Below are 57,671 nucleotides of genomic sequence, written 5' to 3' on the forward strand. Positions count from 1 at the left end.
TTTCGGACAGCGATGTCTTTCCGTTTTATGGAGTGGGTGAACGCTAATCGAGATGTATTCTCAGCCTATAAAGCTGCTTTGGGTTTTATTTGGGCTTGAAATCTGTTTAAGTCCCGTTAGGAGGGGCAGCCATGTCTTCTATCGAGGACAACAAAATAATTGCTCGGCGCTGGTTTGAACTCATCAACGAACACAAGATTGAGGATATCTGCGAGATGACTGCCCCGACTTGGAGGATGCATGGTGGTCCGCCAGAGCTTATCCCTGGACCGGACGGGGTTCGCGAACTCTTTCGGACAATGGGGCCTATCGAGCAGAAATGGACGATTGAAGACGTAATTGCTGAGGGTGACAAAGTTGCCGTGCGTGCGATCAACACCTGTGTCCAAGACAGTTTCCTTGGTATACCCGGTCGCGGTCAGCCTCAGACATTCATGGCTACGTTCATTCATTGGATTGCTGACGGCAAGATACTTGAAACTTGGCGAAACGCTGACGATCTCGGACGGATTCTTCAGCTTGGGGCACGGATTGAGCCGGGAACGTCTGAGCAGTAGCCTGAGCAGTAGCCGTGGAGGTAGACTTGATAGTTCAAAAGGTGCCTAGCGTATTTTTCAGTACTGCGATCGCGGGCGGTAGCCTGAAGGATGGCGGTTCAAAAGTTATTTGCCTGATTCAATATCTTCAGTGAATTGTAGATAGGGCGGTGATTTAATCGTGTCGATTTTTGGCAAACTTGGGCGATTTGTAAGCTTTTGGTTGGTCGCTACTCATACCCATCCAGGTTAATTATCTTCTCCTGACTTAGCGTTTCGTGGCTCATCACCGCCTGCCTAACTAGGCTAGCTCGCCTATTTGCTTGTTCGGATTTTTGCAAAAAGCGTTCCGCCATCTCACTATCGTTCGTTTCGCCCAGATGTTTAGCCATGTGGCTCATTAACATTTCGCTCTCCTCGATCCCGCGAAGTGTTTTCCAAAGTGAGGCTTCAATAGACTCCGTTACTTCTACAAGCAGAGAATTTAGGGAATAGGCATGTCCTGTATGGCAACGGAACCGGATAATGTTGCCTTCTTTCAGTTGCAGAAGCATCCCGTGGCACTCTGGACAGGTATAGGGAGAGAGCTTCCCAAGCTTCATGATGCCGCTCTCAAAAGCATTGTCTTCCCGCGCTACTTTGACTTCAATGTCCATCTGCTCAGACACCAGATGTCCTCCTTTCTTCTCGACGGCTTCGTTTGTCATCTCAATCAATAAAGCGCCCATTTCTGCGACGGGGACGCACCAATCAACCTCTACCGCTTTCATCGCTTGGATAGGCATGGAGGCGTGAAGTGCATCAAAAGGGTCTTGGACAATCGCTTTCCCGCCTTGCTCCTTCACTGCGTACAGCCCAGATGCCCCATCATCAAGCATTCCAGTAAGAACCACCCCGATCGCTTGATTTCCATAGCTCCGAGCGGCGGAGCGGAATAAGACGTCAATCGAGGGACGAAAGCGATTTTCTTTCGGTCCCTTCGTGACTCGGACATACCCCGATTCGACAAGCAGATGGTGATCGGGGGGAGCAACATAAACCCGTCCCGGTTTGATTGCCTCTTTGTCAATTGCATGGGCGACTGGCAGCGAGCAAACCCGATCCAGAATTTGGGGCAAAACACTTGGATACGCTGGGGCAATATGCCAAACAATAAAAATAGCACCCGGAAAATTGGAGGGGAGTTGAGCAAGGAGCTTTTTCAGGGCTTCCATCCCTCCCGCCGATGCTCCAATGACGACGATCTCAGGCTTTATCACTTATCTTCCTTGACTAAAAGCGATTACCTTGCGGAATTCATGATTTTTAGCGAGAGTAGAACGCATCTACTCACTCAAGTCCAGTCGTTTATGAATGGTAAAAATAGTAAGTGGTATCCTCTTGTGACTGCTAACAGCAAAAACTTATAGGCTGCTTGCGCTTGTTCGTTTCTTCCAGCTTATCGAAACTCGCCTTTGTCTAGCAGGGGAAAAATGGTCGCTAAGAGCAACTGTCTGATTGTTGGTCAATCTAGGCAAAATTCTCTTCTCAGGAGGAGAAGACAAAACTAAGCCTGTAATGCTCTTTCTATCAGCATTACAGGCTTAACAAATCGTATCCACTGCTGATTTAACGCCTTAAATCAGCGATCGCTCAACCACCATCTGATGAAATCTCCTCAATTCCGGTCAAAGTTTAGTGACGGGTTTAAGATTTGCCAGACCCCTATGAAATAGGGCATCCTGTACAATTATTTCTGGCAAAACATCCTTGAACATTTGCACCGTCTGCTGAATCCGCTCGAAATCTTCGGGATTGTCTAAGCGATCGCGTAGCGTCTCCGAAAGAGAATCGCGCACTTCTCGCTCACCAATCGCAACAACCAACTTATTTATCCCTTACCGATCATTCATGTAGGGGCATACTGCCATGCCCCTAAGCAAGGAATTGAGGGTGCTTCGCGCTTTCCTGGTATCGTTTACTGTGCGTCGTCTGCGGTGTTCTTGTCGCCCTGTCCCAGCAAGGCGCGAGTAGCGGCAATCACTTCAGGCGCTGCCAGCACTAGAGACGTTAACGAGCAAACCGTCGCCACCTGGCAGTACTCGCAAAAGGCTTTGTTCTCGCTCCACTCTTCACGAGCTAGCTCAAGATTAGTCACCACGTCAATCAGGATCTTGATACCCATTGCAATGGGTAAGAGCGGGTTGCGTCTAGCGCGATCGAGACCACCCGCAGCCGCCAACCAGGCGGTGATGGCGTAAGTAAGCACCATTATCGGGCCATCGGGTGAGTTAAATCGGCTGTAAGCATAGTTAGATGCGTCAACGCGGTCTGCATCGAAAAGCGTTTGTCCGGGAGGATCGGGTAGGTGGCTAATAATCCCGGTCTGATATAGGCTAACAAGCTGTCCCATCGAACCCCCTAGCATAGACAAGCCGATAATCGCTCGGCGACGGCTCATGTGAGGGTTTTGTCCTTTCCGCAGTTCCTGACTTAGTTGTTGTGGCTCCATGAAGCGCAATCCTCAATAACGTATGCGTTGACGGTCGCATCGGCTTGCACGGAGTTTTCAACCGACGAATAGAATACGCAGTCTGCATCCAATTCGGCAGCAATCGCGCCCAATGCTGCCGATGCTGATACTCGAATAAATTGCTTACCATTTTCACGAATCGGTTTGATGCCTACCTCTGACGCTGGAGGTAGTTATAAAATGTTACAATTCATATTTTTTTGTATTCAAGATTACAAATTGGCTTAATATTTAGATTCTTTTTTCTTCTCACGATTTTCCGTTGGTTTAAGTGAAACTCCCCTTAGGTAAGAGGTTAGCTAGTAAGCAAATAACTATTATTTAAAAGATTGGAAAATTTAAAAGCTTTTATAAGCATCTTTCCCCAAATGGAGGGTCGATTTTATGGTATCGTCTCAATCTCAAGCTAAACGCATTTTATTGGTAGATGATCTAGAGGATAATGTATCCCTCCTAGAGGAGATTTTGGCGGAAGAAGGGTATGAGATTGATAGCGCTAGAAATGGTAAGTCAGCGTTAGCCAAGATAGAAGCATCGCCACCGGATTTAGTGTTGATGGATGCCATGATGCCAGGAATGGATGGTTATGAAGTAACTCGGCGGATTCGGGAAAATCCGCAACTCCCTTTTATTCCGATTCTGATGATTACGGCAAGTGAGAGTGCTAATATCCCTCAAGGATTAGAGTTAGGAGCGAATGACTTCATTCGGAAGCCGATTGATTTTGAGGAGTTAATGGCAAGAATTAAAGCCTCTTTGCGATTGAAAAGTATCGTTAATCCTGCTCAATAATTTCAAGAATTATACAGTTAAAAGAAAAACCAGATAAAACCAAAATTCAAGAAATTGATTCTAGGGTTTTCACTTCTAGGGGCAAGATGACGGTGAAGGTGGAGCCAAGGCCAACCTGGGATACCAGCTCGATTTTGCCTTGCATTAGGTTTACCAGTTGGGCGACAATTGCCAAACCTAAGCCAGTGCTATCGGGCATGCGATCGCGAGTTCCAGCTTGAAAGAAGGGGTCAAAAACCCGCGCCTGGTCTTCAGGAGCAATGCCAATACCAGTGTCGCTCACTGCAATAGACCAGCGGTTATCAGATAACATCTGACACGTTAATTGGACACTTCCTGTCTCTGTGTAGCGAATTGCGTTGCTTAAAAGATTCGTGACAATTTGCTGCAATCGCAAGGCGTCTGTCAGCACTTTTTCAGGAGCGCGTGCAGCAGAACTATCGGCACTAGCCGAATCACAATCAACCACCATTTGTAGCTCTTTGGCTGCTGCCAAAGGCTCCAACATTTCAACTACATTGTTGATTAAAGAGCGTACATCTATTAGTTCTGGGTGCAGTTCTATCTTCCCTGCTGAATACCGGGAAATTTCCAGGGTATCGTTGATCAGGCGCAGTAAGTGCCTGCTATTGCGTAGCACGCGCTCAATGTGTTCCAGATTCGGGAAATTGTCTTGAACTTCAACATTCTTTCGTGAAGAGCGTAACATCAGCTCCGAGTAGCCAATAATTGAATTCAGAGGATTTTTCAGTTCGTGGGCTAGTTGAGAGAGATTATCCTGATTCGCTTTTACCAAGCGAGTGAGTTCTTGATTGGTTAACTCTACCTGACTTTGCACCTGCTGTAGTTCTTGCAATCGCTCCTCTACATAACTTTTGAAGCATTGGGCGATCGCTTCGTCGATGGTCGCGTCAATTGCATTGTAGGTTCGCATCACTTCCGGAACCGTACCCTCTAGTAAATCTGCCTCTAAAGTGGAAAAGATCGTCTGGCGCAGTAGACGATACTCTCGCGCAATTTCAGTGGTAGCGAAACCTTGTTCAGCCCGCAGAACACCATGATGCAAACTGTTCTGGACGATGGACTGAATATCGTTTTCTTGGGAGCGGGAAAGTACAGTTGCCATCGCTTTTAGCACATCAGGAATATGATTCCGGATCGCCGATCTGGGTAAATCGTCAGTGCTGGAAATCTGCCTATCCAAGCGGACTGCTTCAACCCAGTTTTTGGCGATCGCGTCTATTTTTCTAACAAGCAATTGGCTAAAATCCATGATGGCAAGAGGCGTGAGGAGGAATCGGTCAAAACCTTCTTGGCATCATTCTACATTGAGCGATCGCGCAGTTTACTTGTCGGGTAACTGGACTTTAGGAAATCTTTCCAAAGTTCAGCTTCGGCCTTTGTATTCAAAAGTACAAGCTTGCTTAACATTATGTCCTTTCTGTAGGTAGAGGATTAAATAAATTAGCAGGTTTATTTTGGTTTGTGGCTTGTTTACTAGATTGAAAGCTTTGATGATAAGAAGCGAATATAAAACTTTTTTCCAAAACTGTTTTATAGTAAAAAAAGCTCCCAACAAATACATTGGCGAGCTTTATTAATCCTTAGAGGATGTTTGCAAAGTAAATTGTTTTACAAACAAACTCTAAAAAACCTGAAACCACTCGTATCTCAAAAGCAACTCTAATAGTCACTCAGATTTTTGGCTTTGTGTACTCCGGATCGTATTAAAATATCCCTCCCACAATTGCTTCTGAGTTTCGATTGACAGACGAGCCAGCAAAGCCTGAAATTGCAGAGAACTTGCCAGCACTTCTTCCTGGAATTTCAAAGTTTTCTCGAAATTCTCGCGGTAACTGGGTGTATTGAAACCTTGCATAGTCGGCATGGTAGAAGTCCAGCTCTTGAGAATACCACTCTGCAACTCGCTTAACTGTCTGGTAAACTGCTCAAAATTATTCGCCCAATCCATTAGTGTTACTCCTGTTACTTTCTTATGGAATACCGATGGCTTGTCCACTATTTTAATCAAATAATAATTGTTGATTAGCTCTAATGGATGATTTATAAATAAACTAAATTTTTTAAGTTAATTGTAAATATAATTTACAAAAAAGCGCCTCTTGAATTTCGGCGTTACGGTCTTGGGAAAAATCCCTTTGTCGCAGAATAGGGGTTAATTTATCTGCGGGAAGCTATCACAATTGCTGGCTTGAGTTCGACTTTATTGTAAATGGTGAAACCTTCCTGAAACTAATGAAAGTAGCCTCAAGAAATATCCCGCCTTAAGTTAGTAAAGTTACAAGACCTGACATTGTAAAAAATAATGAGGATGTATGCAAGAAGCCTATATTGTCTCGGCAGTACGGACACCGCTCGGTCGGTTCGGAGGTGCGTTAGCGGGTTTTTCCCCAGTAGAATTAGGTGCCCACGTCATGCAAGCAGCGTTGGATCGGGCAGAAGTTTCGGGGGAAGCTTTAGACCTATATATCTTTGGTAATGTACTCAGGGCGGGACACGGGCAGTCTTTGCCCCGTCAGGCAGCTTTCAAAACCGGGATTCCCCAGACGGTGAATGGGTATGCAGTGGATATGGTGTGTTCGTCGGGAATGATGAGCGTGATGAACGCCGCCACGGCTATCCGTTCTGGCGAAGCGGAAATCGTACTGGCTGGCGGCATGGAATCGATGTCTCAGACAGGGTTTTTCCTGTCGCATCGAGCCAGATGGGGGTATAAGACGTTACTGGGTGCGCCAGAGCAACTCAGCGATATTTTACTTGAGGACGGTCTTACCGATTCCACGACCACCGAAACGATGGGAGAGCAAGCTGAGCGGCTGGCAGCAGCTTACCAAGTGACGCGGCAGGATTTGGACGAAGTAGCGCTATATTCACAAGCTAGGGCAGCGATCGCAACCGAGAACGGCTGGTTCAACAAGGAGATTGCACCAATAAGAATAGAGGGCAAAAAAGGTTTGCAACTCGTGGACAAGGATGAGGGAATTCGCCCCGAAACCACCTTGCAGAGCCTTGCCAAGCTAAAACCTGCTTTTAGAGAAGATGGGGTGTTCACGGCTGGAAACAGCAGTCAGATATCCGATGGAGCCGCAGGTTTAGTTTTGGCAAGCAAAACGGCGGTGGAACGCTTTAAACTCAAACCTTTAGCTCGCATCCTTGGGGGAGCGTCGATAGGTGGAGAAACTTGGCGCTTCCCGGAAGTTCCGATTCTGGCAGTCAACAAGCTTTTAGACAAGCTCAAGATGAGAATCTACGATTTTGACTTGTTCGAGAACAACGAGGCTTTTGCTCTGAGTAGCGTGCTGTTCAACCGGAAGCTGGGCATTCCTTACGAGAAGCTGAATGTCTATGGAGGAGCGATCGCGCTGGGGCATCCCATCGGTGCGTCGGGGGCGCGAATTATCGTCACGCTGCTCAACGCCTTACAGGAGCGAAATGGACAGATGGGACTGGCATCGGTGTGTCATGGAACTGGTGGCGGAACTGCGATCGCAATTGAGCGGCTTTGATAATTGACACTTCCAAGGTTTTTACAACGTATAGCCGTAGAATTCTTGGTTCAGTAACTCAACTCAGCTTTTCGTGGACTAAACCAAAACATCTAACCTGGGCTAGGTGGAAGAGAACTGGATCAACGACAAAATCAAGATATTCAAGGTTTTTTTCGCTTGAAATAACCCATTTCCAGAACTAAGGTAATGGTGTTCGTTCGGGTTCTCAAAGCAAGGGGTGAACAACGCCTCTAAAAGCTCTGTGAGTAATATTTGGGCAACTCGTATTGAGCTACATTACCTCTGCGGTGAAGCGGGTATCAATCAGATTATTTTCCTACAGGATAACAAAGCATGGTTACAACAATAGACGATACAAAGCGGATGGCGATCGCTGAAAGATTGGCAGACTTGAAAGCCTTTCTAAATTTAATCATCTCTAACGAGCAAAAACTCATAGATTCTTGCCCTTATGAAGATGTCCGTGAGCGTCTGCAAAATATGCTTTCTGATGACCAGAAACACCTGGGCATCATAGACACTGTAATCGTTCAATACGGCATTCAATCTGAACCGAGTGCTGCAACCAAGATATTTATTCCGCAGTTTGAGCAAATGATGTCAGGTGATGAGTTTACCTATTATCAAAAACTCATTCACCACGAACTGATAAAGCATGGTCAAGCCATGAGTGGAATCATGATCCACAAAGCCGCTCAGGTGGTAGGGGCTGATATTGAACTGGCAATTGGGCCTCTCAATACTGTCAACTTCGAGGGTCGCGCTCACCAAGAACAGCTCAAGGGGATGCTCGAACAGGTGGGAGTCCGCGAAATGACGGGTCAAGACGCGCATCAGGGACTCTGGGCAAGGGTGCAAGATGCAGTTGCTGCCCTATCGGGTGTAGCTGGCAGTGTGGTTACGCAAAACACTGACAAGCAAGATATGAATATCCAGACCCTTATCCGGCTGGATCATGAGAAAGTAAATACACTTTTCACTGAAGTTGGGGCGACGAAAGATCCTCAAAAGCTCCAAGAGTATTTCGGGCAAATCTACAAAGATTTATTAGCACACGCTCAAGCAGAAGAAGAAGTAGTGTACCCGAAAGTACGCTCTTTCTACGGCGATGACAACACTCAAGAGCTTTACGATGAGCAAGCGCAAATGAAGCAGATGCTCGATGAAATTAAGGCGATTGACCCTGCTAATGCCGACCATTTCAGATCAAAAATTAAAGACCTAATGGAAGTGGTTGGCGACCACATTCGCCAAGAAGAATTTACGATGTTCACGGCAATTGACAAAAATTGTAGCACTGAGCAGAAAGAGCAAATGGCTACTGAATTCAAAGCTGCCAAGAGCAAGATTCAGCAAGAAATGTCAGCCTAATTGCAATAAAAGTCAGCATCTTGCTGTACTGATTACATACACAATTCGCGATTTGTAGGGGCATGGCAATGCCATGCCCCTACGTAGGAAATTGGACGTTAATAAATCCATCCTCCCAACCTACAACTGCAAATATTGGCGCTAAGCGGCGAAGACACTGGAATCAGTAATAGAAATAGGGGTGAAAGTGGCTCATGGTGTCTTTGGGACTGGAAGATAAAGTCGTCTTGGTAACGGGTGGTAATCGAGGGATAGGAGCCGCTATCGTCAGTCTCTTGGAGGAGCTGGGAGCTAAGGTAGCTTACACCCACCGCAGCGCTACCAATGGTCAGCATAAAGCGATCGCAATCCAAGCTGATGTAACCGACAAAGCAGCGATGGAAGCAGTAGCAGAACAGGTTGAACAGAAACTAGGGTCAATTTACGGGATTGTAGCGAATGCTGGGATTACTCAAGACAACTTTTTTCCTAAACTGACGACTGAAAACTGGGATGCCGTAATTGACACTAACTTGAAAGGCGTCTACAACACGCTGATGCCCGTTATCCCCAAAATGTACGAGCGGAAAGAAGGCTCTGTGGTTTGCATTAGCTCGATTTCGGGTGAGCGGGGAAACATCGGTCAAACGAACTACGCCGCAACCAAGGCGGCTGTGATTGGTTTAACTAAGTCCCTCGCTTTAGAGGCGGCTCGTTATGGGGTACGAGTCAACGCTGTATCACCGGGATTTATTGAGACTGATATGGTTAAATCGGTGCCAGATAAGGTGAAAGAGCGCATTGTGTCCGAGATTCCGCTTCGTCGCTTCGGTAAGCCAGAGGAAGTTGCTTGGGCAGTTGCGTTCCTGCTTTCGCCGAGCGCAAGCAGCTACGTCACTGGCGAAGTTGTGAGAGTCAACGGCGCTCATCACACTTGAGGGTAATAGCGATCGCATTGGGTTGAATGGACATTCAACACTAATAATTAAACTTCATTATTTAGATGGGATTGGAGCCAAGCGTGAAAACAGAGGTTGAAGAGCGGCGAATCAATGTGAGCGGTTTAAGCATCCGGTACTTTAAAGCAGGCGATGATGGTCTACCGTTAGTGCTGCTACATGGAGATAGTGCCAGCGCTCTTGATTGGTCTTGGGTGCTTCCCAACCTGGGAGCTACCTATCACGTCTATGCGCCGGACTTTCCCGGTTTTGGTGATAGTGCCAAACCATCCCTTGAGTACACGCCAGAGTTTCTTAAGCAGTTCTTGGTAGATTTTCTTGACGCGCTGGGAATTGAGCGGGCGGTGCTAGTCGGCAACTCCCTAGGCGGTCAAGTTGCGTTACGCTTTGCCCTATCCCGTCCCGAACAAGTCGCAGCTTTGGTGCTGGTAGATAGTTCCGGGCTTGGTTACGCTGTCACCCCGTTGCTGTCTCAGTTAACTTTACCTGGGTATGGGGATGTAGCGATCGTTGGGTGCCAAACGCCTCCTGGCGCTAAAATGCGGTCTTGGTTACGGGCGACACTGTTCTTCGCCCACCCCGCGCAGGCTCCCGCGGTGTGGATAGCAGAGCAAGAGCGAATGTCTCAGATGCCCGGTTTTCTCCAAGCTACTCTGACCTCGCTGCGCGCCCAACTGAATGTATTTGGACAGCATCAAGTGTTTCTCGACTCTCTAGGAGAGTTACCAATGCCGACTCTTGTCGTGTGGGGGACGGAGGATTTGGTTCTCCCAAAAGAGCAAGCTCACGACGCGGTTAGCCGCCTAAAGCAAGGACACCTCGCCTTAATCCCCGATTGCGGTCACTTACCCCATGTCGAACGCCCGGAGATTTTCAGTGCTGAGTTGAGCCAGTTTCTTGCTGGAGTTGGTGCTTAGAGAACTGTCAACCCTGCGGCTGATGTAGGCACGCTTGCTCTGGCTTATTTTTTGGGTAGAAGTTGAACTCGTAGATTTCACTTAAATCAAGCATTTCTAGATTGGCTTCACCACCAGAGGTGAAGAATTTTTAATGAGGACTTTAAGGAGTAGCATTGATGCAACTGAAGGCAATCAATCAGCAGGTCGTTGCAGTCGTGGGAGCGAGCAGCGGCATCGGGCGGGAAACAGCCCTCCAATTTGCCAAGAAAGGGGCAAAGGTGGTCGTTTCTGCTCGCAGTGAGTCAAAGCTAGCGTCCTTGGTGGACGAGATTAAAAGCTTCGGCGGTGAGGCAACTGCTATCGTCGCCGATGTGACGGTATTCGAGCAGGTGAAAGCGATCGCAGACCGTACTGTAGAGGTGTACGGGCGACTCGATACCTGGGTGCATTGCCCCGCGATTGCCGTCTATGCCGCCTTCGATAAGACAACACCCGAAGAGTTCAAGCGCGTTATTGATGTCGGATTGGTCGGGCAGGCATACGGTGCGATGGCGGCAATACCTCATCTCAAACGTGAGGGGCGAGGGGCGCTGATCCATCTCTCTTCCGTCTTGGGCAGGCGAAGTCTCCCGCTTCAGAGTTCCTACTGCACCGCAAAGCACGGTATGGAGGGATTTATTGAATCCCTGCGCGTCGAACTGCAACATGAGAAAATCCCCATCAGCGTTACGAGTGTCAAACCCGCCGCTGTCAACACACCTCTGTACAACAATGCACTTACCAGGTTAGGTGTGAAGCCAGCCAGCCTACCGCCTTTCTACGAACCCAGCTTGGTCGCTGACGCGGTTCTCTACGTTGCCGAACATCCCACCCGTGACTTCCTCGTTGGGGATGCGGCTAGAACGCTAGATTTGCTTCAACGGCTTTCGCCTGGACTGGTAGATGCCATATTGCAGCGTGTTGCCTTTAAACTCCAGCGCACCGACGAGCCAAAGTCAGACGATGCGCCAAGCAATCTTTATGAATCTATCCCAGCCCATGACCGCGTTAAGGGAGATTTTAGCAACTTAGCGATACCGAGCCTTACCGACTGGCTGGATAAAAATCCCGCTTTCAAGTGGGGCGCGATCGCAAGTGTTGTTGTACTCGGAGCGGCTCTGTTAACTCTGCCAACAGAAGTCACTCTCCCTCACTAGCTGCTGTTGAGCGTTCGGCATCTTCAGTCTCTTCCTGATAGTCCATTGCTTCTGCTTCTTCCGACAGGGGTGAAATAATTAGAGGGTTGCTTGCCGAATCGCCTAGATTAACATAGGCATCTGGAGCTGGCATCGATGGTGTATCTGGTGTATCAATGTTTCCAGTGATTTCTAGGTCTATTGGTCTGGTGTCGGGATCTGGGGTTGCCATAAACTGCTCTTAGTAGGATTAATCTAGATTGATAATTTTTTTCTGGGAGTTCCCTGATTGCAAGGGTTTACTGGAATCTCACTGAAAATGCGATCGCGCTCCACACAATACTCAATGCTCCGGATAATCTTCCGCAGACATGGGGTCTAACTCCCATCGACCAGCGTCCCGTGACTCCAAAATATCGTTTGTCTGAAGAGATACGCCGTCGTCATAATCAAGCCCAACAGCAACTCCGAGTTCGTCAACAACATTCTGATCCGGAGTAGCAACAGTTCCCCCTACTGCTTCGTCACCAACCGCTTCCGCCTGATCCCAACGAGCATCGATATCACCGCCGGTTAGTTCTGGGCCAGCCGATGTGTACTGCTCCATGCGATCGCGCATGGTTCGCCCACCAATTTCTAGTCCTGGCTCTTGGGCAACACCCGTTCCCAAGGATTCAGTAATTGCCTGGGGTAAATCTGAAATAATTGGTTCGCCAGTATCTTCTACGGGGATATCTGAAACTAGGTCAGTATCTTCAATGGGTATATCTGAAAGATTTCCTTGTTTGCGTGTATTGCCTTCGTTGTCTGCTTTCCTAGTTTTATCAGCCATAATGCTTTATGTGAATCCTGCGAATACCTATAAATGCAACATATCTAAAGATGAGACTAGCAAAATCCACAAATAGGATGAAAATTTATTATTCCTGCAAATAAAAAACTTTATTCATCGTGAATTTAAAGCTCTATGTATCTACGGGCACTTCGTAGCTTAATGCTAAACCATGCTTTGGGTAGAAGTTGAGTGAAGGCATAGTAATTATTCTGCTTAGAAGCACATAAATTTGTCTGAGTAGTTATCAGTAGATTGAGCAAGCGCTCGCGGCTTCCAATATGCCCCTTTTAACTGATGAGGAATCAGGCAAGATCCTAATTTTTGATTTTTACAATATCCAGAGCGCTTTTAACTCTGCTTAAGTACAATGTTTGTTTCTCTATTGCTTAGTATGATGTAATTATTGAAAAGTTGATTTTGTAGATTCCAATTAGACCAAACGTTCTAGAAAAACTTTACCTTTAAGGTGAATTCTTTGGCATAAAAACTTTCAGGAGTAGCATTAATGCAACTAAAACCAATCAATCAGCAGGTTGTTGCCGTCGTTGGGGCGAGCAGCGGCATCGGGCGCGAGACAGCCCTTCAGTTCGCCAAGAAAGGGGCAAAGTTAGTTGTCTCAGCTCGTAGTGAGTCGAAGCTAGCATCCTTGATGGACGAGATTCGTAGCCTTGGTGGTGAAGCAACGGCTGTGGTAGCTGATGTGTCAGAATTCGAGCAGGTGAAGGCGATCGCAGATCGTACCGTAGAGGTATACGGGCGGCTCGATACCTGGGTACACCTCCCTGCCGTGGGCATCTTTGCCACATTCGACAACACCACACCAGAAGAGTTTAAGCGCGTTATTGATGTTAGCTTGATGGGGCAGGTATACGGTGCAATGGCGGCGCTACCCCATCTCAAGCGAGAGGGACGGGGGGCGCTAATCCACATTTCTTCAATGGAGGGCGTGCGAAGTCTCCCTTATCAAAGTGCATACTCCGCAGCCAAGCATGGGATTGAGGGATTCCTCGAAGCAATGCGCGTCGAGCTACAACATGAGGGCATCCCCATCAGCGTGACGAGTGTAAAACCAGCGGTCATCAATACACCTTTTTGGAACAATGGTCTCACCAAGCTAGGCGTGAAGCCGTCAGGGATACCGCCCTACTACGACCCCAGGCTGGTCGTAGACGCAATCCTCTATGTTGCCGAACATCCCACTCGTGATTACTTGGTTGGGGATGCAGCGAGAGCGCTAGATGCACTACAGCGGCTCTCGCCGGAACTGGCAGATACCTTGTTGCTACTCATCGGCTTCCAAGCCCAACGAACCAATGAGCCGAAGTCCCCAAGCGATCGCAACAACCTTTATGAGCCTGTCCCCGACGATACTAGAGTGGATGGAGATTTTAGCAATCTGGTGATACCGAGCTTTACTGACTGGCTGGCTAAGAATCCGGCTCTCCAGTTGGGTGCGATCGCTAGTACGGTTGCCTTAGCTTTGCTCGCGACACAAGTTTTCAAAAACGAAGAGTGAATTGAGTGCTGTGTCGATCGTGTTTTAAATATCTGTAAGGGCATGAAACTACCATGCCCCTACTTCTCAAATCAACATTAACCAGTAATCGACTCTTTAACCATTCACGTCATTTAAGCGCGAGGTGATAAACCGATCCATCCATTTCGCTAAATAAGCTTGATTCGCTGCTTGCTCAGAGGGATCGGTGGTGTCAATGGGGTGGGGTGCCAGTCCCAAAATTGCAGCAGTGGTCACGCAAAACATCGACTTTTGGAAACTGATGCAAATTTGCACCCGCAAATCATCTTCTCCCCGAAGGCTGCGACGGTATAAATCGTATAAATATTCGGGTATAAAATGACGCATATCTTGCATCAGTTGCGTCGGTGGAATTCCAGCACCGCCAACCGGCAGTGGATCGGCATAGAGAGCGCCGTATTCAAATCTACTTTGATCGGGAGAAATTTGCTGAGCCTGGGCATTATAGGAAACCGTTCCTAAGAAAGGCGTCCCTCTAAAGAAAATCGTTTCCACATAGGGCACAGCGACATCAGGTAAAAAGGTTAACCCGGCTGATTTGGGAATGATGTCATAAACCTTGTCTTGAATTTTTACTGAGTAAGTAATTGGCGAAGCCGCCGCTGCGACCAAACCCGCCAGGATATGTTCTACCACATCAGGGATTGATTTGATTTCTCCTCGGTCATAGCGGTCAGATAAGGTGAGAAACATTTCGCTCATCACCTCCCAGAATTGACCGAGAGCGCTGTAATAAACTTGCTGACGGACTTGTTCGAGCAAAAACTCTGGAAACAGTTTGTCCAGACCTCTAATGGGCAAGTTTGTTTTAATTTTGGCTTCGATTGCGGTTCTCGCGTGCTGGTAGAACTCCGGTGAATCTAAGTAAGCATCCATACTACCGCCACCGTGCCATAGCATCACCTTCATCACGTACTCGGCGTACTCATAATTAATCCGGTCGTGCCACCAATGGCGCAGCAACTTCTTAAAAGTAATCTCGCCATTGAAGTATTTAAAGAAGGGAAACAGCACTAAGAATTGATGATCGGCAATGTAGAGGAGATTTTTATAATAAGCATCCAGGACGATTCCATAGCTTTTGAGAATGCCGACAACTTCTAATACATTCTCTGGCGTATCCTCAAGTAAAGCTTTTCCAGATTGCAGCCGGTTAATATACGCGGCTAGAGGGTGATTTGAGAATTTTAAAGCGGTGCTTGGCATGAGACTTATTCGTAACCGTAAAATGTGTATGAAAAAATTAAAAGAGGAAATATTTTCAGAACTGCCTGCTGATTGACTCCCCCGACTCCTTCCCTAAGAGGGGAGAGGAGTCATTTTCCCGCTTCCCTGGTCGGGAAGAAGGTTGGGGTATTCGGTCTATTCGGTTTTGATATCCACCGATTTAGCAATCGGAGAAACTTCCGCGACCATACTCGATCGGTTGAGCATGGCTGTCATCGTGGATTCACTCCAACGCACCATCCAGTTAGGCTGTATTCCCAGGATGACAATCAGAACTGCTAAAAGCATCGCCGGGTAGCGATCGCTCCACTGGACGGGTGGCAAATTCATAGCTTTTTCAGACAGGCGTCCGAAAAAGGCGCGGTTAACCAAAAGCAAAAAGTACACGGCGGTTAAACCTGTTCCCACCAGACACAGGAGGGTTTGAACCGGAAACACGGGGAAACTGCCCCGGAATACCAAAAATTCTGAAATAAAACCTACCATGCCGGGAATCCCGGAACTTGCCATGACCCCGACTATCATCAAGCTACCAATTAGGGGCAAGCCGCGCTCTGGATTGAGCAAACCCTTGAGAGTTTCTATATCGCGGGTGCCTGTCTTGTTGTAAACGACGCCTACCACCAGAAACAGGAGCGATGAAATTAAGCCGTGGGCAATCATTTGGAAGACGGCTCCCATCAGGCTTAGGGGGGTGGCGGCGGCGGCGGCTAACAGGATGTAACTCATGTGAGCAATGGAGCTATAAGCCACCATTTTTTTCATATCTTTTTGAGCGATCGCATTGAATGCACCATACAACGCGCTCACGACCGCCCAAGTCGCCAACCAAGGTGCCACAACCGCCCACGCTTCGGGAAACAAACCCAATCCAAACCGCAGTAACCCATAGGTTCCTAACTTCAACAACACACCAGCCAACAGGACGGAAACGGGCGTTGAGGCTTCTACGTGAGCATCCGGCAACCAGGTGTGGAAGGGAACTAAAGGAATTTTGATGCCAAAGCCTACCAAAATTCCTGCCAACAACAGAAATTGTGTCCCTAATGGTAGGGACAGGGCATACAATTTTTCAAATTCAAACGTCGAGGCACCACTGAGTAGCACTAACCCAAAGAAAGATGCCAAAATTAGAATTCCAGAGACTGCCGTATAAATAAGAAACTTTGTGGCTGCGTAGCCTCGCCGTTGTCCTCCCCAGATAGCAATCAACAGATACAGCGGAATCAGTTCTACCTCATAAAAGAGGAAAAACAACAGCAAATCCTGCGCTAAAAAGGCACCAGAGACAGCCCCATTCAACAATAAAATTAGAGCGTAATAGAACCGAGGTCTCTGAATAGAGTCATTCGTGCTGTAAAGCGCTATTCCTGTTAAAAGACTATTTAAAACGAGCAAAGGCAAAGACAAGCCATCCACACCGAGATGGTAGGTCAATCCTAAGGTGTCAATCCAAGGGATAAACTCAGAAAACTGTAACAGCCCCTCTGTATATTGAAACTGGCTCACTAGGAAAATAGACCAGATAAAGACACCACTAATAACAGCCAGAGCCACTTTCCGGGGGACTTGCGGGTTCATGGTTCCGGGCAGAAACCCGATTATCGCAGCGCCTATTACCGGCAACCAAATCAAAGCACTGAGCATACTAGGGAACGGGTAATTTTTAATGGGTAGTTGGTAGTTGGTCGTAAGGGTAAGAGGGAATGGATTGGGGATTCCATTACCCATTCCCTCTTACCAATTACCTAAGGACAACTCGGAACTCAAAACACTTAAAATGGGCCAGAGTATGAGAATGCTTAAAACGCTTAATCCTACGAGGATGGTGAGTAAATAAAACTGGGACTGACCTGTAGCGTTGTACTTTAAGCTTTGCCCGCTGAAAATTGTGGCAACGCCAACCAAGTTAACGAATCCATCTACTACATAGCGATCGATCCAAGCATTTAACCGCGAAAGTCGGTCAACTGCAAAAACCACACTCACGCGGTAAAGTCGGTCAATATAAAAGTCGTAGGCGAACAAGTCTTGCAGAAATCTAAAGGGAATCCGAACGGATCTAGACCAAGTTCTGGGTAGATAAATCACGCTTCCTAGAACTGTGCCAATTAAGCCGGACATCACCAGTAGCAGCAACGCTTGTTGGTTGAGATATTCCCAATCAGGCAGCAGTGACAAGCGCTGCATCATCACAGGGACGAGCAGTGTGACTACGATCAAAGACACCATCGGCACAGCCATCGGCCAAGGAACCTCTGGTGCCCTGCGAGTTTTTGCCTGGGGTTCGCCCAAGAAAACCAGACGAAACACGCGAGTTAAATTTACGGCGGTCAGGCAGTTAACTAAGAGCAAGACTGCTACCAGCCAGGGTTGGTTTGTGAAAAAGTCATCAATCCCCAGGCGCAGTGCCCAAAAGCCTCCCAAGGGCAGGAGTCCGACTAATCCAGCGCTACCGACCAAAAAGGCAGTGGTGGTTGCTGGCATCCGCGACCAGAGACCGCCCATTTCGGTAAGGTTTTGGTTGTTGGTGGTGATGATGATGGAACCGATACTCATGAACAATAACGCTTTGGCGATCGCGTGGGCAAACAGCAACATCAGGGCAAAACCCGTCCATTGCAACCCGACGGCGATAAACACCAAACCCAAGTAAGCGCTGGTGGAATGGGATAAAGCTCGTTTAATATCAATTTGCGCGATCGCCACCAACGAAGCACCAATCGCCGTCATTGTGCCAATCGCCACCAAGGTCGCCGAAGCCACCGGGGAAAGGATTAAGATTGGCTGGAGTTTAATCAGCACATAAGCACCACAAGCCACCACGACCGAGTTTCGCAAGATTGAAGCCGGGTTAGGCCCTTCCATCGCCTCATCTAGCCAAAGATGCAGCGGGAATTGGGCACATTTTCCCACCGGCCCAGCAATCAATGCCAATCCTAATAACGTGGATGTTAATGGCGATAAGGTAGCCGTTTCCGCCCACTCATATAAATCGGGAAAATCCAAGGTTCCTGCTACAGTCGATAGCGCTACCACCCCCATCAATAGCAAGATGTCTCCCACCCGCTTGGTTAGGAAGGCATCTCGCGCGGCTGTCACCACTAGCGGCTGAGCATACCAGAACCCTACCAGTAAATAGGTGGAAAGGGTCAGCACTTCCAACAAGGCATAGGTGAGAAACAAAGAGTCGCTAATGGCTAAGCCACTCATCGCCCCTTCAAAAAATCCCATCAAGGCAAAGAAGCGAGCTAATGCCCAGTCTTTCTCCATATACCCCAAGGCAAACAGTTGCGCCAGGAGGCTTAAGCCCGTCACTAGCTCCATTGCCCCAACACTTACGGCTGAGATATCCAAAGCAACGGTCAGATCTAAATCTGCCACCTGTAGCCAATGGAATACAAGCTTTATCGGCTCTTGGTTCCAGGTACTTCTGAAGACAATCGTGCCGTGTACAAACGCCAAGATAGTCATCAACAGGTTAAAGTAAGCTGCTGGGCGTGGGCCTGTCCGACGAATAAATCCAGTTGACCACGGCAGGGTAAGAACTGCCCCCAGTAATCCATAGAAAGGCACCCACCAACTTGTCTGGGTGAGAAACTCTGTCATATTAGGAAAGCCCTTGCTATTTTCTTCATCAATCGACTTGCTCACCAAGAGGCACTCGGAAGTAGTTCCCAGGCAAACTATGGCGATCTTGTAAACGTCAGATTAATAGGTTTATTTTTTTTTCAGTATGACGTTTTTTTGCTGTAAATTAACACTTGAGAACTCCAAAAATTATTTATACTCATCTTGAACTCTCCTCATAGCTATTAAAAACATCGGTATGTTTACCTACTATACCTATGTTTATAAAGCAAATTTGAAAAATTTATACCTTGAAAAGCTTTAGCTTATTAGTGTCTAATTTTGACACGGACTAAGCCCTAGGAAAGTCTTCATTTTTTTTTGAAAATCCCCCCCAGTGCGGTTTACAGGAGATAATCCTGTAGACTATTCAAAAGTAATAAAGAAATTATAAAACATAAGGAAGCATTCCAGAAACGGATAAGCTTTTATTGAACAGAAACGCCATTTTGACGACCGTTAAGTTTTCTTAAACTCTTTAATATAAAAATATCATAATAGTTTATATTGTCAAGTAAGCCTCGCTTCTCTATGCTTAATGATGCGAGGCTAAGCGATAGTTCTTGAGATGAAAGAATGGGTGTCCTCGTCCAAATTTTACAAGAAGTACAAATTAAGGCGAGTGTAGGTCCCACTAGGTAGGAGATAATAAATGCCAATTGCGGTTGGAATGATTGAGACCAAGGGCTTTCCAGCGATTGTAGAAGCTGCGGATGCGATGGTTAAAGCGGCTCGAGTTACACTGGTAGGCTATGAAAAAATTGGCAGTGCCCGGGTAACGGTAATTGTTCGGGGGGATGTGTCTGAGGTGCAGGCGTCAGTATCCGCCGGAGTGGATGCAGCCAAGCGCGTGAATGGCGGAGAAGTTCTGTCCACTCACATCATTGCGCGTCCTCATGAGAACCTGGAGTATGTGCTACCGATTCGATACACGGAAGTTGTCGAACAGTTCCGGACGTAAGGAGGGTGAAGACGCCAGCAGCGCTCCGGTGGCGGTGTTCCCTTATATATTTTTAGGTCGCGTCTCAACTCGAAACCCCGAAAAGTCCAAATTTTCAAGTCAAAACACTTAAATTAAGCGAAGGAAGAACTGATGGCAATTGCAGTTGGAATGATTGAAACACTAGGCTTTCCTGCCGTTGTGGAAGCTGCGGATGCGATGGTAAAAGCTGCCCGCGTCACGCTAGTGGGTTATGAAAAAATTGGCAGCGGTCGCGTCACCGTGATCGTTCGGGGAGATGTCTCGGAAGTACAGGCTTCTGTATCGGCGGGCGTTGATTCCGTGAAGCGAGTGAATGGCGGTCAAGTACTGTCCACTCACATTATTGCGCGTCCCCACGAGAACCTGGAGTACGTTCTGCCCATTCGTTACACGGAAGCTGTTGAACAATTCCGGGAAAGTGTTAGTGGCATTCGTCCTTTCAATAGGCCGTAAGATTAGGTCATGGGTAAGGGGTAATGGGTCATCGGTAATGGGAAAAGACCTTTTTCCCAATTACCAATTACCTTGTTTCCTTTTTTCCCCAATTACCGATCATGCAAATTGCCAAAGTTCGTGGCACGGTTGTTAGCACCCATAAAGAGCCTGGCCTTCGAGGCGTCAAGCTATTGCTGTTGCAATTTATTGATGAAGAGGGGCAGATCCTACCCCAATACGAGGTAGCTGGCGATCAGGTAGGCGCTGGTATAGATGAGTGGGTTCTGGTTAGCCGTGGGAGTGCTGCCCGGATTGTAGATGGCAGCGAAAAGCGTCCTCTCGATGCGATGGTGGTGGCGATTATTGACACGGTCAGTGTAGACAATCGCCTCCTGTACAGCAAGAAAGAACAATATCGTTAGTTACTTTGTTCAGTTAGTGAGGTTTAGAGATATGGCAGCCCGCAGCTTTGCGGCTCCCCCGACCCCTTGGTCAAAAAGTTTGGCGGAACCGAAGATTGACGCAAGCGCTTACGTGCATTCTTTTTCCAACATTATTGGAGATGTGCGGATTGGCCCTCAGGTGTTAATTGCACCGGGAACTTCGATCCGAGCTGATGAAGGAGCGCCATTCTACATCGGCGAAGGCACGAATATCCAAGATGGTGTCGTGGTTCACGGTTTGGAACAAGGTCGAGTCGTTGGGGATGACAATCAGGAATACTCGGTGTGGGTCGGGAAGAATGCTTCCTTAACCCATATGTCTTTGATTCACGGCCCCGCTTATGTCGGGGATAATTGCTTTATTGGCTTCCGCTCTACGGTATTTAACGCTAGGGTGGGCAAAGGCTGCATTGTGATGATGCACGCCTTGATTCAGGATGTAGAGATTCCTCCAGGAAAGTATGTACCTTCGGGAGCGGTGATTACCAATCAGCAGCAAGCTGACCGCCTATCGGATGTGCAAGCACAAGATACCGACTTTAGCCGTCATGTCGTTGGGATTAATGAGGCACTAAGAGCTGGCTATCTGTGTGCTGGAGATACTGCGTGTATTACACCTATTCGGGATGAGATGAGTCAACCCAACCAAGGTGGGCGCGATCGCCGTGCAGCTACACCAGCTTCGACGAGTGCCTCTTTTAGCGGTGACTTGGCACAACAAGTGCAAAGCCTGCTGAATCAAGGCTACAAGATTAGTACCGAATATGCGAACGAACGCCGCTTCCGCACCAGTTCCTGGACGAGTGGGAAAGCAATCGAAGCTCGGTCAGCCTCGGAAGCGATCGCAGCTTTAGAAGCAATCGTAGCCGAACACCCAGGGGAATACGTGCGCTTAATTGGCATTGACTCCAAAGCCAAGCGACGGGTGCTAGAGCAAATTATCCAACGTCCCGACGGGCAGGCACCCACACAAGCCAAAGCAACTAAAACTGCTAACACTAAATCTAATAACGGTAGCACCCAATCACCCGCTAACACCGCTAGCTTCCAGGGCGGCGACTTGGCACAACAAGTGCAAAGCCTGCTGAATCAAGGCTACAAGATTAGTACCGAATATGCGAACGAACGCCGCTTCCGTACCAGTTCCTGGACGAGTGGGAAAGCAATCGAAGCTCGGTCAGCCTCGGAAGCGATCGCAGCGTTAGAAGCAATCGTAGCCGAACACCCAGGGGAATACGTGCGCTTGATTGGCATCGACTCCAAAGCCAAGCGACGGGTGCTAGAGCAAATTATCCAACGTCCCGGCGGGCAGGCACCCACACAAGCCAAAGCAACTAAAACTGCTAACACTAAATCTAACAACGGTAGCGCTCAATCACCGGCTAACACCGCTAGCGCACAGCTCGGCGGCGACTTGGCACAACAAGTGCAAAGCCTGCTGAATCAAGGCTACAAGATTAGTACCGAATATGCGAACGAACGCCGCTTCCGTACCAGTTCCTGGACGAGTGGGAAAGCAATCGAAGCCCGGTCAGCCTCGGAAGCGATCGCAGCTTTAGAAGCAATCGTAGCCGAACACCCAGGGGAATACGTGCGCTTAATTGGCATTGACTCCAAAGCCAAGCGACGGGTGCTAGAGCAAATTATCCAACGTCCCGACGGCGCACCTACGGCGAAGGGTGCCAACACTGCCCCAGGCAATAGTTCAACAGCTAAGAGTTCAACAGCCAGCGCTCCGCAGATTGAAAACAGTTCTCTGTTAAATTCAGAAGCGATTGAGCAGGTGCGAAATATATTGGCTCAAGGCTACAAGATTGGCACGGAACACGCCGATGAGCGCCGCTTCCGCACCAGTTCTTGGCACACTTGCTCTCCGATTGAAACAAATCGGGAAGTAGAAGCGATCGCTGCTTTGGAAGCTTGCATGGCTAGCCACGCCGGAGAGTACGTGCGCTTCTTTGGAATTGACCCCAAAGCCAAGCGTCGCGTCAACAAACCGTTGCTGATTCAACAGCCAGCGAAGAGCGGTAGCCGCTAGAACAAGGATGAAGAATGTAAGGATGAAGAATGAAAAATTTCATTCTTCATCCTTTAGCAGGGATGAAGGGTAAAAAAGAAAAATTCAATTCTTGTTCCTTCAGCCAAAAGTTATTTCGCCACTCCTTACTTTCTAGCCCCATGCACTTGCCGCTACTGCCGCCACTTGGCAACTCTCAAGTTTATGTGAAAGGGGATGTAAGCATTGATGACGGTGCTGCGATCGCTCCCGGAGCGATCCTGCAAGCAGCTCCAGACAGTAAAATTATCATTGCTGCGGGTGTCTGCATCGGCATGGGAACTATTCTTCATGCCTACGAAGGCACCATAGAAGTGGAAACAGGGGCAGTATTGGGAGCTGGCGTCCTTGTCGTCGGCAAAAGCAAGATTGGTGCGAATGCCTGCATCGGTTCCACGACGACGGTTTTTAACAGTAACGTGGAGTCTTGGCAAGTCGTGCCACCGGGTTCTCTGTTCGGAGATAACACTCGTCAAATTGCCGATACTCCAACTGCTGACACTCTAACTGCCGACGCCCCAACTGCCGCTTCCAGCGAGGCTGTTTTAGATCCGCAAGTCAACCAAGAGGACGTCCCCGCAGCATCCACTGGCGAGGAAACTCAAAATGGGCAAGCGATCGCTTCTACTCTCTCCACATCCAGCAGCGAAGACACCCCGAACGAGCTAACGCCGTCATCTCCAACCGCTGGGACTCCAGTTTATGGACAAGCGAACCTCAATCGGCTGCTGACGACTTTGTTTCCTCACTATAAATCCGCCAACCACCCCCCCAAAGACACTCAAAGTTCATAGTTTTGACTTTTGGCAGTTATCAGCACTAGCAATTATCAACTAATCTGTGACTGTGGGCATACTAAAGTTAGGCGCAAGAATAGTTTCTCTGGGAGGTCATCGGTGGAGGTACAACAGCCAGGACTGGCTCGATTTGAGCGGCAAAGTCAATCCAAAAGCTTTAAAGACACTGCTTTGGGCATGGTTTCGACTCAGAGTTTCCCTGCGATCATCGGCTGTGCCGATATGATGCTGAAGTCCGCTGGGGTAACGCTCATCGGGTTTGAGAAAATTGGTAGTGGTTACTGTACTGCTATTGTCCGAGGTGGCATTGCCGATGTCCGTTTAGCCGTCGAAGCGGGTGCCCAGACTGCCGAACAGTTTGGTCAGTATATTTCCTCTTCGGTGATTCCTCGCCCCCTGCCAAATTTGGAAGTCATTTTTCCGCTTGGGAAACACTTATCCCAACTTACCGATAACAACGGTTACAGCCGTCTCAGCAATCAAGCAGTTGGTTTATTAGAAACGCGGGGCTTTCCGGCGATGGTTGGAGCTTGTGACGCCATGCTCAAAGCAGCAGAAGTGTATCTGTCTTCCTACGAAACGATTGGCGGTGGTTTATGTACCGCGATTATTCGGGGTTCTGTGGCAGATGTCGCCGTGGCTGTCGAAGCGGGGATGCAAGAAGCCGAGAGGATTGGGGAATTTAATTCTTTAATGGTGATTCCTCGACCGTTGGACGACCTGGAGCAATGCCTGCCTGCGGCGGCTTGTTGGATAGAGGAGAAACCCCAACCCCTGAAATTGCCAGTCGCTATCAAGGAACAGGAAAAACAGCTGGTGGAATTGCCAGATTTAGCTAAGCTACCAATTCAGGTTCAAGAATAATTTAAATCTTAGATTGTGAATGTAGCACTCAGTAGAGAGGCTGAAAATTTCAGCCATAGGGAAAGCGTTGCACATTTATGACTCTGATGTTTGGGGGAAATCAGCCTGCAAAACACAGGATGAAAATGAATGATAACTTCCCAAACCAAGCATCAAGTAAATGTACAACGCCTTTAGGAAGGAAGACTGTTACTTTGTTCAGTGATTCAATCATAACCTTGAATCTTCATGGATAAAAGGTATTATTTGCGATAGGTACAATAGAGTTTTATCTATAACTGGCAGGAGAAGGGCGTTTGAAGCAGGCAACGCTACACCAGTTGAAGGTTTTTGAGGTGGTTGCTCGCCACGGGAGCTTTACCCGTGCGGCAGAAGAACTATTTCTCACCCAGCCTACTGTCTCTATGCAGGTGAAGCAACTCACCAAGGCTGTTGGGACACCGCTGTTTGAGCAGGTGGGCAAGCGCCTTTATCTTACAGACGCCGGACGCGAACTGATGGTAACGTGCCGGGAAGTCTTCGAGCGATTAGCTCAATTTGAGATGACTCTGGCTGAAATGAAAGGGCTGAAACAGGGAAATTTGCGGTTGAGTGTGATTACAACCACGAAGTATTTTATCCCGCGTTTATTAGGGCCATTTTGCCAGCGTTATCCGGGAATTGATATCGCCCTCCAAGTGACGAATCACGAGCGGATTCTGAGCCGTATGAGCGAGAATCTAGACGATTTGTATATTCTGAGCCAAATACCAGATCATCTGGATATCCGCTGCCACCCGTTTCTAGAAAACCCGTTGGTGGTGTTGGCACCCATCAATCATCCACTTGCTCAGCAAAAAAATATCCCTCTCTCTAGTCTGACGGGTGAGCCGTTTATTATGCGCGAGGCGGGATCGGGGACGCGCTCATCAGTGCAAAATTTATTCGAGCGGCATGAGGTTGCGGTGAAAGTCCGGTTGGAGTTGGGGAGTAATGAAGCGATCAAGCAAGCGATCGCAGGTGGCTTAGGGATCTCTGTCTTATCTCGCCACACGCTAGGGCTGGATGGTGTCAGCAGCGAACTCACTATCCTTGATGTGGAGGGTTTTCCCATTAGCCGTCATTGGTATATCGCTTATCCGGCTGGCAAACAACTCTCCGTTGTCGCTCGCACGTTTTTTGATTATCTCTTGGAAGAAGCGAAGCGAATTGCGGGTGAGACACCGGCAAGTAGCAATTAGATTTTTCTAGGAAGCGTTTGCCATAAAGACTTAGCTGGAATTGAGCCGTGGATAGGTGTATAGAAACACGAAATGCTGAAGTATTCGCGCCGCTTCAGTTATAGGCGACCCAATTGAGCCTATCCAACGCCGCTTAGGTAAAGGATGAAATGATGTCGCAGATGGAAGAAGTTCGACAGCTAATTCTAAATTCTTTAGATGAAACAGAACTCTCTCTGGGAGGCAAACAGCTCGCATCTCTACCAGCAGAAATTGGGCAATTGCATTCTTTGACAAAACTCAATCTGAGTGGCAACCAACTGGCATCCTTGCCAGCAGAGATTGGGCAACTACATTCTTTGACATATCTCAATCTGAGCTTAAACCAGCTTGCATCCTTGCCAGCAGAGATTGGGCAACTACATTCTTTGACATATCTCAATCTGAGCTTAAACCAGCTTGCATCCTTGCCAGCAGAAATTGGGCAACTGCATTCTTTGACATATCTCAATCTGAGCTTAAACCAGCTTGCATCCCTACCAGCAAAAATTGGGCAACTGCATTCTTTGACATATCTCGATTTGAAGTACAACCAACTGGCATCCTTGCCAGCAGAAATTGGGCAATTGCATTCCTTGACATATCTCTATCTGGAAGGCAACCAGCTTGCATCCCTACCAGAAAAAATTGGGCAACTGCATTCCTTGAGAGAGCTAGATTTGGGTGACAACCAGTTCGCATCCCTGCCACCAGAGATCGGGCAACTACATTCCTTGACATATCTCAATCTGAGTGACGATTCCATTCAAGATTTATCGCTGTTGGCCAACCATCCCAATCCAGAACTGAGGGTTGATTGTTTTGGTGTTGAGCTTCCTCGCCGCTATTGGACGCACCTGAACCAGTGGCAAGCCGAATGGCTGCTGACAGAACCCAATGCGGAAGTCCGGCGAGTGTTGATTCAGCAGATTGGTTGCGATCGCATTTGTCAGGAGTTGGCAACCCAAACAATCGATACCTGGCGCGAATATACCTTGCTCAAAATTGATGCATACGTTGATGTCGAACCCATCCATCTGCTGAAAATGACCTGTCCCAGCACGAACCACCTTCACGTTCTGCGCGTTCCACCCACCCTCACCTCTGCTAGAGAGGCGATTCGCTGGGTAAATTGGGACGTTGACCCCGAAGCATTTGCCGTCGAAACCTAAATCGACTCCTATATTGGAAATTTGCACTTGAACGTGAAATTAACAGCTATCTCGTCCAAGCCAACCAATTAGAGAATAACTTCTTCACAAACGGCGTTAAACGAGTGCGGTTATAAGCATCTGCTGCTTTGCGAATCGCTTCGGCTTGCGTGGGATAGGGGTGAATAACCGTGGCAAGAGTTTTCAAGCCAACATTTCCTACCATCGCCAAAGTGACTTCGCTAATCATGTCACCTGCGTGTCTCGCCACAATCGTTGCACCTAAAATTTTATCGGTGCCTTTCTTGACGTGAATTTTGGCAAATCCTTCTTCTTCGCCGTCAGCAACTGCTCGATCCACTTCACTCAATGGAATGAAGTAAGTATCCACCTCAATTCCTTTTTGCAACGCCTCTTTCTCGTACATCCCCACATGGGCAATTTCTGGAGCAGTATAGGTACACCAAGGCATTGTCAGCGTACTCAGTTTTTTGCGCCCAAAAAATAAACTATTCTGAATAACAATCCGGGCAGCGGCATCAGCAGCATGGGTGAATCTCCATTCCATACAGATATCACCAGCCGCATAAATGCGAGGGTTTGTTGTCTGAAGCTTGTCATTGACAATTACCCCTTTTTTGGTGTCATATTGTACGCCTACCGTCTCAAGATTTAAGCCTTCAACATTAGGCGCTCTCCCAACTCCGGCTAGGATTTCATCAACTGTTACTGAAGCTTCTTTTCCATTCGCTTCGTAATAAATAACTTTTCCAGCGCTGCTTGTTTCAACTCGCTTAATTTTGGACTGCAATATTAACTTAATCCCCTCCTGAATAAACGCCTGTTGCACAATTTCGGCTGCATCAGTATCCTCTTTGTCAAGAATATGGGCATTTTTATGTAACAGCACCACTTCTGAACCAAGCCGCTGGAACGCCTGAGCCAGTTCGCAGCCGATAGGACCACCGCCAATTACTGCTAGTCGTTTTGGTCGTTCTGTGAGGGAAAATACGGTTTCGTAAGTGAGATAACCTGCCTCTTGTAACCCTTCAATCGGGAGATTAGCTGCACGCGCACCTGTAGCAATAACTGCTTTTTTAAAACGTAATTTCTTTCCCGCCACATCGATAGTGTCAGAACTAGAAAACCGAGCATCTCCCAAAAATACATCGATACCCAACTTTTGAAATCTTTCAGCAGAATCGTGATGACTAATCCCGGCACGAATTCGCCGTAGCCGCTCCATTACGGCAGAAAAATCAACTTCTGTACCTTCAGGAATGCGAACACCAAATCGCTCTGCATCCCGAATATCTGCAACAACACGAGAAGAGCGAATCATGCATTTCGAGGGAACGCAACCCACATTGAGGCAATCTCCACCCATCAAATGCTTTTCAATTAATGCGACTTTAGCTCCTAACCCGGCTGCACCTGCCGCTGTCACCAGTCCCGCAGTACCCGCTCCAATTACAACCAAATTGTAACGAGGTGCAGGTTCGGGATTCACCCAATTGGGCGGATGTACGTGAGCCACCAAAGTTTGGTTATAAACATCCATTGGCGACACAGTCACCCGATCAACTCCTAGCTGTGGCATTATAATTCCTCCTGATTAACGCTTTTTTCTAATGCTTTTCGAGCGATGCGCGTAACATAAATTGTCACAGCAACAGTGGCAATAAATCCAACTATACGAACTACCCATTGGGCTATTTCAGTTTCGGAATTTTTGGGCTGTACTGCTCCAATGGTGGCAATACTACCCGCTAAAGAACCGATGTAAACATACATAATCGTTCCTGGAATCATGCCGATAGAGGCTAAAAAATAATCTTTCAGGGAAACTTGGGTGATTCCAAAAGAGTAGTTTAAAAGGTTGAAGGGAAAGATAGGTGAAAGCCGAGTTAAAAGAACAATTTTGAATCCTTCCTCGGCAACAGCTTGGTCGATGACTTCAAATTTGGGATTGTTTTCTATTTGCTTGGAAACCCACCCACGAGCCAAATAACGCCCCACGAGGAATGCAGCGGTAGCTCCTAAAGTGGCTCCGATGAAGACGTAAGTTGACCCTAAAATCACGCCAAAAACCACACCTGCTCCCAAGGTGAGGATGGAGCCAGGGATGAAGAGTACGGTGGCTAGGATGTAGATTAAAATAAAAGTCACGGGTGCCCAAAATCCCAGACTATCAATCCACGCCAAAGCGCTCTTCAACAGTTCCTGGACATTAAAATATCTAGCGGCAAAGATGAGAGCAGCGATAAGAGCAGCAACTAGAAAAAAAGCAAAAATCCGTTTTATCTTTGAACTGGAGGGGCTTTGTATTGGTTCATTCTCCATAACCTACCTCATTAACACAGATATGGAAGCTAACACTTAAAGATTAAGCTAATTTTTACAATCAAATTTGGCTGACAAATGATTTTTAGCTGAGAATTGATAATGATTTTATTAAAAAAAGTTAGATTTTTCTAAAAAGAAGCTTAAAATGTCTCGTAAAAACTATTCCTTTAGAAAGATGTGAAAAAGAAAAAGTAGAACTAGACAAAAGCTAGAATGGATGAAAGCTGAGATGTGTGGGGGAGTAAGGAGGCTACAAAATACTAGCTTCACCCAGATGCGAGCGCTTGCGTTGGCGATTTAGTTATACCATTTCCATTTTGATGTACTACATGAAGCTCCTCCTAACCACCCAAGAGAATAAACGGAGAACAGATGTGTAGTATCAGCACCTTGAATTGGAATTGACTGTACGTAAAAAATCTAAGATCTTAACCGGAGACCTAAGGACATGGATGAGGAAATCATTAAACAACTGAATATGGAAGTTGAAGCGATGAGCTTCAACGAGTTAAACGAACTTGGCAATAGAGCAGTTAGTTTAGGGCTGATTTTGGGTCACGGTTATCGAAGTAACCAGTACGAAATCCTTCGCAAAAATGAGGTAGTCATGCTACCACCCAAAGAAGCAACCGCTTATCTAAAAAAATTGATTGGAGAAGTTGGGGGCTAAATGCTAATAGGTAATGGGAGTAAAATTGGGAATAGGGAAAATGCATCTACCATTTACTTCCTACTAACAGCTATCAATCACCCGAAATTGGCAATTATCAGTTTTTTATAAATTTGCAGACATGACAAATCAGCAAGTATTTATTTTCGAGGGAGAACGCGCCGGAAATTATGATAAAGAAATTCTTTTCTGGGTGCCTGGATATGAGCTGATACACGATTTGTTGCAGGCGGTGCTTCAAGTGCGCCTCCCGGAAGAGTCCTCACTGTTAATTTCTGGTTCGGGTTCGGGTAAAGAACTTGAGATTCTGGGTAAGGCAAATTCTTCATGGCGGCTGCTGGGAGTAGATCCGTCTCCGGAGATGATGAGCATTGCTAGCGATCGCATCCAGAAAGCCGGACTCCAAGAGCGCGTCAGCCTGCATCAAGGCATTGTGTCTGACTTACCTGAAGATATTTTGTATAACGCCGCCACGTTGATTCTAGTCATGCATTTTTTCCCCGATGACGGAACCAAGCTAGCAATGCTTCGCAGTATCGCTCAACGGCTCAAGCCAGGTGCTACTTTTGTGCTCGTGGATTCATACGGGGAGTCGAATTCGGGTCAAGTTGAACGAAAGTTTGAAATCCTGAAGAATTACGTTCTTAAAAAAGGTATTCCTCCAGAACAGGTACAACAGAGGCTGGAAAATATTCCTAAAAATATCCACTTGGTGCCGGAAGAGCGGATCGTTGCGCTGCTTGAAGAGGCTGGTTTTGGGATGGTGGAACGCTTTTATAGTGCCTTACTCGTCGGTGGTTGGATTGCGAAACGTGGGGAATAAATAGCGCGTTGTATTAGTTCATTAGATGAAGGATAAAAGGGACAAATTCCCTAATTAGTGACAATCTCAAACTCTAGCTGATGACTTTCCTGAAAGTTATGGGTGAAATGATCGACTACATTGGTATCGCTGAGTTCAAGATTGTAGAAATCTACAAATTCATGCTCAAAATATGGCCCAGCGTGCCAGGTTCCGACTTCTAACTTGATAAAGCAATTCCCTGGAATGTGGAAAGCTTTAATATCTTCTAATGTCGGTTGGTCAGTATTATGATTTGGAGGCGCAACCGCAATTAGCCAGTCTTTCCCTTCCAGCGAACCTAGACATTGAGTGCATTGGATATGGCGCGTGATTTTGTGAAACTTGCGACCTTTGTGGTGCAGCCGCATAATGTAAAATCGGGGAATTCCATTTTGCAGGTTTAACTGCGCTTCTTCGGAATCATAAAGTTTGCCGTCAACACTTGCAGAGATTACTTGACCATAACGCCGAAAAGTTTCTGGTGTTATCAATTCGGCGTGTAATTGTTGCACCGTTTTTGATGTATTCATATCAAACTTGTTTGTATTTTCATCATTTTAATGGTCATTTTCATCCGAAAAAACCTAGGAAAGCAAATTACCCACAAACTGGAAGTTTGGGGCTATACAAACCAATTCCGCCTACGCAGACTTAATTTAGCCTGCGGAGGCAGGCTTTGTTTGTGTAGCTTTGTTTGTGTAGCCGCGATTTCAATTGCCAGGTATTTTGCTTACTCAGTTTTGGGTTTGTATGGAATAATTGAAGCTTGCTTCTCCCCATCACTTGGTCTTGTATACCACCAAGCCCAAGCAATTAAGACTGCTTGGAAGGGAAGTCTTATTGCTTGGAACCAAGGTGAGTTTGGAATAGGATTGAGGTCGATACTATTCACTGCCATATTGATATTTGCAGGGAAAACAAAGATAAAAAGAGTAAGCAATCCCCAAGCAGCCGCATGACTTACGGGAGGGACTAATAATCCAATCCCACCCAGGATTTCAAAAAAGCCGCTGATATAAACCAGTTCCAGAGGGTAAGGAAGTTGCGACGGCACGAGTTTAACAAATGGTGCTGGGATGGCAAAGTGCGCTATGCCGACGCCGATGATACACACACACAGAATCACTCGCAACAGTTCTTTGTTCTTTTTGATGTATTCCATCTCACCCTATACAGACTAACGATTAGAATTTGCTGACAAATTTTGTCGCTTCTTCAGTTTATTCAGTTTGATGTTACTTTGTTTTCAGCCAACAGTTGGAAAAATAGACTGGCGTTAGCATAGCGATCGCATCCCGGAATCGCGCAAAATTAAGACTATCTATCTGAGGGCGATCGCATGATGGAATATAGTCGGCGCAAATTTCTCCTGTATGGTTCAGCTACCTTGGGTACCAGTCTATTGCTGAAGGCTTGCAATAGCAGTCCTACCCCGACAGAAACAGCAGCTAGTGGGGATACTTCTGCTAAAACGGGTAAGGATTTCAAAGTTGCTATCGTTTTGCCAGGGATTATCACAGATAAAGCTTGGAACCAGGCTGGCTATGAAGGCGTGACAACTGCTAAAGAAAAGCTGGGAGTTGAAATTGCTCACGTTGAGAAGGTGGAACAAGCGGATCAGGCAGAAGCTTTGTCAGACTTTGCGCGTCGTGGCTACAACTTAGTGTATGCCCACGGGGGACAATTTGATGCAGCAATTGAGCAGGTAGCAGCGCAATTTCCGAAGACGTTCTTTGTCGGTGTCAATGGTACGGTGAAAGGCGATAACATGGCGTCTTTGCGAATCGATCACTTGCAAACCAGTTATCTGTGCGGCATCATAGGTGCCTTGATGACAAAATCAAATAAAATGGCTTATCTAGCGGCTCAATCTTTTCAAGGAACTGATGAAGAATTGCGGGGATTAGAGTTAGGTGCAAAATCTGTTAAGCCAGATATTAAAATAGCTGCCAGTTACACAGGCGATTGGAATGATGCAGCTAAGGCAAAGGAAGCGACGCAAGCGCTGATTTCTTCTGGCGTTGATGTGGTTTATCAGTGGCTGGATAATGCTTCTCCTGCGGTGCTGCAAACTGCCGCTGAGAAGGGAGCTTTTGCTTTCGGCAATACAACAGATCAGCTGGATGTTGCGCCAAAGGCGGTATTAACCAGTGCGGTGAAGCGAATTGACTTAGCGATCGCATACTTAGCCGATCTTGCTGTGAAAGGCAATCTGAAAGGTGAGATTTATACAATTGGTTTGGAAAATCCTGAGATTCTATATCTTGGTAAATTTGGGGCAATGGTGCCAAAAAATGTCGAGGAAAAAGCACTTAATACGAAGCAGGCAATATTAGCTAAGAAAGTTACATTTGAGGCGTGTAAAGAGGGGGGAAAGGATACTCGGTGTGTGAAGCAAGCTTAATTCAGTTGATATCTCTTCGCTTATTACCCGTCGGGGAATCAATTCCCCGGCGGTATATTGGCTTAGCCAATTAGCAAAAAATATTAAAAATGACTTATTTACGTCTTGAAGGTATTACCAAACGCTTTGGCACCTTTCTCGCTAATAACAACATAAATTTGAGCGTTAGTTGCGGCTCGATTCATGCTCTGCTAGGCGAGAACGGAGCTGGTAAAACTACTTTGATGAATATCCTTTGCGGACTTTATCAGCCAGATTCCGGTCAAATCTACTTGCAAGGCAATCCTGTGCAAATTTCTTCAGCAAGTGACGCGATCGCGCAGGGGATTGGCATGATTCACCAGCATTTTATGTTGGTACCGCAACTGTCAGTAACCGAGAATATTATTCTTGGAACCAGCTTCGATTTGCGGCTAAATATAAAAGAGAAATCGCAGGCGATCGCGCAACTCGCTCAGTCTTATGGTTTAGATGTAAATCCATTTGCAAAAGTCGGAGATTTACCTGTAGGAGTTCAGCAACGGGTAGAGATTCTCAAGGCACTTTATCGCAACGCCAAGGTGCTGATATTGGATGAACCGACAGCGGTGCTGACGCCGCCAGAAGTAAAAATATTAGCTGCTATTTTGCGCCAACTTGCTAAAGAGGGACATACGATTATTTTTATCAGTCACAAACTAGAAGAAGTGATGAATCTCTGCGATACTGTCACCGTGTTGCGGCGGGGTGCGGTGGTGACGACAACTAAAAACGCAGATACGAACACTCAAGAATTAGCACGTTTGATGGTAGGGAGAGAAATCTTACTTCATCTAAATAAATCTGCTCGTTCTTCTAGTGAAGTAGTGCTAGAAGTACAAAAGTTGCAGGTTGAGGATGAGCGGAATTTGCTGGTTGTAAAAGATATATCTTTTGAACTCCACGCAGGCGAAATACTAGGAGTTGCGGGTGTTGATGGTAATGGACAGCGAGAGTTAGCAGATGCGATTGCGGGTTTTCGTGCTATTAATTCGGGAACCATCCGGAGATCCCCCTCTAACTCCCCCTTTTTAAGGGAGAGGACAGGAAGAATTACAGCTTATATTCCAGAGGATAGGCAGAAAATGGGTTTGGTGATGGGGTTTAGTATTGCCAGAAATCTCATTCTCAAAGCTTTTATGTTTCTGCCATTTTGCCGCCGTTGGTTCCTCCAGTATGAGGTAATTAATCATCATGCGACTGAGGCGATGGAAAACTTTGATATTCGCGCTGAAAATCCATCGATTAAAGTTAGCCAATTGTCCGGCGGCAATCAACAAAAAGTGGTGTTAGCACGAGAACTTTCTGGCAACCCAGCTTTAATTGTGGCAATGCAACCGACACGCGGTTTAGATGTCGGTGCGACAGAATATGTACAGCAGCGCTTATTAGCTGAACGAGAACGAGGTGCGGCAATTTTATATGTTTCGACAGAATTAGAAGAGATTATGGCAATGAGCGATCGCATTGCCGTCATGTATGAAGGACAATTCGTGGATATCTTAGATGCTGCCACTGCCACAGTGGAACAAGTTGGTTATTTAATGACTGGTGGTATTTCGGCGGGTGTTGAAGGGTAGCGATCGCTGCTAAGTTCAACTGTTGCCTGACGGCTGAAATCGTAGCTACACAAATAAAGACCGCCTGCGCGATCTAAAATACAAAAATTATTCTCAGCCTGCGTAGGCAGGCTTAGTTTGTATAGCCCCAGACTTCAGTCTGTGGGAGTCTTGGCGAAGTCCCACAGTTATGACAACAAATCGGATTCAACCTGTACTGCTGCCAATTTTATCGCCAGTAGTAGCGATCGCATCCGCCCTCATCGTTGGTGCTATCCTCATCTTGCTGGCAAAGGCGAACCCCATCACCGCCTACGGCATTCTATTTAAAGAATCTCTCGCAGATTACTACGGCTTTGCCAATACGATCGCCAAAACCGCACCCTTATTATTAGCGAGTTTGGGGGTGCTGGTGCCTTTGAAGGCGGGTTTATTTAATATTGGCGCAGAAGGGCAGATTTACATGGGGGGACTCGGTACCGCCTTGGTAGGGTTGTATCTGCAAGGATTACCTCCCTTGATTCACGTACCACTGGCGCTGCTGGGGGGATTTTTACTAGGGGGAGTTTGGGGATTAATTCCCGGTTATCTGAAAGCGGTGCGCGGTGTAAATGAGGTGATTACCACGCTGCTACTCAATTATGTGGCGCTGAACTTTGTTGGATATCTGGTAAATAATCCCTTGAAGGCACCAGGTGCGCCGAGTGCCTTTTCTCCTTTAATTGCAGAATCTGCTCGATTACCGATTATTTTGCCGCAAACTCAAGCTCATGCGGGGATTTTTATCGGATTACTCGCTACAGGATTGTTGTGGGTATTGCTGACGCGATCGCCTTTAGGATACCAAATCGAAGCCGTCGGACAAAATCCCACAGCCGCTCGTTACGCGGGGATGTCGGTAGAACGCACCATCATCGCTGTGATGGCATTCGCTGGAGGATTAGCGGGATTAGCGGGTGCAGGCGAAGTCATGGGCTTGAAATATCGACTATTCGACCGTTTTTCACCGGGGTATGGATTTGATGCGATCGCGATCGCTCTCCTCAGTCGTGGTAATCTCGCCGGTATCGTCCTTACTTCCCTATTCTTCGGTATCCTCCGCAGCGGCGCAAACGTCATGCAACGCAGCGCCAACGTTCCCGTCACCGTCGTTTACGCCATCCAGGGTTTAACCGTTTTGTTCATTGCGATTAGTTTTGCAGTTGAACGTCAAATTAAGCTAAAGAGTTAATTTTTAATTATCTGTAAACTGGTAGCGTGAAGTGAAAAATACTGCCCTTATCGAGATTTGAGTCTACCCAAATCTGCCCATAATGCGCCCGAATAATCCGCTGGCATAAGCCAAGACCAATCCCATACCCATCTCTTTCTTGGTCTCGCTCTAGGCGATAGCGATCTTCAAAGATGCGTTCTTGATTCTCCGCAGGGATACCAAAACCCGTGTCGCCAACGCTCACCTGAATTTTCTGAGTCGTGCGGTGCAGCATTGCAACTTGAATCTTGCCACCTTCCGGCGTGTACTTAATCGCGTTATCCAGAAGGTTGACTATCACTTGGCGCACCCGTTCTTCATCCGCATAGACATAGGGCAAATCCTGGGGAATATCGGTTTCCAAAGATTGAGATTTCCCCTGACACCGAGCTTTCAGTGAATTAATGACCTCATGACAAAGCGCCCCCAAGTCCAACTTATGCGGTTGAATATGCAATTGGGCACTCGTACCCCTGGCGGCTTGCAGAATATCTGCGATCATCCGATCCATCACGCGGATTTGGGTACGAGCCTGCTTGCTTAACTGCTCGGTCAGTGCTGGTGTTAGCTTGGCGTGTCTGTTGCTATTGTTTGAATTTAAGCTTAATTCCAAGGTTTCCATTGCTAGAGAGGCGGCTGTGAGGGGACTCCGCAGGTCGTGAGCTAACATAGCGAGTACCCGGTCTTTGAACTGTAGCTGCTCTAGCAGTTCTTCTTTTTCTTTCTTGAGGCGAAAAATTTCGTCAGACAGTTGAATCAGTTCTGCGGAATGAGCAACAGACCGAATCGCTGAGGTTTCTGCGGTGGTCGGTGAATCTGTCTCCCTGTCCTGTGCTAAAGTCTCCTGATATTCTTCGGCACACAGCTGCCAGCGAGGCCAACAATTCTTCAATTGAGCGATCAAATTACTCCCAGCTAGCGTCTGTCGGGGTTCCGGATGAATCTTGATCAAAGCTGGGGTTGCCACCAGTTTAAAGTGTTCGGCTAAATACGGCTGCTCTCCGACCTCGACCATCTGAAGTTCAAAAGGAACCTCGGTCTTTAAGCTCTCCAGATACGTTTGGATTTGCTGGATCTGTTTACGCGAACTCGGACGCTCATCGACAAACAGCAGTAGCTGTAGCGATGCTTCAGAATGGGTAGGTTTTTCAAGAGCTGCCTTTATGTAATCTGGTTTCAGCACTGGGAACCAACCGATGACACTTTAATTCTTAGGGGTATTGACTGAGAGTGGACGAGAAGCGAAGATCCGCTTTCAATTTAATATCTATTTAACATTTATAAACGATTGTGAGTGATGTTGTTGAAATTACACAAGCAGCCAGCGTTACGGATGGTGATGGGTGCAGCGATCGCATTTTTTTTGTTTGCTCTCTTTTTGACCCTGCATCGGCACTTCACCTTTTATTCCTCCTACGATCAAGGCATCTTTAACCAAGTCTTCTGGAACGGCATTCACGGTCGCTTCTTTCAGAGTTCTCTTTCCTCGCAGCTTTCTACCAACGTCGTTCACAATGGCGAAGTCCCAGAAGTTTTTTATCACCGCTTAGGGCAACACTTCACCCCAGCCCTTTTGCTGTGGCTACCCTTGTATGCCCTATTTCCGTCACCCGCAACGCTCACTGTTTTACAAGTTACGCTCGTAACCGCTGCCGGTTTGGTTCTATACGTCCTTGCTCGACAGCATCTGGAACCGGGGATTTCTGCCCTAATTACTATCAGCTTTTATGGCGCTAACGCCGTTCTTGGCCCTACCTTAGCTAATTTCCACGATATTTGCCAAATTCCCCTCTTTACCTTTGGATTGCTCCTGGCAATGGAAAAGCGCTGGTGGTGGCTATTTTGGGTGCTGGCGGTTTTGATTTTGGCGGTTCGGGAAGATTCGGGCGTGAGCCTGTTTAGTATCGGGTTTTACATGATCCTGAGCAAACGCTATCCCAAGGCGGGTCTTGCCGTCTGTACTCTCAGTTTTGCTTACATGATTGTCCTCACCAATCTGATCATGCCGCTGTTCTCCGAGGATATTTCTCAGCGGTTTATGATGGAGCGGTTTGGGCAATATGCGGATGGCGAAGAAGCTTCTACGCTGGAAATTATCTGGGGAATGGTAAGCAACCCTTGGCGGCTTATCGTCGAGCTGTTTTCACCCTTCTTTGGCACGATTAAGTATTTATTAGGTCAATGGTTGCCCTTGGCTTTTGTGCCAGCAATTTCTCCTGCTTCTTGGATGGTAGCGGGATTTCCCCTCTTGAAACTTTTATTAGGGAAGGGACAGTCGGTTCTCGCCATTAATATTCGCTATGCGATGACAATCGTGCCGGGGCTATTTTACGGGGCGATTCTCTGGTGGGCAGGGCAAAGCGACTTTAGAATTTGGATAAGAGATTTTAAAGGGGGGCGAAAAGCTCAGACATCAGACATTGGTGAGGCTGAGGTGCAACCTCATCATCCCAAATCAGTATCGCGGTCGTTTCGGCGCTTTTGGGTTATCTGCCTCTGCCTTTCAGTATTTTTTACATTCACCTCTAACCCCAATCGAACTTTTTACTTTTTGATTCCAGATTCTATTCAACCTTTGGTTTACGTCCCCGTAACGCGGCAGTGGGAACATGTTAGCCAAGTTCGCCCTTTATTGGCTCAGATTCCGCGTGACGCTAGTGTAGCGACTACCACCCATCTCGTTCCCCATCTTTCGGGTCGCCGCGAAATCATCCGCTTTCCGTCTTTGCAACTCCGCAATGATGCTGGTGAAGTGGTGAATGTGGATTACATTATTGCTGATTTGTGGCAAGCGCAGCAGTATCAAGCTGCGTTCAATGAAGAACGCGGATTATTGCAACAGAGTGTTCCCGCGATCGATCGGCTATCTGGTAGTGGGGAGTATGGCATCATTGACTTCAAAGATGGCGTTATCTTAATGCAAAAAGGAGTTGTCTCGAACGCGCAAGCGATCGCGGCTTGGCAGGCATTTCGCCAACAGATTTCTCTAACTTAAATTCGTTTTTTGTCCCATCTAGCGGCAGACTATGCGATCGCACGTACCGAGCAATTCCATATCAACCCGGCAACATCCGCATTCCCACGGAAGTCAGAGATGTTCCCAAATGGCAATATAGATGGCAAATAATGCCTTCTTTTTCACTATTAAACCAATGGGGAAGAGCATCGTTCTGGGGTGCTTAATTAATCTGAGGATTATTGTGGAAAAACCGGATAGGCAATTGAAGTGTCTTTTAGAGTTTATTTAGGGGAAAACTTTGTTCTTGAAATGTCTATTCGCAGTACCTCAAGAGCTAGCGGTAGGTTGAAAGCGATTGAGGTATAGAGCCAGAAAAGGGATAAATTCTTGGCTTCACATTTCATAATTTATTCTTTTCTTACTTCTTATTGTATTAACTGTTTATCCCTCAAATAAAAGCAACAATAGAAATAGATTGAGTGTTTATGTTTGCTCAGGGTTAAAAGATTATTTAAATCTATCACACCCTCATTGTCCCAACTAGGAGACTATAATTTTTAGAACTATGTCGATCTGTAGCGATTTGTAACTGAATTGAGGGGATTGGGGGAAATGAAGATTCTAGTCCTGACTTGGGAATTTCCGCCGCGCATTGTCGGAGGAATTGCCCGCCATGTAGGGGAGTTATATCCAGAACTGATAAAACTAGGGCATGAAGTCCACTTGCTAACAGTGGAGTTTGGTCACGCGCCGCTGTACGAGGTGGTAGATGGCGTCCACGTGCATCGGGTGCCAGTGGGCTACGGTTATGACTTCTTTCACTGGGTCGTGAATTTGAACCAGAGCATGGGGATTCACGGCGGGAAGCTGATGATGGAAGATGGCCCGTTCGATTTGATCCATGCCCACGATTGGTTAGTGGGAGATGCCGCGATCGCTCTCAAGCACAATTTTAAAGTGCCGCTGATTACTACGATTCACGCCACAGAATTTGGTCGTTACAACGGCATCTACAACGACGACCACCGCTACATTAGCGGCAAAGAAAAACTTCTCGCCTATAACTCTTGGCGGATTATTGTTTGTACCAACTATATGCGCCAAGAAGGAGAACGAGCGCTAGAAACTCCTTGGGACAAAATGGATGTGATTTACAACGGCATCCGACCGGAAAAGAAACCGCGTTGGCACGAGTTTGATGCGTTGAACTTCCGTCGTCAGTTTGCCGACGATCGGGAGAAAATTGTCTACTATGTGGGTCGAATGTCCCACGAAAAAGGCGTTTCCGTGTTGTTGAATGCTGCCCCGAAAGTCCTTTGGGAAATGGGGGGCAATGTCAAATTTGTGATTATTGGCGGCGGCAATACTGACCCTCTGAAGCAGCAAGCTTGGAATTTAGGCATTTGGGATGACTGCTATTTCACCGGCTTTATGTCAGATGCCGACCTAGATAAATTCCAAACGGTTGCCGACTGCGCCGTATTTCCCAGCCTCTACGAACCTTTTGGCATTGTTGCCCTAGAAAGCTTTGCCGCCCGCGTGCCCGTTGTGGTATCGGACACGGGGGGTTTACCGGAAGTCGTGCAACACACGAAGACTGGGGTTGTTACCCAGACGAACAACTGGGATTCTCTCGCCTGGGGCATTTTAGAAGTGCTAAAAAATCCAGGTTACGCCCAGTGGCTAGTTGACAACGCTTATGAAGATTTAGAGCGTCGGTTCAGCTGGTCGAAGATAGCGAAACAAACTGAAGCAGTTTATCAAAGAGTAGTGCAAGAGCGATCGCACACTCACTGGGCTTAATCATCATTGGACTTAATCAAAAGTTGAAGGTTTGTTCTTCGTTCCCAAACTTAGCCAGAGAACCAGAATTTGGATACTCTGGATCGCAACTATCGCTAAAATTCAACAATTCCAGCCATCCGAAGCTGACCGGCTTGATTTGCCTGCCAGACTTTCTCGCTGGTTCCATCCAGGCAAATCAGCCAACCTTCATCGTAAACTCAGGTATCGATACAGACAGATGGCGTAACCGAGATTGACTGGCACGCCACTTCTTTAGCTGATGTGTCCGCTAGCAACCATCGTGTTTTGCTGGAAAAGTGGGGCGCTGGGTTGTTAAACCGTTCCCAGAACAACATAAACTCAGGTTGTTCCGATAGCGGTAGGCGAATGTTGCCAAAGGTAGGAATCCCGATTCGACAATCAATCCTTCAGAAGCAGCTGACGTCGGTGAGCGTGCAACAGCTGAAACTCCCGCCCCGTCACTTGCTCCAACATCAAGACGATATGCTCCGGTCTTAGTACAGTTCCATCATTTTGACAACTGCCCAAATAGCGCAGAACAACGCCTTCTGCCGCTTTTTCTTGGCAGGCTAATGGGATATTGCCCTTCGCTTCGCTGGTGCGTCTTCGGGGTTCATATACCTCCAATTCAAACAAGCGATCGCGCAGATTTATCTGTTTCTTCTTCCCAGACTTCGTCGTTTGCTCAATTAAAATGCTCTCAGTGGCTTTAATCGCCTCTACCCAGCTTTGCCACTCCTCTGGTGACGCAGACTCAACCGCTGCCACCGCAATCAAATACTCGGCTTTTTCCAACAACTGAGTCGCGGAAGGAGCCTTCAAATCAACATCTGCCACCCGATAAACCGGGATATCAGACGGCAACTGGGCAGCTAACTTCTCCTGGAATGTCGCCACATCCATCGCCTGGGTTAGCTCAAAGTCCACAATTTCACCTTCACTGGTTGATCCCAATGACAGCGCACTCGCTGGAGAAATGCGGGGACTGGGATGAAACCCGCCCGTAAAAGCAACTGGCAATGCCGCCCGACGCACAGCACGGTCAAACAGGCGAACCAAATCTAAATGGCTCACCAGCGCCATATCGCCCAGCTTACCCAACCAAACCCGCAACCGCTGCACCCTATCTGTATTCGGCGTGAAGTGTCCGGCAAATTCTGGTATCGGCAGCGGCTTGATAACAATATTGTGCCCAAAGTCAGATCCGCAAATGCCACAGTGAGAACAGCCTTCAAACGAGCAATCCGGCACTATCGCAGCTTCTAAAGCCCGTTTCAGGTCAGCGATTAGCCAGTTCTTATCAATTCCCGTATCGATATGATCCCAAGGCAACGGCGCATCGAATTGGGGATTGGGAATTGGGGATTGGGAATCGTCAATGGGTAGCGGTTGATTCCGATTCTCCACCCAGTTCCATTCGCCATTTTCAACAAGGCGGTATTTCCAGGTTAAGCCAGATTCTGCGATCGCGTCTCCCCAAGCCGCAAAAGCCCGCTCCACACTATCAAACCAGGCATCCATCCCCGCACCCAGTTCCCAAGCACGACGCAGCACTGATGCCAGACGCCTATCGCCCCGTCCAATAAAATCTTCCATCGCCGAAAGTCGCACATCGGTGAAGTTTACCTTCACCCCCCTCATCCCGCGAAACTCGTCGCGGAGAAGTTTCTGCTTCTGTTGAAACTCAGTTGTAGACACAGAGTGCCACTGGAAAGGCGTGTGAGGCTTCGGCGTAAAGTTAGAAATCGTCAGGTTGAAATGCAGACGCTTTCTGCCTTCAGTCCGACATTCTTGGTGTAGCCAACGGATAGTTTCGGCAATGCCGACCACATCTACATCCGTCTCTCCAGGCAGACCAATCATAAAATACAGCTTAATTTTTTCCCAACCCTGCTCGTAGGCGGTTTTCACCCCCCGCAGCAATTCTGCGTTCGTCAAACCCTTGTTGATAATGTCCCTCATCCGCTGGGTTCCAGCTTCCGGCGCGAAAGTCAGTCCACTTTGCCGCGTCCCGCCCAGAATATTCGCGATATCTTCATCAAAGCGGTCTACCCGTTGACTGGGTAAAGAGAGGGAAATATTTTCATCTTTGAGGCGATTTTTGATTTCCATCCCTACCGCCGGTAGAGATAGATAATCCGAACAACTCAAGGAGAGTAGGGAAAACTCGTTATATCCCGTCGCCCGCATTCCCTTTTCAATTGCCTCTACGACTTCCTGCGGTTCCACATCCCGCGCCGGACGAGTCAGCATTCCTGGCTGGCAGAAGCGACAACCGCGAGTACAGCCGCGCCGCACTTCAATGGTCAGTCGGTCGTGGACTGTCTCTACATAAGGCACTAGCCCGATGGAATAAGCTGGCAGGGGGGCAGCAACTCGTCGTAAAATCCGCTGGGGTACATCCGGGCGATTGGGATGGACTGAGCCATCTTCTGCCATGTCGTAGAACTGCGGCACATATACGCCGGGTACTTGTGCCAAATTCAGCAATAGTTGTTCTCGACTGAGTTGAGCTTTTTTGGCTTTTTCCACTACCCAGCCAATTTCTGGTAGCACTTCCTCGCCATCTCCCAGAGCCAAGAAATCGAAAAAGTCTGCGTAAGGTTCGGGATTCGAGGTTGCGGTCTGTCCCCCAGCAAAAATCAGGGGATAATTCCAGGGAAATCCTTCACTTTCCCTTGCGTCTGTGCTGGTGAGCCTCTCTCGCCACGTCAGGGGAATCCCTGCCAAATCCAGCATTTCCAGGATATTGGTGGCTCCTAGCTCGTAGCTGAGACTAAAGCCCAAAATGTCAAAATCTGTAAGACTTCGCCGCGATTCCACGGCAAATAGGGGCGTCTGTGTTTCTCGGAGTTTCGCCGCTAAATCTGGGGCTGGTAAATATGCGCGATCGCACAGCTGCCCCAATTGAGCATTCAATATGTTGTAGAGAATAATATGCCCAAGATTCGATGCACCCACTTCATAGATTTCTGGGTATGTCAGAACCCAGCGTACTGCCGCCGCTTCCCAAGGTTTGTGGACGGCTCCTAGCTCGTTTCCCAAATAACGAGCTGGTTTCTGTATCTCTGCTGTAAGTAGTTTCTCGACTGCGATTGCCACTGCAAAACGCTCCCTGCTTCCAGTGCCTCAGATTCAACCCTAGCACCAATTCAGGATTAGCACTCAGCAACAGCGCTCAACCTCTCAGTTTTTCCTTTAGAAGTATTTCCTTGTTCCTATACTCCAATGTTTGCTTCCAAGGCGGCAGGACTTTCTAAAATTTCAAAGACTCCGTCAAGTTGAGCCAGTTCAAAAATCATCCGAATGGAGGGCGACACTGAAGAGAGGCTAAACCGCCGTCCTAGACTGTGTGCTAAACGGTGAGCCGAAACAAACGCCATCAAGCCAGCACTATCGAGGAACTCTACTTGCGCCATATCAACTAGCACAATGGATTGCTCGGGTGAAGAAACAGCTGCTGTCAGTTGACCTTGGAACTCAACCGCATTCGATGCATTGATATGACCTTGGGGGCGAATAACTGCAACGTTGGGGCGAACTAGCGTATTTTGCATGACAATATCCTGTTTCAACTCTAAACAAAAATTTGTGTAATAGCTTCGACAATAAACGGTAAATATGATATTGCCTACCCCCTTTTAGGTAATTTGCTAAATCTTCATTAGTTACCTCCTTTTATATAAAGTTTTCAATAAGATTGCCTGAGAACGTGTTCTCTAATACGGACTTTCTAGAAGTTCTATATTAAGAAAATCCTTCTATTCATCTTTTACAATCGCTGCATCTAACCAAAGACAGATGTATTCTTTGTATAATCCTATGCGAAGCGCATTTCTGCAAGGCAGGGGCTTAGGTCTTCAAACAGACATCTGCGGCTATTCTTCACAAGATTAAAACTCATCAACGATAATATTATTGCTATAAAGCATCAACTCCGAAGCTTCATGGAGTTGTCGGAAATTATTTAAAAAATCAGCTGCAATTGGGGCGAAACTCACAGTGATTTAGATCACTTTACAGTCTAGTTTTAGATCACTGGTTCATCTATATATTCAAACGATAATTTTTAAATGCGGAGTTCTATCGGTTTTTATGAGAACTACATACGCGATTCGTCAACTGGTAGAAAAAGCTCTCTATATTAAGAAATTAACTCCAGATATAGAGAACGAAATAAATTATGAATTGACCAGAATGGGTCACATTTCTGACGTTGATTATGAGGCACTGGAATTACTCATGTCAGAGATGGATGCCGGTCGAATTCAACTGGTACCAAGTGCATAAAAGACATTAAAAATTCAAGGTAGATTTAGTCGATGGCACGAGACAATATTTGTGCCGTCGGAATCTTTCTAAATCAATCTTCTCATCCGTTTGACTCACCTGGCGGTCAACTGTCTAATTGTTTCCACTTGCTCTTTTTTTCAGTTGTTAAATCGTCGTGCAGTTTGCCAAACGTTTAGAAAAGACCCCGTCCTACCTATTTGCCAAGATTAATCGCAACCAGCATGAAACGGTCACCAAAGGGGTGAACATCATCAACATTGGAGTTGGCGATCCAGACCGTCCGACGCCAGCGCATATTGTCCAGGCGATGCATGAGGCGATTAACGAGCTTTCGACTCATAATTATCCCCCCGATTGGAGAACTAAAGAATACCGCAAAGCTGCTGCGGATTGGATGGAACGCCGCTTTGGTGTCGCTGGCTTAAATATAGAATTTCAAAGTTTATCTAAGTCTTACAAGATGACCGTCGGGCGGGTTGGTTTTGTTGTGGGGAATCCTACCGAAATTAAGGGGCTGGGACAAGTTAACACCAATGTAGATTCTGGCATCTTTAAGGCAATTAACGAGCAGCGATCGCTGCCTATGAAACCTCAGAAGAAGAACGCCAAGCGGTGATGTCAGTTTACCAAAACCGTCGTAATATCATCGTCGAAGGATTGCAATCTTTAGGATGGCCTATTGAGCCTCCCAAAGCAATCCTCTATATTTGGGTACCCGTCCCCAAAGGTTATACTTCAACGGAATTTGTCACCCTGTTACTGGAGAAATGCGGTCCGATCGTGCCCCCTGGAAACGGGTCTGGTGCTGCTGGGGAAAGCTTTTTTCGGATTGCTCTCACCGTGGCAGATGAACGGATGCACGAAGCGATTCAACGCATCAGAGATGCTGAAATTCGCTACGAAGCCTGAAAATCACTCTGATTGGCTTGCCAAACTTGGCGGACAAACCAACTGAGTTGCCGATGGGCCTCAGAGGCGTCCGCTGTCGCATCTGGGGCGTCCAGTTGCATTAACAGGGGAATCACCTCGGTATCCAGTGCTGGTCGAAACAACGTTACAGGCCATACTAAATCGGCACCCTGACGCAAATCGTACAGCGTTGGTAACACGTTGGCATTATCGTCTGAAACGATAGTAAGCATCAAAGGACGCACCCAGCATATCTGCCGTGAATCGACAACTTGTATCACGTCAGCGTACAGACGAGTATTTTCATGGTCTAAACAAACAATCTGACAAGGCTGAAAGTTAGGGGCGGAACCGCTTGAGGCTTGCTTCACAATCAAGAATGGCTAGTGCGAGTTGCTTCTTTATTGTACGAAGTTGGTTGGGTGGTCTCAGAAGCACCGGCGATTATAAATCGCGGCTATACAAACGAAACCCGCCGTCGCGGGTTAAGAGGGCGATCGCTTTGACTTTAGTTCGGTTGATTTACCTCTGAAGGTGATGAGAAAGCCGAACCGTTATACAAGCAAGCATTGGAAATGCGGAAACGCCTGGATGGAGAGAAGCATCCTGATGTAGCTAAAACCCTCAACCACCTAGCTTAGCTCTGCGAATTTCAAGAGCGATATGATGAGGCTGACACCTTTTACAACCAATCCTTAGAGATTTTTGAGGGATGCTTAGGGACAGAGCATCCAAGAACTATTAAGGTGAGTGAAAAGCTGGAACGTTGCCACGCCCAAGCAGATGAGCGATCGCTTCAAAATCCCATAGAAACAACTGAGGATTAAATCAGCCGTTATGGAAGAACTATTAGACCTGAAAGAATTACTGCTAAAGGGTGACATCCAAGGATCGTTAGCGATTGTAGAAGAAGCCTACTTGAATGCTATTGATGAGGCTTCCCTAGAGGTAGAAGAAGGACGTTATGAGCCAGAAGAATTAGAACAACTCATTAATAAAAAAGAGATTCTAAATCGTGCCTTGGCTTTAATCTTACCGCCAGCGTAAAGTCGTCTGGAAGTCAGAATGATACTAAAAATTTTATAAAAAAGATTGAGTGCGGTCGCACTCTTCCCTATTCCCTCTTTTCTTTGCGTCCTTTGCGTCCTTTGCGTCTTTGCGGTTCGTAAATCGAATTAGAAAATTCTAAGCCTGCCGCAGGGCATCGATAATTTGGATGTTCGCTTTGGGAAAGGGAAACTGATCGATTTCGTCCAGTGTCACCCAGCGGATTTCATCGGATTCGATCGGTTGGGGAATGCCTGTGAGGTGGCAACAGTGATGGACGTTGAGGGTGACGCGGAAGTGGGTATAGGTGTGGTCAATGGTGATGAGATGTTTGCCCACTTCAATTTCAATGCCCAATTCCTCCTGAATTTCTCTTTTAATGCATTCCTCGACGGTTTCACCAGGCTCTAATTTGCCGCCAGGGAATTCCCAAAGACCGCCCAGAAGACCGTTCCGGGGTCTGCGATCGATGAGAATTTCTTTCTGCTCGTTCCAGATAACGGCAACGCCGATGTTTTTGTGGGGGATGGGGGAAGAGGTTTCGCGCATGGGTAAAGTTGACTGAATATTCAAATTGTATGCGCGACAGTGGGACATCCAGGGACATCTGTTGCAGGCTGGGTTGTGGGGAGTGCAGATAGTGGCTCCCAAATCCATCAGCGCCTGATTAAAATCTCTGGGCTGTTCGGGGTCGAGGCGGCTCTCTGAGAGCTGCCAGAGCGGTTTTGTTGCTTTTGTTGGTGGCACTGGCAATGCTACCAGCCGCGCTAAAACCCGCTTGACGTTGCCATCTAGAATCGCCACGGGTTGATTGAAGGCGGCGCTGAGGATGCCCCCGGCGGTGGTGCGTCCAATCCCGGATAAAGCTAAAACGTCTGATAGGTGGGTAGGAAAAATTCCGTTGTGACGTTGGATAATTTCCTGAGAGGCTTTGTGCAGATTACGGGCACGGGCGTAGTAACCGAGTCCCTGCCAAACTTTGAGGACTTGCTGCAAGTCAGCAGCGGCGAGGGTTTCAATTGTGGGAAATTGGGCTAACCATCGCTGGTAGTAAGGAATAACTGTTTTTACCTGGGTCTGCTGGAGCATGATTTCCGATACCCAGATGGCGTAGGGGTCGGCGTGGTGACGCCAGGGGAGGTCTCGACCGTTTTGGGAGTACCAGGCTAGAAGCGATCGCCTAAACTCCAAAATAGCAGAACTCGGCAGACTGACTTCCCAGTCTGCCGAGCCGCTTTGTTGCTGCAATTGCAGTACAATCATCGGAACTGGCGCTGATGCCGCTCAATTTGCCTATTCAGCATCAGATACATTGACTTCAGTAGCACCTGTCAAGGCATTTTCAAAGGTCATTCTTTGTTCGGCGTTCCGCAAGAAATAGCCGCTAATCATCGCCGAAGCCAGCATACGCCCTAAGTTTTCACGATTGGTGGTGATCGTTACACCAAAATGTTCTGGTGGTAGGTGCCCCAACAGCCCAACAATATTGCGTTCCATCACCTGAAATACTTCCTGAGACGCGGGTTTGGAAAGCTGAGTAATCGTCTCTGGACTCATGGATTGGACGTATTGCCAAAGCAAGTTGCCGCCTTCCGACTCACCTTCAAAGAACTCTGAGACTCGATTTGACGGGTTGTTCACTTTGTTTCTCCGTACTTTCTAGAGGCAGCTACTCTCAAATCCTTGTACCAGGGTAGATCGCTGCTCAATACTTGTTCTATCGATCGACTCGGAAACTAGCTCCGAGAGTTGTAAATCCTTCTAATACCCTTAATTTAGCAGGCTCCTTCCGGGGTCACAGTGGGCAGAACCGAACTTTAAACGGCGGATTCTTTTACCTTTATTAAGTGCTGAGAAAGTTCATACTCAAAACTTAAAACTGGCTACTCAGTCCTCAGTCCTCAGCCCTAACTCCTCAGCCCTGACTCCTAATCCCTGACTCCTCAGTCCTCAGCCCTCAGTCCTCAGTCCTAACTCCTCAGTCCTAACTCCTCAGTCCTAACTCCTCAATTAGCTAGCCGCAATGTATTCCCGCATATCGGCTTTGCGCTTGCGAAGCTTGGAGAGGGCTTCCCGTTCGATTTGCCGTACTCGTTCCCGACTGATGTTGAGAAGTTCGCCAATTTTTGCCAACGTCATGGCTTGTCCATCGGCTAAACCAAACCGCAGCGCTAATACCTCGCGTTGTTGAGGCGTTAAGTCTGACATTAGTTTTTCTAAATCAACTTGGAGGGAAGATTGAGTTGCGAAGTCTTCTGGGGAAGGGCCGGTGTCTTCCAGTAGTTCTACCAGTTCTGTATCCTGATTATCTCCGACACGCAGATCCAAAGAAAGGGGCTGACGCGCCCGCTCTAGGTACTCCCGAACTTGCTTGGGGGTCAATTCTAGTTCGGCGGCGAGTTCGCCGACTGTAGCAGCTCGTCCCAGGTTTTGAGCAAGTTGGCGCTGAGCTTTCTTAATTTTGTTGAGTTTTTCGGTGATGTGAATGGGGAGGCGAATGGTGCGTCCTTTTTCTGCGATCGCGCGAGTAATCGCCTGCCGAATCCACCAATAAGCATAAGTGGAAAATCGGTAGCCTTTGGTGGGATCAAATTTTTCGACGCCCCGTTGCATTCCCATTGTGCCTTCCTGGATCAAGTCCAAGAGGTCTACGTTACGTTTGATGTACTTTTTGGCAACCGAGACGACGAGCCGCAAGTTGGCTTCGACCATCTTGCGCTTGGCGATTTCACCCACTGCGATCGCCTGCTGTAACTCTTTCTCTGACAACCCAGTTGAAGAAGCCCACGCCTCGTCGGTTGGCTCGTGTCCTAACTGCAACAAGAGTGAATTTTTTACTTCCTGCAAGGTGGCTAAGCGCTGTACTTGTTTTCCATAAAGGATTTCCTGCTCGTGAGTAAGCAGGGGAACGCGCCCAATTTCTCGCAAGTAAGCACGGACGGTATCTGTAGAGGTCTGAGCAGTTTTCATAGCGCTGAGTCTTGAATCAGAGCGATAATTTAAAGCGATCGCAATTGTAAACTATTGTAACCTTTCTGAAAGGAGCTGTGTCTATCCCAAGAGGGGGGTTCCCGTGCCGTTTCCTTCAACATCAGCTAGTAAAAGGGTACCCACGAATCCATCGGATAATTGCATCTTGAGAAACAAAATGAGAAAAATCTTGCAGATGCTTACTGACACTCAGCGACATTGATAGGTGGGGGTAGGACGATGCTCGCGGCACCTTGGTCTCCAGGAAAAAGTATTACGAAGCGTTAGCAACTCCAATTGAGCAATTGCTCTCATCAGTGAGGGACGCGATCGCGGTATTACATTATTGCACCAGGTCCGAGAGCGAAAAGCCGAAAAATAGGGATTTTCTTAAGCAAAAGGATGACTTTCTGGGCGCAAAGTGCCAGAAAACCTGGTAATCGCAGTTTGAGGAGAATCCGATCTGTCTATTCCGCTTGGAAAACTTGGGAGAAACGACTGAGATTGATTTTGCAGAGTATATTAAATTGGCAGCTTGCTCAAGAGGCTGCGATCGCCATCGCTTTCTACCATTTTGGATTTTAGATTATAGAAGACGAGCTAGCGATAGCGAAGCGCTGACTTGTCAGTTCGCGTCTGGAGCCAGCTGCCACTTCCAACAATTGATTGGCGGCGACCTTTAGGTGAAATCGTATCCGGCTTGCTCTTTGCTCATTATCCCCTAAACCCATGACCCAAACCGTCTGGATTGCAAGACACGCCAACCGCCTCGACTTCGTGAACCCCGACTGGTTCTTAACCGCCGAACGTCCCTACGATCCACCCCTGTCTGAGGATGGCGTGGAACAAGCCAAACAACTCGCGCAGCGCCTGAAGGGAGAAAAGATTGCCCATATTTTTGCCTCGCCCTTCCTGCGAACGGTACAAACGGCGCACCAAGTTGCACAAGTGCTGAATTTACCCATCAAACTTGAGTCTGGCTTAAGCGAATGGTTAAATCCTCACTGGATGCCAGCGATGCCTGAAAGATTGTCAATGGAAGCATTGCACGAGCAATTTCCCCAAATTGACCTCAGTTACACTTCTCGCGTAATCGCGAATTATCCCGAAACTGGGGAAGAAGTAATGGAACGCTCTGGGGAAGTCGCAAGACGCCTTGCATCTGAGTTTTCCGAAGATATCTTATTGGTGGGTCACGGTGCATCAGTGCTGGGTGCAACTCTCGGTATCCGGGGGGGTACAGCCGAAACTGAAGTAAACGCCGCGCTGTGTTGTTTGGTTAAGCTGGTGCGCGATGGTGAAGAATGGGTGATGGAACTCAATGGAGATGTTTCTCACTTGAGTCAAACTGAAAAAGTCATCCGGTTTAATTAAGGTCATGGGATTGTTATTAGCAGGGGATATCGGGGGTACTAAGACGATTCTGCGCTTGGTAGAAGCGTCTGATTCTGGGGAATTATTGCAGACTCTGTATGAGGAGATTTTTCCCAGTGGCAATTTTCCCGATTTGGTGCCAATGGTGCGGCAGTTTTTGACGGCAGCGGCTGGACAACTCGGCGAGACACCGAAACCGGAAAAAGCTTGTTTTGCGATCGCGGGTCCTGTTGTCAACAACACCTCTATCCTGACCAATCTATCTTGGTCGCTTGATAGCAAACGGCTGGAGCAACAATTGGGAATCGCTGCGGTTGGTTTAATCAACGATTTCGCTGCCGTTGGCTATGGTGTCTTGGGTTTAACTGAATCAGACTTGTACACTTTGCAAGCTGGCAAGCATCAGGAAGACGCCCCGATTGGCGTGATTGGTGCGGGTACCGGCTTAGGACAAGGGTTTTTAATCCGCTTAGCATCCAACGCCCATAAAGTGTTCCCCTCGGAAGGCGGACACGCTGACTTTGCACCTCGCTCGGAGTTAGAATTTCAGCTGTTGAAATATCTGCTCGATAAGCACAATATTCAGCGAATTTCAGTCGAGCGAGTGGTTTCCGGTCTAGGCATCGTCTCAATTTACCAGTTCCTAAGAGATCGGAAAATTGCTGAGGAATCGTCAGAAATTGGGCAGATGATTAGAAACTGGGAACAAGAGATCGGGCAGAAAGACAAGACGATCGATCCCGCGGCGATTATTGGTAAAGCTGCTTTGGAAAAGAGCGATCGCTTGTGCGAACAAACGATGCAAATCTTTGTGGAAGCTTACGGTGCCGAAGCCGGGAATCTCGCTATCAAACTATTACCTTATGGCGGTTTTTACGTTGCTGGTGGCATCGCCGCCAAAATTCTGCCGTTGATTCAAGAAGGCAGTTTCCTCCATGCCTTTCTGAACAAAGGTCGCGTGAGTCCGTTACTCGAAAGAATGCCGGTGCATATTGTGCTAAATCCTCGAGTGGGACTGATTGGAGCCGCCGTCTGTGCTGCTAGATTGTAGCCAGTGTCAATGATTGGAAACGCTTTCGGATCGCGAAGGGAATCGCTTTCGGATTGGCAAGAGAGGATACTTTGGCGTCTTTACAAATTTGCTGTCCCGAAAGCGTTTAATTATTATTTAAAAATCAAATCTAGCCGCTGCTGGGCGTTTTTGAGTGCTTCCTGGGGCGAACTTTTGCCGAGTAAGACAGATTCCAGTGCTCTGCCGACATTTTCGGAAACCCGATTATAACCCGTGAAGATAGGACGCGATCGCCCAAACTTTGCTTGCTCTAAAAACACTTTCACTGCCGGTTGTTCCGCGACAAAGGCTTGATATTTGGCACTTTGCCGCGCCTTCATATTTACGGGTAGGTAGCCGGTACCGAGTGCCCATTCGGTCTGAAATTCCTCTCCCGCAACATATTCAGCAAACGTCCATGCCGCTTTTTCTCGGTCTGGGGTTGTTTTTAAAATAAACAGATTCTCGCCCCCCGTCGCCGTAGCTTGTTCTTTTTGTGCTGGGATGGGGAAAACGCCAAAATCAACGCCAGTGGCTTTCAGTTGCCCCAGCGTCCAAGGGCCAGTCAGTTGCATTGCGACCTTTCCGGCAAGGAAGTTATCGGTTTCATAGCCTCGTTCTGGTAGAGACAGAATGGTTGAGCCGTCTTCAATTAAATTGCGCCAAAATTGAAGGGCAGCGATCGCGCCTTGATTGTTGGCTAAAGCGATCGCAGAAGCTTCTTGCCCTTGGGCATTTCCCAACTCACCGCCGCCACTCCACATAAATGGCAACCAAAGGAATACTGCAAATTCTCCCTTTCCTAAGGGCAAAAATATCCCGTGTTGGTCGATGCGCTTGTCGCCATTTGTATCGCGGGTTAAAGTACGAGCAACTTGCCGCAATTCGTCCCAAGTTTTGGGCAAATCGGTTATTCCCGCTGCCTTAAACAAACTGGGACGATAAAAAACTCCGACATTATTTGTCCCAAACGGCACTGACCAAGTATGGCCTGCGTACTGCATTGATTCAAACAACGCGGGGTCAATTTCGTCGCGGACGGGGGATTGCGCCAGCCAATTTTCCATAGGCGCGATCGCATCCAATTCTACTAACTGACCCGTCAGCGTTGCGTTAAACCACAACAGATCCGGCGGCGCATTTCCCACTACCGCTGCCAAAATCTTCGGTAACTGCTGATCCGCTTGTCCCACATAAAGGGATTCCACCTGAATATTCGGATGCGCCTGATTGAACTTGTCCACCAGCGACTGCAACACATCCCGATTCGGCGGCGGATTCACCCCTTGCCACAACGTCAGTCGGATGACATCCGCGGCTTCCGAACGCCCCGACTGTAGCTGACATCCTGCCAATCCTAACAGAACAATGCTTAATAGCAACCCCCGGCTCAAAAAACTCCACAGGTTTTGGAAAAAATTACTAGACCCGTTAAATCCAACTGACATAATTGAATGCCCAATTTTGAACCGAAACAGCTTTAAAATACTCATCATCAGCGACTAAAAGCCATCTTTTTGCTTAAAAACAATTGGTTTTTGCAAATATTTTTTACACTTATAATTTTCTTGCTTAAACTAAAACATCTGCTTGATTGATTTAAAGTAAAGCTTTAGCTATTGGCTACGCAGGGTATAGAAACAAGATTAAGAGGATGTCTGAGAAGTGTCAAAACTTTATTTTATCCTCCCAGTCCCCCTTAAAAAGAAGGGATAAGTTTCTCAAAGGCCCCCAATTTATCGGGAGATTTAGGGGGATCTCTACCGTTTAAGCGTCTCGATTATGACTTTTCAGACATCCTCCTAAGCGGATAGGCTTGGTATGAAGTACGGTTGATTTTTGTTTATCCTATGTTTGGACGATCGTATAAATAATTTCAGTCTATGGCTGGACATAGTAAGTGGGCAAATATTAAGCGTCAGAAGGCGAGAGTGGATGCAGTGAAGGGCAAAACCTTCACCCAGCTAGCTCGCGCGATTATTGTGGCAGCTCGCAGTGGTATACCAGACCCAGCAGGTAATTTTCAACTCCGCACGGCGATTGATAAGGCGAAGGCGGCTGGGATTCCGAATGAGAATATTGAACGAGCGATCGCAAAAGGTGCGGGGACTTGGGGAGCGGATGGCGCTCAGCTAGAAGAAATTCGCTACGAAGGTTATGGTTCCGGCGGCGTGGCGATTTTGGTGGAAGCGCTCACCGATAATCGCAATCGTACTGCCGCTGATTTGAGAGCGGCTTTTAGCAAAAATGGCGGTAATCTCGGTGAAACCGGCTGCGTCTCGTGGATGTTTGAGCAGAAAGGTGTCTGTATCCTGCAAGGAGTGGTTGACGAAGAGGAGCTATTGGAGTCGTCCCTGGAAGGGGGTGCTGAGTCCTACGAACTGACACAGGAGGAGGATACGGAGGGAGCCGACGTGTTTACCTCTGTGGCAAATTTGGAGAACCTAGAGCGAACCTTAAAGGAGAAAGGCTTTAAAGTCACCGAGGTGGAACTACGCTGGATTCCTAACAATACGGTGGAAGTTGGCGATTCACAGCAGGCGCGATCGCTCCTCAAATTGATTGACACCCTAGAAGGACTCGATGATGTGCAAAACGTTACCGCTAACTTCGAGATGGCGGATGAGCTGATGTCTCTGAGTTTAGTGAATGGCTAATTGATGGGAATTCTGTTTTCCCTGCCTTAAGAGCGATCGCGTGTCTCTACATCCGTCTTCAGGCGCGATCGCTATCTCTGTCTTAAGCGAGGTTAATCTCCGGTCGCCAGCTTATTAAATCTTAATATTGAGGCAAAACGAACTTGTTTCAGCGGCTCAGTTCCCTGAGCTGTCATTAAAGCAAAACAATCGGAGATTCATAAATGACATTTACTACCAACGACACCAGCAAACAAGCCTTACAAAAGTTTCAGGGCTTTGATGTAGATACTCAGCTTGCCATCCTGTGGTTCGGCTACCTCGACATCAAAGACCAACTGACACCAGCAAATGCCACTTCTGCCCAAGAAGAAGCTGCCGCCTTATACCATGCAATCCTGGCAATGCCCAAGGAAGAACAGCTACAGGCGCAACGCGACATCGCTTCACGAGCCGATACTGATATTAGCCGTGCCTATAAAGCTGTAAGTTCTAGCTCTAAGCTGGATGTGTGGCTCCGGTTAGCACAAGGCATGGACAAAGGTGAAATCATTACGGTGCCTTCTGACTATCAACTGCCCGAAGAAACCAACGATTTTGTTGCTCAAATCAAGCAACTGGACTTTGAAGAGCGGATTAATTTCACCCGCAGTGCTGTAATCGAAATGGGTGCTAAGTAGTCTGAAGTTGTGCCCTTTGAGAGTATGAAATCAGTCTTAAACATTGCACCGATTTTCAAAACACCTCTTCTAGAGACCGCTAATAAGAAAGAGGAAGCTTCTTCAGATGCCTAACCTTTAGCAAGCTTCCTCGTTATGCATCCCCCACTAATTGTTTTGCAATTAGTGGGGTAATTTTTTATTCTACCAAACTGCATCCAGAGCATCGGTGTGTTGTCCTCTCCCTAACCCAATACTTGTTGGCGTCCAAAAACCGAATCCCCAGCCACCAAGGGCAAGGAAAGAGCCTGGGGATTCGGTTGTTTACTAGACATCGCGCTTCTCAACTTGATTGCTCCATCTGTTCGCGTCACAATAGTAAATATTCTTATTGTTTTGACTAATTTTGTTAACAATGGCGCTGGAACAGACCGTTCAAACAATTTGGTCGCCGCAGACATCGGCAGCTCCACAAGGCTTTGACTATGACTTAGCGATTGTGGGCGGTGGAATTATTGGGGCAACTCTCGCTTGTGCCTTAAAAGATTCTGGGCTGCGGGTAGCGTTAATTGAGCGATCGCCCCAGTCTGCTGCTGTTGCCATCGGACGCGCTTATGCCATATCCCTCATGTCGGGGCGCATTTTCGAGGGTTTGGGGGTTTGGGATAAAATACTGCCTCAAATCAATGCATTTCAACAAATTCGCTTATCTGACGCCGATTACCCCGGCATCGTGCAATTTTCTCCCCAAGATTTAGGGACAGAAAGGCTAGGGTATGGGGCGGAACATCGGGTGCTGCTGACGGCTTTGCAGGATAGCTTGAGAGATTGCCCGAATGTGTCTTGGTTGTGTCCGGCGGAAGTGGTAAGTGCAGACTATCAAGCTGACGCGGTAGAGATCGAAATTGCTGTCAGAGGGGAGATCCCCCACTCTAAAATTCAATCTTCTCAAGCCTCGGAGATCCCCCCCAATCCCCCCTCAAACAGCGGGGGCGATCAGGAGAAGCAAACATCCAAAATCAGAACGCGCTTGCTGGTAGCGGCGGATGGGGCGCGATCGCCCATCCGCGAAGCCGCTGGTATCCGCACCCAAGGATGGCATTACTGGCAATCCTGTGTGGTGGCAACGATTAAACCAGAAAAACCCCACCAGAATATCGCCTACGAACGCTTTTGGCCGAGTGGCCCGATGGGGGTTCTACCGCTACCGGGGAACCGCTGTCAGGTTGTTTGGACTGCCCCGCATACAGAAGCGAAAGCTTTGAAGGAAATTGACGAAAAAGAGTTTTTGGCGGAACTGGAACGACGCACTGCTGGACTGTTGGGGCGTCTAGAACTAGAAGGCGATCGCTATGTTTTCCCGGTGCAATTGATGCAAAGCGATCGCTACACGCTTCCCCGACTCGCCCTGATTGGCGATGCTGCCCATTGTTGCCATCCGGTAGCGGGACAAGGCATGAATTTGGGGATTCGGGATGCAGCAGCGATCGCCCAAGTTTTAAAATCTGCCCATAATTTAGGGGAAGATATCGGGGATATACAGGTACTTAAACGTTACGAACGCTGGCGTAAACAAGAAAACCTAACAATTTTAGGCTTTACCGATTTCCTCGATCGGATGTTTTCTAATAATTGGTTGCCAGTCGTGGCAATTCGCCGCTTGGGTTTATGGATGCTGCGGCGAATTCGTCCCGTTAAGACCTTTGCTTTGCAGCTAATGACAGGGCTTAGAGGGCGTCATCCTGAACTGGCTTCTCGGTAAAAATTACCTCCGGTTGAAAAGGACGTACCTCGGATTGATTGCCATTCGAGATCCCGGCAGTCAAATTCTTTGCGGCTTGCATGATATCGGACGGCATCATAATCACTGTCGTCGTGTTATTTTCCGCCCCAATTTCTGTTAGCATTTGTAGGCGTCGCAGCTCT

55 protein-coding genes and 2 pseudogenes (1 of these 57 running past the window's edge) are annotated in these 57,671 nt (G+C 47.5%); 33 read left to right on the forward strand and 24 right to left on the reverse strand.

All coding sequences use genetic code 11. The features are described 5' to 3' along the window. Positions 1–131: 131 nt before the first annotated feature. Positions 132–557, forward strand: coding sequence for a nuclear transport factor 2 family protein (locus tag NDI44_RS14215; protein WP_190412126.1), 426 nt, complete (start codon positions 132–134; stop codon positions 555–557). Positions 558–766: 209 nt separating this feature from the next. Here NDI44_RS14215 and NDI44_RS14220 read toward each other — a convergent pair whose 3' ends face one another. The 3 genes from NDI44_RS14220 to NDI44_RS14230 all read right to left on the reverse strand — a co-directional run bounded on the left by NDI44_RS14220 (position 767) and on the right by NDI44_RS14230 (position 3,027). Further along, positions 767–1,795 (reverse strand): chemotaxis protein CheB, encoded by a 1,029-nt coding sequence (locus NDI44_RS14220; RefSeq protein WP_339380190.1) that lies wholly within the window; start codon positions 1,793–1,795, stop codon positions 767–769. A gap of 408 nt (positions 1,796–2,203) precedes the next feature. Next, complete coding sequence (locus NDI44_RS14225) at positions 2,204–2,401, reverse strand: hypothetical protein (protein WP_190412127.1); 198 nt, start codon at positions 2,399–2,401, stop codon at positions 2,204–2,206. A gap of 92 nt (positions 2,402–2,493) precedes the next feature. Then, positions 2,494–3,027 (reverse strand): vitamin K epoxide reductase family protein, encoded by a 534-nt coding sequence (locus tag NDI44_RS14230; protein WP_190412128.1) that lies wholly within the window; start codon positions 3,025–3,027, stop codon positions 2,494–2,496. A gap of 405 nt (positions 3,028–3,432) precedes the next feature. Between NDI44_RS14230 and NDI44_RS14235 the strand changes: the two genes are divergently transcribed. Further along, a complete protein-coding gene (locus tag NDI44_RS14235; RefSeq protein ID WP_190412129.1) occupies positions 3,433–3,840 on the forward strand; it encodes a response regulator in 408 nt (135 codons plus the stop codon). Between the two features lie 46 nt (positions 3,841–3,886). On the opposite strand, the gene NDI44_RS14240 is transcribed toward NDI44_RS14235, so the two are convergent. Then, entirely contained in the window at positions 3,887–5,113 is a 1,227-nt protein-coding gene (locus NDI44_RS14240) for a sensor histidine kinase (RefSeq protein WP_190412130.1), read from the reverse strand. A gap of 417 nt (positions 5,114–5,530) precedes the next feature. Continuing rightward, complete coding sequence (locus tag NDI44_RS14245; RefSeq protein WP_190412131.1) at positions 5,531–5,812, reverse strand: hypothetical protein; 282 nt, start codon at positions 5,810–5,812, stop codon at positions 5,531–5,533. Between the two features lie 364 nt (positions 5,813–6,176). Between NDI44_RS14245 and phaA the strand changes: the two genes are divergently transcribed. The 5 genes from phaA to NDI44_RS14270 all read left to right on the forward strand — a co-directional run bounded on the left by phaA (position 6,177) and on the right by NDI44_RS14270 (position 11,774). Continuing rightward, on the forward strand, positions 6,177–7,367 hold the full coding sequence (phaA, locus tag NDI44_RS14250) for an acetyl-CoA acetyltransferase PhaA (RefSeq protein ID WP_190412132.1): 1,191 nt from the start codon (positions 6,177–6,179) through the stop codon (positions 7,365–7,367). A 336-nt stretch (positions 7,368–7,703) separates the two neighbouring features. Then, on the forward strand, positions 7,704–8,741 hold the full coding sequence (locus NDI44_RS14255; RefSeq protein ID WP_190412133.1) for a hemerythrin domain-containing protein: 1,038 nt from the start codon (positions 7,704–7,706) through the stop codon (positions 8,739–8,741). A 194-nt stretch (positions 8,742–8,935) separates the two neighbouring features. Beyond that, the gene (gene phaB / locus NDI44_RS14260) at positions 8,936–9,658 is read left to right on the forward strand and encodes an acetoacetyl-CoA reductase PhaB (RefSeq protein WP_190412134.1); all 723 of its coding nucleotides are present in this window, start codon (positions 8,936–8,938) and stop codon (positions 9,656–9,658) included. 83 nt (positions 9,659–9,741) lie between these two features. Continuing rightward, positions 9,742–10,596, forward strand: a complete 855-nt coding sequence (locus tag NDI44_RS14265; protein ID WP_339380632.1) for an alpha/beta fold hydrolase — start codon at positions 9,742–9,744, stop codon at positions 10,594–10,596. A gap of 158 nt (positions 10,597–10,754) precedes the next feature. Further along, complete coding sequence (locus NDI44_RS14270) at positions 10,755–11,774, forward strand: SDR family oxidoreductase (RefSeq protein WP_190412136.1); 1,020 nt, start codon at positions 10,755–10,757, stop codon at positions 11,772–11,774. Here the strand turns inward: NDI44_RS14270 and NDI44_RS14275 are convergent. Both NDI44_RS14275 and NDI44_RS14280 read right to left on the reverse strand, forming a co-directional pair. Continuing rightward, on the reverse strand, positions 11,758–11,985 hold the full coding sequence (locus NDI44_RS14275) for a hypothetical protein (protein WP_190412137.1): 228 nt from the start codon (positions 11,983–11,985) through the stop codon (positions 11,758–11,760). The genes NDI44_RS14270 and NDI44_RS14275 overlap by 17 nt on opposite strands. Before the next feature lie 111 nt (positions 11,986–12,096). Further along, on the reverse strand, positions 12,097–12,585 hold the full coding sequence (locus tag NDI44_RS14280; RefSeq protein ID WP_190412138.1) for a DUF6335 family protein: 489 nt from the start codon (positions 12,583–12,585) through the stop codon (positions 12,097–12,099). A gap of 508 nt (positions 12,586–13,093) precedes the next feature. Between NDI44_RS14280 and NDI44_RS14285 the strand changes: the two genes are divergently transcribed. After that, positions 13,094–14,104, forward strand: coding sequence for an SDR family oxidoreductase (locus NDI44_RS14285; RefSeq protein WP_190412139.1), 1,011 nt, complete (start codon positions 13,094–13,096; stop codon positions 14,102–14,104). Positions 14,105–14,200: 96 nt separating this feature from the next. Here NDI44_RS14285 and NDI44_RS14290 read toward each other — a convergent pair whose 3' ends face one another. The 3 genes from NDI44_RS14290 to NDI44_RS14300 all read right to left on the reverse strand — a co-directional run bounded on the left by NDI44_RS14290 (position 14,201) and on the right by NDI44_RS14300 (position 18,961). Then, positions 14,201–15,331: a CO2 hydration protein gene (locus NDI44_RS14290; RefSeq protein ID WP_190412140.1), complete on the reverse strand. Its 1,131-nt coding sequence runs from the start codon at positions 15,329–15,331 to the stop codon at positions 14,201–14,203. Positions 15,332–15,487: 156 nt separating this feature from the next. Further along, positions 15,488–16,999, reverse strand: a complete 1,512-nt coding sequence (locus NDI44_RS14295) for an NADH-quinone oxidoreductase subunit M (protein WP_190412282.1) — start codon at positions 16,997–16,999, stop codon at positions 15,488–15,490. A 90-nt stretch (positions 17,000–17,089) separates the two neighbouring features. Next, a complete protein-coding gene (locus NDI44_RS14300) occupies positions 17,090–18,961 on the reverse strand; it encodes an NAD(P)H-quinone oxidoreductase subunit F (protein WP_190412283.1) in 1,872 nt (623 codons plus the stop codon). A 673-nt stretch (positions 18,962–19,634) separates the two neighbouring features. Between NDI44_RS14300 and NDI44_RS14305 the strand changes: the two genes are divergently transcribed. From NDI44_RS14305 to NDI44_RS14340, 8 genes are all read left to right on the forward strand, one after another. After that, on the forward strand, positions 19,635–19,943 hold the full coding sequence (locus tag NDI44_RS14305; protein WP_190412141.1) for a carbon dioxide-concentrating mechanism protein CcmK: 309 nt from the start codon (positions 19,635–19,637) through the stop codon (positions 19,941–19,943). A 132-nt stretch (positions 19,944–20,075) separates the two neighbouring features. Continuing rightward, positions 20,076–20,417, forward strand: a complete 342-nt coding sequence (locus tag NDI44_RS14310; RefSeq protein WP_190412142.1) for a BMC domain-containing protein — start codon at positions 20,076–20,078, stop codon at positions 20,415–20,417. A 101-nt stretch (positions 20,418–20,518) separates the two neighbouring features. Continuing rightward, entirely contained in the window at positions 20,519–20,821 is a 303-nt protein-coding gene (locus NDI44_RS14315; RefSeq protein ID WP_190412143.1) for a EutN/CcmL family microcompartment protein, read from the forward strand. Between the two features lie 31 nt (positions 20,822–20,852). Next, positions 20,853–22,880, forward strand: coding sequence for a ribulose bisphosphate carboxylase small subunit (locus NDI44_RS14320; protein ID WP_190412144.1), 2,028 nt, complete (start codon positions 20,853–20,855; stop codon positions 22,878–22,880). Between the two features lie 29 nt (positions 22,881–22,909). Further along, positions 22,910–23,692: a carbon dioxide concentrating mechanism protein gene (locus tag NDI44_RS14325; RefSeq protein WP_242028873.1), complete on the forward strand. Its 783-nt coding sequence runs from the start codon at positions 22,910–22,912 to the stop codon at positions 23,690–23,692. 102 nt (positions 23,693–23,794) lie between these two features. Beyond that, entirely contained in the window at positions 23,795–24,559 is a 765-nt protein-coding gene (locus NDI44_RS14330) for a BMC domain-containing protein (protein WP_347275941.1), read from the forward strand. A gap of 296 nt (positions 24,560–24,855) precedes the next feature. Next, positions 24,856–25,779, forward strand: a complete 924-nt coding sequence (locus NDI44_RS14335; protein WP_190412145.1) for a LysR family transcriptional regulator — start codon at positions 24,856–24,858, stop codon at positions 25,777–25,779. Between the two features lie 149 nt (positions 25,780–25,928). After that, positions 25,929–26,969, forward strand: a complete 1,041-nt coding sequence (locus tag NDI44_RS14340) for a leucine-rich repeat domain-containing protein (RefSeq protein WP_190412146.1) — start codon at positions 25,929–25,931, stop codon at positions 26,967–26,969. Between the two features lie 46 nt (positions 26,970–27,015). Here NDI44_RS14340 and NDI44_RS14345 read toward each other — a convergent pair whose 3' ends face one another. Continuing rightward, positions 27,016–28,548: a mercuric reductase gene (locus tag NDI44_RS14345; protein WP_190412147.1), complete on the reverse strand. Its 1,533-nt coding sequence runs from the start codon at positions 28,546–28,548 to the stop codon at positions 27,016–27,018. Then, positions 28,548–29,291, reverse strand: coding sequence for a TVP38/TMEM64 family protein (locus tag NDI44_RS14350; protein ID WP_190412148.1), 744 nt, complete (start codon positions 29,289–29,291; stop codon positions 28,548–28,550). Before NDI44_RS14350 ends, NDI44_RS14345 begins: the two co-directional genes overlap by 1 nt. 451 nt (positions 29,292–29,742) lie before the next feature. On the opposite strand from NDI44_RS14350, the gene NDI44_RS14355 reads away from it, so the two are divergent. Then, complete coding sequence (locus NDI44_RS14355) at positions 29,743–29,964, forward strand: hypothetical protein (RefSeq protein WP_190412149.1); 222 nt, start codon at positions 29,743–29,745, stop codon at positions 29,962–29,964. A 121-nt stretch (positions 29,965–30,085) separates the two neighbouring features. Beyond that, on the forward strand, positions 30,086–30,787 hold the full coding sequence (locus NDI44_RS14360; protein ID WP_190412150.1) for a class I SAM-dependent methyltransferase: 702 nt from the start codon (positions 30,086–30,088) through the stop codon (positions 30,785–30,787). 50 nt (positions 30,788–30,837) lie between these two features. Here the strand turns inward: NDI44_RS14360 and NDI44_RS14365 are convergent, their stop codons facing one another. Together NDI44_RS14365 and NDI44_RS14370 are read right to left on the reverse strand one after the other, a co-directional pair. After that, complete coding sequence (locus NDI44_RS14365) at positions 30,838–31,338, reverse strand: ureidoglycolate lyase (RefSeq protein ID WP_190412151.1); 501 nt, start codon at positions 31,336–31,338, stop codon at positions 30,838–30,840. 200 nt (positions 31,339–31,538) lie between these two features. Further along, a complete protein-coding gene (locus NDI44_RS14370) occupies positions 31,539–31,961 on the reverse strand; it encodes a DoxX family protein (protein ID WP_190412286.1) in 423 nt (140 codons plus the stop codon). A gap of 186 nt (positions 31,962–32,147) precedes the next feature. Here NDI44_RS14370 and NDI44_RS14375 point away from each other — a divergent pair, with 186 nt between their 5' ends. The 3 genes from NDI44_RS14375 to NDI44_RS14385 all read left to right on the forward strand — a co-directional run bounded on the left by NDI44_RS14375 (position 32,148) and on the right by NDI44_RS14385 (position 36,020). After that, complete coding sequence (locus NDI44_RS14375; protein WP_190412152.1) at positions 32,148–33,212, forward strand: BMP family protein; 1,065 nt, start codon at positions 32,148–32,150, stop codon at positions 33,210–33,212. Positions 33,213–33,301: 89 nt separating this feature from the next. Continuing rightward, positions 33,302–34,810 carry an ABC transporter ATP-binding protein gene (locus NDI44_RS14380; RefSeq protein WP_190412153.1) on the forward strand — a complete coding sequence of 503 codons (1,509 nt, stop codon included), beginning with the start codon at positions 33,302–33,304 and terminating at the stop codon, positions 34,808–34,810. A gap of 169 nt (positions 34,811–34,979) precedes the next feature. Further along, entirely contained in the window at positions 34,980–36,020 is a 1,041-nt protein-coding gene (locus NDI44_RS14385; protein WP_190412154.1) for an ABC transporter permease, read from the forward strand. 7 nt (positions 36,021–36,027) lie between these two features. Here the strand turns inward: NDI44_RS14385 and NDI44_RS14390 are convergent, their stop codons facing one another. Then, entirely contained in the window at positions 36,028–37,224 is a 1,197-nt protein-coding gene (locus NDI44_RS14390; protein ID WP_190412155.1) for a histidine kinase, read from the reverse strand. Positions 37,225–37,338: 114 nt separating this feature from the next. Here NDI44_RS14390 and NDI44_RS14395 point away from each other — a divergent pair, with 114 nt between their 5' ends. Next, a complete protein-coding gene (locus NDI44_RS14395; protein ID WP_190412156.1) occupies positions 37,339–39,036 on the forward strand; it encodes a DUF2079 domain-containing protein in 1,698 nt (565 codons plus the stop codon). A gap of 576 nt (positions 39,037–39,612) precedes the next feature. Further along, entirely contained in the window at positions 39,613–40,803 is a 1,191-nt protein-coding gene (locus NDI44_RS14400) for a glycosyltransferase family 4 protein (protein ID WP_190412157.1), read from the forward strand. A 16-nt stretch (positions 40,804–40,819) separates the two neighbouring features. Here NDI44_RS14400 and NDI44_RS14405 read toward each other — a convergent pair whose 3' ends face one another. The 3 genes from NDI44_RS14405 to NDI44_RS14415 form a co-directional block, all read right to left on the reverse strand. Next, a complete protein-coding gene (locus NDI44_RS14405; protein ID WP_190412158.1) occupies positions 40,820–40,972 on the reverse strand; it encodes a hypothetical protein in 153 nt (50 codons plus the stop codon). Between the two features lie 233 nt (positions 40,973–41,205). Continuing rightward, positions 41,206–43,908 (reverse strand): TIGR03960 family B12-binding radical SAM protein, encoded by a 2,703-nt coding sequence (locus tag NDI44_RS14410; protein WP_190412159.1) that lies wholly within the window; start codon positions 43,906–43,908, stop codon positions 41,206–41,208. Positions 43,909–44,024: 116 nt separating this feature from the next. Then, the gene (locus tag NDI44_RS14415; protein ID WP_190412160.1) at positions 44,025–44,363 is read right to left on the reverse strand and encodes an STAS domain-containing protein; all 339 of its coding nucleotides are present in this window, start codon (positions 44,361–44,363) and stop codon (positions 44,025–44,027) included. Between the two features lie 538 nt (positions 44,364–44,901). Here NDI44_RS14415 and NDI44_RS14420 point away from each other — a divergent pair. Then, on the forward strand, positions 44,902–45,096 hold the full coding sequence (locus tag NDI44_RS14420; protein WP_190412161.1) for a hypothetical protein: 195 nt from the start codon (positions 44,902–44,904) through the stop codon (positions 45,094–45,096). A gap of 157 nt (positions 45,097–45,253) precedes the next feature. Next, positions 45,254–46,008 (forward strand): annotated as a pseudogene (locus NDI44_RS14425) (aminotransferase class I/II-fold pyridoxal phosphate-dependent enzyme). On the opposite strand, the gene NDI44_RS14430 reads toward NDI44_RS14425, so the two are convergent. Beyond that, a complete protein-coding gene (locus NDI44_RS14430; protein ID WP_190412162.1) occupies positions 45,996–46,379 on the reverse strand; it encodes a hypothetical protein in 384 nt (127 codons plus the stop codon). The pseudogene NDI44_RS14425 and the gene NDI44_RS14430 overlap by 13 nt on opposite strands. Here NDI44_RS14430 and NDI44_RS14435 point away from each other — a divergent pair. The 3 genes and pseudogenes from NDI44_RS14435 to NDI44_RS14445 all read left to right on the forward strand — a co-directional run bounded on the left by NDI44_RS14435 (position 46,371) and on the right by NDI44_RS14445 (position 47,055). Beyond that, positions 46,371–46,514, forward strand: a complete 144-nt coding sequence (locus NDI44_RS14435) for a hypothetical protein (RefSeq protein WP_190412163.1) — start codon at positions 46,371–46,373, stop codon at positions 46,512–46,514. The two genes, NDI44_RS14430 and NDI44_RS14435, sit on opposite strands and share 9 nt — an antisense overlap. 153 nt (positions 46,515–46,667) lie before the next feature. After that, positions 46,668–46,835 (forward strand): annotated as a pseudogene (locus NDI44_RS14440) (tetratricopeptide repeat protein); the annotation flags it as partial. Between the two features lie 10 nt (positions 46,836–46,845). Next, a complete protein-coding gene (locus NDI44_RS14445) occupies positions 46,846–47,055 on the forward strand; it encodes a hypothetical protein (protein WP_190412164.1) in 210 nt (69 codons plus the stop codon). A gap of 138 nt (positions 47,056–47,193) precedes the next feature. Here NDI44_RS14445 and mutY read toward each other — a convergent pair whose 3' ends face one another. The 3 genes from mutY to NDI44_RS14460 form a co-directional block, all read right to left on the reverse strand. Then, the gene (gene mutY, locus NDI44_RS14450; RefSeq protein WP_190412165.1) at positions 47,194–48,318 is read right to left on the reverse strand and encodes an A/G-specific adenine glycosylase; all 1,125 of its coding nucleotides are present in this window, start codon (positions 48,316–48,318) and stop codon (positions 47,194–47,196) included. A 30-nt stretch (positions 48,319–48,348) separates the two neighbouring features. After that, on the reverse strand, positions 48,349–48,696 hold the full coding sequence (locus tag NDI44_RS14455; RefSeq protein WP_190412166.1) for a DUF760 domain-containing protein: 348 nt from the start codon (positions 48,694–48,696) through the stop codon (positions 48,349–48,351). Between the two features lie 369 nt (positions 48,697–49,065). Then, positions 49,066–50,025: an RNA polymerase sigma factor, RpoD/SigA family gene (locus NDI44_RS14460; RefSeq protein ID WP_190412167.1), complete on the reverse strand. Its 960-nt coding sequence runs from the start codon at positions 50,023–50,025 to the stop codon at positions 49,066–49,068. Between the two features lie 729 nt (positions 50,026–50,754). On the opposite strand from NDI44_RS14460, the gene NDI44_RS14465 reads away from it, so the two are divergent. Together NDI44_RS14465 and NDI44_RS14470 are read left to right on the forward strand one after the other, a co-directional pair. Further along, complete coding sequence (locus NDI44_RS14465) at positions 50,755–51,399, forward strand: histidine phosphatase family protein (RefSeq protein ID WP_190412168.1); 645 nt, start codon at positions 50,755–50,757, stop codon at positions 51,397–51,399. 4 nt (positions 51,400–51,403) lie between these two features. Further along, positions 51,404–52,450: a glucokinase gene (locus NDI44_RS14470; RefSeq protein ID WP_190412169.1), complete on the forward strand. Its 1,047-nt coding sequence runs from the start codon at positions 51,404–51,406 to the stop codon at positions 52,448–52,450. Positions 52,451–52,563: 113 nt separating this feature from the next. Here the strand turns inward: NDI44_RS14470 and NDI44_RS14475 are convergent, their stop codons facing one another. Continuing rightward, on the reverse strand, positions 52,564–53,898 hold the full coding sequence (locus tag NDI44_RS14475) for an ABC transporter substrate-binding protein (protein ID WP_190412170.1): 1,335 nt from the start codon (positions 53,896–53,898) through the stop codon (positions 52,564–52,566). Positions 53,899–54,333: 435 nt separating this feature from the next. Between NDI44_RS14475 and NDI44_RS14480 the strand changes: the two genes are divergently transcribed. The 3 genes from NDI44_RS14480 (at position 54,334) to NDI44_RS14490 (ending at position 57,507) form a co-directional block, all read left to right on the forward strand. Next, complete coding sequence (locus tag NDI44_RS14480) at positions 54,334–55,107, forward strand: YebC/PmpR family DNA-binding transcriptional regulator (RefSeq protein ID WP_190412171.1); 774 nt, start codon at positions 54,334–54,336, stop codon at positions 55,105–55,107. A gap of 203 nt (positions 55,108–55,310) precedes the next feature. Further along, the gene (locus tag NDI44_RS14485; protein WP_190412172.1) at positions 55,311–55,766 is read left to right on the forward strand and encodes an orange carotenoid protein N-terminal domain-containing protein; all 456 of its coding nucleotides are present in this window, start codon (positions 55,311–55,313) and stop codon (positions 55,764–55,766) included. Between the two features lie 394 nt (positions 55,767–56,160). Continuing rightward, entirely contained in the window at positions 56,161–57,507 is a 1,347-nt protein-coding gene (locus NDI44_RS14490) for an FAD-dependent hydroxylase (RefSeq protein ID WP_190412173.1), read from the forward strand. Here the strand turns inward: NDI44_RS14490 and NDI44_RS14495 are convergent. Beyond that, positions 57,473–57,671: the 3' portion of a slipin family protein gene (locus NDI44_RS14495; RefSeq protein WP_190412174.1), read on the reverse strand. 635 nt of this gene lie beyond the right edge of the window; only the last 199 of its 834 coding nucleotides appear in the window; the start codon falls outside the window, past its right edge; it ends in the stop codon at positions 57,473–57,475. The genes NDI44_RS14490 and NDI44_RS14495 overlap by 35 nt on opposite strands.

Origin of the sequence: Trichocoleus sp. DQ-A3, from assembly GCF_039961975.1 — a bacterium.
In the GTDB taxonomy this organism is placed as follows: Bacteria; Cyanobacteriota; Cyanobacteriia; order Cyanobacteriales; family FACHB-T130; genus FACHB-T130.

What these genes read in the sequence shown, in the direction of transcription:
- NDI44_RS14215 (WP_190412126.1), top strand. Translation starts at nt 132, where the DNA reads ATGTCTTCTATCGAGGACAACAAAATAATTGCTCGGCGCTGGTTTGAA.
- NDI44_RS14230 (WP_190412128.1), bottom strand. Translation starts at nt 3,027, where the DNA reads ATGGAGCCACAACAACTAAGTCAGGAACTGCGGAAAGGACAAAACCCT.
- NDI44_RS14235 (WP_190412129.1), top strand. Translation starts at nt 3,433, where the DNA reads ATGGTATCGTCTCAATCTCAAGCTAAACGCATTTTATTGGTAGATGAT.
- NDI44_RS14240 (WP_190412130.1), bottom strand. Translation starts at nt 5,113, where the DNA reads ATGGATTTTAGCCAATTGCTTGTTAGAAAAATAGACGCGATCGCCAAA.
- NDI44_RS14245 (WP_190412131.1), bottom strand. Translation starts at nt 5,812, where the DNA reads ATGGATTGGGCGAATAATTTTGAGCAGTTTACCAGACAGTTAAGCGAG.
- phaA (WP_190412132.1), top strand. Translation starts at nt 6,177, where the DNA reads ATGCAAGAAGCCTATATTGTCTCGGCAGTACGGACACCGCTCGGTCGG.
- NDI44_RS14255 (WP_190412133.1), top strand. Translation starts at nt 7,704, where the DNA reads ATGGTTACAACAATAGACGATACAAAGCGGATGGCGATCGCTGAAAGA.
- phaB (WP_190412134.1), top strand. Translation starts at nt 8,936, where the DNA reads ATGGTGTCTTTGGGACTGGAAGATAAAGTCGTCTTGGTAACGGGTGGT.
- NDI44_RS14270 (WP_190412136.1), top strand. Translation starts at nt 10,755, where the DNA reads ATGCAACTGAAGGCAATCAATCAGCAGGTCGTTGCAGTCGTGGGAGCG.
- NDI44_RS14275 (WP_190412137.1), bottom strand. Translation starts at nt 11,985, where the DNA reads ATGGCAACCCCAGATCCCGACACCAGACCAATAGACCTAGAAATCACT.
- NDI44_RS14280 (WP_190412138.1), bottom strand. Translation starts at nt 12,585, where the DNA reads ATGGCTGATAAAACTAGGAAAGCAGACAACGAAGGCAATACACGCAAA.
- NDI44_RS14285 (WP_190412139.1), top strand. Translation starts at nt 13,094, where the DNA reads ATGCAACTAAAACCAATCAATCAGCAGGTTGTTGCCGTCGTTGGGGCG.
- NDI44_RS14290 (WP_190412140.1), bottom strand. Translation starts at nt 15,331, where the DNA reads ATGCCAAGCACCGCTTTAAAATTCTCAAATCACCCTCTAGCCGCGTAT.
- NDI44_RS14295 (WP_190412282.1), bottom strand. Translation starts at nt 16,999, where the DNA reads ATGCTCAGTGCTTTGATTTGGTTGCCGGTAATAGGCGCTGCGATAATC.
- NDI44_RS14300 (WP_190412283.1), bottom strand. Translation starts at nt 18,961, where the DNA reads ATGACAGAGTTTCTCACCCAGACAAGTTGGTGGGTGCCTTTCTATGGA.
- NDI44_RS14305 (WP_190412141.1), top strand. Translation starts at nt 19,635, where the DNA reads ATGCCAATTGCGGTTGGAATGATTGAGACCAAGGGCTTTCCAGCGATT.
- NDI44_RS14310 (WP_190412142.1), top strand. Translation starts at nt 20,076, where the DNA reads ATGGCAATTGCAGTTGGAATGATTGAAACACTAGGCTTTCCTGCCGTT.
- NDI44_RS14315 (WP_190412143.1), top strand. Translation starts at nt 20,519, where the DNA reads ATGCAAATTGCCAAAGTTCGTGGCACGGTTGTTAGCACCCATAAAGAG.
- NDI44_RS14320 (WP_190412144.1), top strand. Translation starts at nt 20,853, where the DNA reads ATGGCAGCCCGCAGCTTTGCGGCTCCCCCGACCCCTTGGTCAAAAAGT.
- NDI44_RS14325 (WP_242028873.1), top strand. Translation starts at nt 22,910, where the DNA reads ATGAAAAATTTCATTCTTCATCCTTTAGCAGGGATGAAGGGTAAAAAA.
- NDI44_RS14340 (WP_190412146.1), top strand. Translation starts at nt 25,929, where the DNA reads ATGATGTCGCAGATGGAAGAAGTTCGACAGCTAATTCTAAATTCTTTA.
- NDI44_RS14345 (WP_190412147.1), bottom strand. Translation starts at nt 28,548, where the DNA reads ATGCCACAGCTAGGAGTTGATCGGGTGACTGTGTCGCCAATGGATGTT.
- NDI44_RS14350 (WP_190412148.1), bottom strand. Translation starts at nt 29,291, where the DNA reads ATGGAGAATGAACCAATACAAAGCCCCTCCAGTTCAAAGATAAAACGG.
- NDI44_RS14355 (WP_190412149.1), top strand. Translation starts at nt 29,743, where the DNA reads ATGGATGAGGAAATCATTAAACAACTGAATATGGAAGTTGAAGCGATG.
- NDI44_RS14360 (WP_190412150.1), top strand. Translation starts at nt 30,086, where the DNA reads ATGACAAATCAGCAAGTATTTATTTTCGAGGGAGAACGCGCCGGAAAT.
- NDI44_RS14365 (WP_190412151.1), bottom strand. Translation starts at nt 31,338, where the DNA reads ATGAATACATCAAAAACGGTGCAACAATTACACGCCGAATTGATAACA.
- NDI44_RS14375 (WP_190412152.1), top strand. Translation starts at nt 32,148, where the DNA reads ATGATGGAATATAGTCGGCGCAAATTTCTCCTGTATGGTTCAGCTACC.
- NDI44_RS14380 (WP_190412153.1), top strand. Translation starts at nt 33,302, where the DNA reads ATGACTTATTTACGTCTTGAAGGTATTACCAAACGCTTTGGCACCTTT.
- NDI44_RS14385 (WP_190412154.1), top strand. Translation starts at nt 34,980, where the DNA reads ATGACAACAAATCGGATTCAACCTGTACTGCTGCCAATTTTATCGCCA.
- NDI44_RS14395 (WP_190412156.1), top strand. Translation starts at nt 37,339, where the DNA reads ATGTTGTTGAAATTACACAAGCAGCCAGCGTTACGGATGGTGATGGGT.
- NDI44_RS14400 (WP_190412157.1), top strand. Translation starts at nt 39,613, where the DNA reads ATGAAGATTCTAGTCCTGACTTGGGAATTTCCGCCGCGCATTGTCGGA.
- NDI44_RS14405 (WP_190412158.1), bottom strand. Translation starts at nt 40,972, where the DNA reads ATGGAACCAGCGAGAAAGTCTGGCAGGCAAATCAAGCCGGTCAGCTTC.
- NDI44_RS14415 (WP_190412160.1), bottom strand. Translation starts at nt 44,363, where the DNA reads ATGCAAAATACGCTAGTTCGCCCCAACGTTGCAGTTATTCGCCCCCAA.
- NDI44_RS14420 (WP_190412161.1), top strand. Translation starts at nt 44,902, where the DNA reads ATGAGAACTACATACGCGATTCGTCAACTGGTAGAAAAAGCTCTCTAT.
- NDI44_RS14445 (WP_190412164.1), top strand. Translation starts at nt 46,846, where the DNA reads ATGGAAGAACTATTAGACCTGAAAGAATTACTGCTAAAGGGTGACATC.
- mutY (WP_190412165.1), bottom strand. Translation starts at nt 48,318, where the DNA reads ATGATTGTACTGCAATTGCAGCAACAAAGCGGCTCGGCAGACTGGGAA.
- NDI44_RS14460 (WP_190412167.1), bottom strand. Translation starts at nt 50,025, where the DNA reads ATGAAAACTGCTCAGACCTCTACAGATACCGTCCGTGCTTACTTGCGA.
- NDI44_RS14465 (WP_190412168.1), top strand. Translation starts at nt 50,755, where the DNA reads ATGACCCAAACCGTCTGGATTGCAAGACACGCCAACCGCCTCGACTTC.
- NDI44_RS14470 (WP_190412169.1), top strand. Translation starts at nt 51,404, where the DNA reads ATGGGATTGTTATTAGCAGGGGATATCGGGGGTACTAAGACGATTCTG.
- NDI44_RS14475 (WP_190412170.1), bottom strand. Translation starts at nt 53,898, where the DNA reads ATGTCAGTTGGATTTAACGGGTCTAGTAATTTTTTCCAAAACCTGTGG.
- NDI44_RS14480 (WP_190412171.1), top strand. Translation starts at nt 54,334, where the DNA reads ATGGCTGGACATAGTAAGTGGGCAAATATTAAGCGTCAGAAGGCGAGA.
- NDI44_RS14485 (WP_190412172.1), top strand. Translation starts at nt 55,311, where the DNA reads ATGACATTTACTACCAACGACACCAGCAAACAAGCCTTACAAAAGTTT.
- NDI44_RS14490 (WP_190412173.1), top strand. Translation starts at nt 56,161, where the DNA reads ATGGCGCTGGAACAGACCGTTCAAACAATTTGGTCGCCGCAGACATCG.